At 41.5% G+C, this 57671-nt stretch carries 35 protein-coding genes (2 of these 35 cut by a window edge); 15 read left to right on the plus strand and 20 right to left on the minus strand.

From position 1 onward, the window contains the following. The 17 genes from AC1DUD_RS12095 to AC1DUD_RS12175 all read right to left on the minus strand — a co-directional run. Positions 1-1418 carry the 5' portion of an ABC transporter permease gene (locus AC1DUD_RS12095; protein WP_477374929.1) on the minus strand. 937 nt of this gene lie to the left of the window's left edge, so the window shows 1418 of its 2355 coding nt (coding positions 1-1418); the start codon lies at positions 1416-1418; its stop codon lies off the left edge, out of view. A gap of 119 nt (positions 1419-1537) precedes the next feature. Then, the gene (locus tag AC1DUD_RS12100) at positions 1538-3955 is read right to left on the minus strand and encodes an ABC transporter permease (protein ID WP_477374930.1); all 2418 of its coding nucleotides are present in this window, start codon (positions 3953-3955) and stop codon (positions 1538-1540) included. 103 nt (positions 3956-4058) lie between these two features. After that, a complete protein-coding gene (locus tag AC1DUD_RS12105; protein WP_477374931.1) occupies positions 4059-6479 on the minus strand; it encodes an ABC transporter permease in 2421 nt (806 codons plus the stop codon). A 203-nt stretch (positions 6480-6682) separates the two neighbouring features. Then, a complete protein-coding gene (locus AC1DUD_RS12110) occupies positions 6683-7720 on the minus strand; it encodes a DUF4097 family beta strand repeat-containing protein (protein WP_477374932.1) in 1038 nt (345 codons plus the stop codon). Positions 7721-7888: 168 nt separating this feature from the next. Beyond that, a complete protein-coding gene (locus AC1DUD_RS12115; protein WP_477374933.1) occupies positions 7889-10264 on the minus strand; it encodes an ABC transporter permease in 2376 nt (791 codons plus the stop codon). 94 nt (positions 10265-10358) lie between these two features. Next, complete coding sequence (locus tag AC1DUD_RS12120; protein ID WP_477374934.1) at positions 10359-12767, minus strand: ABC transporter permease; 2409 nt, start codon at positions 12765-12767, stop codon at positions 10359-10361. A 67-nt stretch (positions 12768-12834) separates the two neighbouring features. Further along, a complete protein-coding gene (locus AC1DUD_RS12125) occupies positions 12835-15258 on the minus strand; it encodes an ABC transporter permease (protein ID WP_477374935.1) in 2424 nt (807 codons plus the stop codon). A 92-nt stretch (positions 15259-15350) separates the two neighbouring features. Continuing rightward, positions 15351-17771 carry an ABC transporter permease gene (locus tag AC1DUD_RS12130; protein ID WP_477374936.1) on the minus strand — a complete coding sequence of 807 codons (2421 nt, stop codon included), beginning with the start codon at positions 17769-17771 and terminating at the stop codon, positions 15351-15353. A 140-nt stretch (positions 17772-17911) separates the two neighbouring features. Beyond that, positions 17912-20302, minus strand: coding sequence for an ABC transporter permease (locus tag AC1DUD_RS12135; protein ID WP_477374937.1), 2391 nt, complete (start codon positions 20300-20302; stop codon positions 17912-17914). A 387-nt stretch (positions 20303-20689) separates the two neighbouring features. Next, positions 20690-23056 (minus strand): ABC transporter permease, encoded by a 2367-nt coding sequence (locus tag AC1DUD_RS12140; RefSeq protein WP_477374938.1) that lies wholly within the window; start codon positions 23054-23056, stop codon positions 20690-20692. 104 nt (positions 23057-23160) lie between these two features. Further along, positions 23161-25545 carry an ABC transporter permease gene (locus AC1DUD_RS12145; protein ID WP_477374939.1) on the minus strand — a complete coding sequence of 795 codons (2385 nt, stop codon included), beginning with the start codon at positions 25543-25545 and terminating at the stop codon, positions 23161-23163. Positions 25546-25658: 113 nt separating this feature from the next. Next, complete coding sequence (locus AC1DUD_RS12150; protein WP_477374940.1) at positions 25659-28040, minus strand: ABC transporter permease; 2382 nt, start codon at positions 28038-28040, stop codon at positions 25659-25661. Between the two features lie 129 nt (positions 28041-28169). Next, positions 28170-30536 carry an ABC transporter permease gene (locus AC1DUD_RS12155; protein WP_477374941.1) on the minus strand — a complete coding sequence of 789 codons (2367 nt, stop codon included), beginning with the start codon at positions 30534-30536 and terminating at the stop codon, positions 28170-28172. 55 nt (positions 30537-30591) lie between these two features. Next, a complete protein-coding gene (locus AC1DUD_RS12160) occupies positions 30592-32985 on the minus strand; it encodes an FtsX-like permease family protein (RefSeq protein WP_477374942.1) in 2394 nt (797 codons plus the stop codon). Positions 32986-33046: 61 nt separating this feature from the next. Continuing rightward, positions 33047-35416 carry an ABC transporter permease gene (locus AC1DUD_RS12165; RefSeq protein ID WP_477374943.1) on the minus strand — a complete coding sequence of 790 codons (2370 nt, stop codon included), beginning with the start codon at positions 35414-35416 and terminating at the stop codon, positions 33047-33049. A gap of 194 nt (positions 35417-35610) precedes the next feature. Then, positions 35611-36288, minus strand: coding sequence for an ABC transporter ATP-binding protein (locus tag AC1DUD_RS12170; protein ID WP_121225834.1), 678 nt, complete (start codon positions 36286-36288; stop codon positions 35611-35613). A gap of 130 nt (positions 36289-36418) precedes the next feature. Beyond that, a complete protein-coding gene (locus AC1DUD_RS12175) occupies positions 36419-37675 on the minus strand; it encodes an efflux RND transporter periplasmic adaptor subunit (RefSeq protein ID WP_477374944.1) in 1257 nt (418 codons plus the stop codon). 480 nt (positions 37676-38155) lie between these two features. Here AC1DUD_RS12175 and AC1DUD_RS12180 point away from each other — a divergent pair, with 480 nt between their 5' ends. From AC1DUD_RS12180 to AC1DUD_RS12195, 4 genes are all read left to right on the plus strand, one after another. Next, a complete protein-coding gene (locus tag AC1DUD_RS12180; protein WP_477374945.1) occupies positions 38156-39514 on the plus strand; it encodes a sigma-54-dependent transcriptional regulator in 1359 nt (452 codons plus the stop codon). Then, positions 39504-40850, plus strand: a complete 1347-nt coding sequence (locus AC1DUD_RS12185) for a sensor histidine kinase (protein ID WP_477374946.1) — start codon at positions 39504-39506, stop codon at positions 40848-40850. Before AC1DUD_RS12180 ends, AC1DUD_RS12185 begins: the two co-directional genes overlap by 11 nt. 291 nt (positions 40851-41141) lie before the next feature. Further along, on the plus strand, positions 41142-42653 hold the full coding sequence (locus AC1DUD_RS12190; protein ID WP_477374947.1) for a hypothetical protein: 1512 nt from the start codon (positions 41142-41144) through the stop codon (positions 42651-42653). Next, positions 42653-43204 carry a hypothetical protein gene (locus AC1DUD_RS12195; protein ID WP_477374948.1) on the plus strand — a complete coding sequence of 184 codons (552 nt, stop codon included), beginning with the start codon at positions 42653-42655 and terminating at the stop codon, positions 43202-43204. Before AC1DUD_RS12190 ends, AC1DUD_RS12195 begins: the two co-directional genes overlap by 1 nt. Positions 43205-43545: 341 nt before the next feature. Here AC1DUD_RS12195 and AC1DUD_RS12200 read toward each other — a convergent pair whose 3' ends face one another. Next, positions 43546-44205 carry a YceH family protein gene (locus AC1DUD_RS12200; protein ID WP_477374949.1) on the minus strand — a complete coding sequence of 220 codons (660 nt, stop codon included), beginning with the start codon at positions 44203-44205 and terminating at the stop codon, positions 43546-43548. 110 nt (positions 44206-44315) lie between these two features. Here AC1DUD_RS12200 and AC1DUD_RS12205 point away from each other — a divergent pair, with 110 nt between their 5' ends. Then, positions 44316-45125, plus strand: a complete 810-nt coding sequence (locus tag AC1DUD_RS12205; RefSeq protein WP_477374950.1) for an MBL fold metallo-hydrolase — start codon at positions 44316-44318, stop codon at positions 45123-45125. Here the strand turns inward: AC1DUD_RS12205 and AC1DUD_RS12210 are convergent, their stop codons facing one another. Together AC1DUD_RS12210 and AC1DUD_RS12215 are read right to left on the minus strand one after the other, a co-directional pair. Next, entirely contained in the window at positions 45126-45908 is a 783-nt protein-coding gene (locus AC1DUD_RS12210; RefSeq protein WP_477374951.1) for a M90 family metallopeptidase, read from the minus strand. It lies immediately after the preceding gene. Positions 45909-45925: 17 nt separating this feature from the next. Continuing rightward, positions 45926-46633 (minus strand): DUF92 domain-containing protein, encoded by a 708-nt coding sequence (locus AC1DUD_RS12215; RefSeq protein WP_477374952.1) that lies wholly within the window; start codon positions 46631-46633, stop codon positions 45926-45928. A gap of 59 nt (positions 46634-46692) precedes the next feature. Between AC1DUD_RS12215 and AC1DUD_RS12220 the strand changes: the two genes are divergently transcribed. The 10 genes from AC1DUD_RS12220 to AC1DUD_RS12265 all read left to right on the plus strand — a co-directional run. Beyond that, on the plus strand, positions 46693-47382 hold the full coding sequence (locus AC1DUD_RS12220) for a class I SAM-dependent methyltransferase (protein ID WP_477374953.1): 690 nt from the start codon (positions 46693-46695) through the stop codon (positions 47380-47382). Between the two features lie 75 nt (positions 47383-47457). Next, positions 47458-48312 carry a pirin family protein gene (locus AC1DUD_RS12225; RefSeq protein ID WP_477374954.1) on the plus strand — a complete coding sequence of 285 codons (855 nt, stop codon included), beginning with the start codon at positions 47458-47460 and terminating at the stop codon, positions 48310-48312. Positions 48313-48406: 94 nt separating this feature from the next. Beyond that, a complete protein-coding gene (locus tag AC1DUD_RS12230; RefSeq protein WP_477374955.1) occupies positions 48407-49381 on the plus strand; it encodes a YeiH family protein in 975 nt (324 codons plus the stop codon). A 71-nt stretch (positions 49382-49452) separates the two neighbouring features. Next, positions 49453-50541 carry a tetratricopeptide repeat protein gene (locus AC1DUD_RS12235; protein WP_477374956.1) on the plus strand — a complete coding sequence of 363 codons (1089 nt, stop codon included), beginning with the start codon at positions 49453-49455 and terminating at the stop codon, positions 50539-50541. A gap of 94 nt (positions 50542-50635) precedes the next feature. Further along, positions 50636-51565: an AraC family transcriptional regulator gene (locus AC1DUD_RS12240; RefSeq protein WP_477374957.1), complete on the plus strand. Its 930-nt coding sequence runs from the start codon at positions 50636-50638 to the stop codon at positions 51563-51565. 112 nt (positions 51566-51677) lie between these two features. Further along, a complete protein-coding gene (locus AC1DUD_RS12245; protein WP_477374958.1) occupies positions 51678-52535 on the plus strand; it encodes an oxidoreductase in 858 nt (285 codons plus the stop codon). Between the two features lie 390 nt (positions 52536-52925). Then, the gene (locus AC1DUD_RS12250; protein ID WP_477374959.1) at positions 52926-55667 is read left to right on the plus strand and encodes an MBG domain-containing protein; all 2742 of its coding nucleotides are present in this window, start codon (positions 52926-52928) and stop codon (positions 55665-55667) included. Next, a complete protein-coding gene (locus AC1DUD_RS12255) occupies positions 55664-56347 on the plus strand; it encodes a hypothetical protein (protein ID WP_477374960.1) in 684 nt (227 codons plus the stop codon). Before AC1DUD_RS12250 ends, AC1DUD_RS12255 begins: the two co-directional genes overlap by 4 nt. 310 nt (positions 56348-56657) lie before the next feature. Further along, complete coding sequence (locus tag AC1DUD_RS12260) at positions 56658-57368, plus strand: ThuA domain-containing protein (RefSeq protein ID WP_477374961.1); 711 nt, start codon at positions 56658-56660, stop codon at positions 57366-57368. A 258-nt stretch (positions 57369-57626) separates the two neighbouring features. Then, positions 57627-57671: the beginning of a ligand-binding sensor domain-containing protein gene (locus AC1DUD_RS12265; protein WP_477374962.1), read on the plus strand. Its footprint extends 2868 nt past the window's final position; 45 of the gene's 2913 nt are visible here — the first part of the coding sequence; the start codon lies at positions 57627-57629; its stop codon lies off the right edge, out of view.

Consider the following 57671-nt stretch of genomic DNA (forward strand, 5'->3'; position numbering starts at 1 on the left):
ATTGCGTTGAAGCTTTTGTCGGTATTGGCCGTAGAAGGTATCATGATCAGGTTATCAGGATTATAACCGATGTTCCGGTTTTTAACATGTTGGATCTGCCTGTAAACAATAACCGTGGCAGATATTAGCAATATGGAGCCAATAAACTGGAACACCACCAAAATTCTGCGCGGTGCAATGGCGCCTTTGCCTGCTACGAATGTTCCTTTTAAAACTTTTATCGGATTAAACGAGGATAGATAGATAGCAGGATAACTGCCGGAAACCAGTCCGGTAAATAAAATAATAACCAAGGCGCCCAGCCAAAATATGGGTTGGTTAAAGTTTAAATGCAATTGCGCCCCTACTAACAAATTAAACTGAGGTAGCAAAAGGTATACGCAAAGCAGTGCACAAATAAATGAGACGACAACCAAGGTCATCGATTCTAAGAAAAACTGTAACACCAACTGTCCCTTGCCCGAGCCTAATGTTTTGCGCACACCTACTTCCTTAGCCTTTTTCTCCGACCGTGCCGTGGATAAATTCATAAAATTAACACAGGCAATAAGCAGAATGATAATAGCGATGATGATAAAGAAGCGGACGTACTCTATCATGCCGCCGGTATTTTTTCCATCCTTAAAATCGCTGTACAAGTGCCATTTGCTCATGGGGAAAGTAAAGTATTTACTGATCTTATCCGGATTATGCTGAAACATTACGTCGGTAATATATTTATCAACCTGCGCCATTTTCGCATTATCGGTTGTTTGGATATAAACCTCCCATGATGATCCTTGCCAGCGGTTAAGCACATCTTTTATACCAGGGTCAGAAAGGTTGTAGGGCGCTATAAAGTCAAATTGCTGCGAAGCATTATTCGGAGGATCGGCTACTACAGCGGTAACCTTGTACGATAAAGCATTATCAACCTTTACCACTTTGTTTATCGGATCAGCATTGCCAAAAAGGGCTTTCGCTGTTGAGGCAGTGAGCACTACCGATGTGGGATCGGCAATGGCAGTTGTGGCGTCTCCTTTAATAAAATGCCACGAAAACATATCAAAATATTTTCCGCTAACCTGGTAACCCTGCTTTTTGATCTTAACATCACCAACATTAAACTGGTGCTGCTCAAGGTGCGAGGTCATTACCGCATTCCTGATCTGCGGATAACCGCTTTCCAACGCTTTGGCCAGTGGGAACACCATGTTCGGGTCGGTAAAAACGTTGTTCTTAAAATCCCGGTTGGCAAAAACCTGGGATATATTCTTATAATTTTTGTGAACCTTATCGTAAGCGAGCTCATTCTGCACCCATAAAAAAATAAAAATGGTGCAGGTTATACCAATAGTAAGCCCAAGCAAATTGGTTATCGAGAACGCCCGGTTACGGTTCAGGCTTCTCCATGCTATTTTAATATAGTTTTTAAACATACCTTTAGTCATTTCGTCATCGGGGCATTAGGTCATTTTTTTCAAGGCCACTGAGTCATTTTGCTTTGCATCAATCAAAATGACTTAATGACGCAAAGCAAAATGCCCTAATGACAAATTTATTCAGATCGTAAACTTTTAACCGGATTAGCCATAGCAGCCTTTATGGATTGATAGCTTATAGTTGCAAAAGCGATAATAAGCGCTATTACCCCAGCCATTACAAATACCCACCATTGGATACTCACCCTAAAGGCAAAATCAAGCAGCCATTTGCTCATGGCATACCAGGCAATTGGCAGGGCAATTACCGCGGCAACAATCACCAGCTTCAAAAAGTCCTTCGATAATTCGGTAACAATTTGCGGGATGCTGGCACCAAGCACTTTGCGTACACCGATTTCTTTTACCCTTTGTGATATGGTAAAGGCCGAAAGCCCAAATAAGCCCAAGCAGGCTATGAATATAGCCAGGCAGGAAAATATGGTAAACAAATGGCTCTGCTGCTGCTCGCTGTTATATAATCTTTGAAAGCGTTCATCGAGGAAAGTATATCGAAAAGGGGTTTCAGGCTGATATTTTTTCCAGGTTTGCTGTAGAGTTGCCAATGCCGCATCGGTGTTGCTCCCACCAATTTTAATCGAAACCTTGCCGTAATTGTTATTTGCGAATGATGGCATCTCCATCAGCAGCGGAACAATGTTTTGGTGTAATGATTCGAAATGAAAATCATTAACCACACCAATTATCTTTCCTTTTGTGCTGCCGTAGCTCATATCCCGGCCAATTGCATTTTCGGGAGTTTTCCAACCTAACACTTTTACTGTAGCTACGTTGATCACAAAATTATTGCTATCGGTAGCAAAATCGCGGCTGAAATTCCTGCCCGCTGCCATCTTAATTCCATAGGTGGGGATAAAACCATAATCGGTATTGATACACTTGATATCGGCTTTAACGGGCAGCGGTTTATCGCCATCAAAAACAGAAGCACCCTGATCATCCAATAATCGTCCGGACGGGATACGCGACGAACGGGCAACATCTTTTATCGCCGGATCACGGAGTATATCAGCTTTAAAAGCTTCAAACTGGTTAGCCGGGATACCCGGTATTGTTAACAGATGATCTTTATTAAAACCAAGTGATTTAGTTTGGATATACCTTAACTGCTGGAAAACTATGGTAGTGGCAACAATAAGGATAATAGAAATTGAAAACTGTACAACCACTAATACTTTACGGAACGAGATGTTACCCGACCCAACTTTAAGGATCCCCTTTAACACTTTTATTGGTTTAAACGACGACATAAAGATAGCAGGATAAATACCGCTGATGAGACCGATAACAAGCGGCAGTAATAATACCGAAGCTAAAATTATCGGTTGGTATAGACCACCGATCGATAATCCTAATTCAGAAAACCGGTTGATAAGCGGCAGCAAAACCCAGGTCAGTATTAGCGCCAGTACCAGCGAAAAGTAAGTAACCAACACCGATTCGCTTAAAAATTGGGTAATGATCTCCTTTTGCTGTGCACCAATCACCTTGCGAATACCGATCTCTTTAGCCCTGAGGGTTGACCGGGCAGTTGAGAGGTTCATGTAATTGATACAAGCTATCAGCAAAATAAACAGCGCTATGGCCGAAAATATGTAAACTCTTTTTATATCTCCATTTTGTTCTACTTCGTCGTCAAGGTGCGAGTGCAGGTGAATATCCAGGAACCTTTGAATATGCAGCTGGGTGAATTTTGACTGGCGTGGCTGCCCGGGAGAATTCATGTACTTATCTATGAAAGCCGGAAACTGCGAACTGATGTGATTAATATTATAATTATCGGGCAGCAACAGGTAGGTAAAAAATGAATTATTACCCCAGTTAGTTCGCAAGGCATTCCGTCCATATACTCTGTCGTCGTTTAGCGTATTGAACGACAATAGCATTTGTGGGTGCATTTGTGAATTAGCCGGGAATGGCTTGAAGATACCGGTAACTTTAAAGTTAAACTGGTTATCGAGCCTAATCTCTTTGTTTATAGGGTCTTCGTTGCCAAAGTATTTGTGCGCAATCTCTTCGGTCATCATTACCGTATAAGGCTCGCTCAGGGCGGTTTTAGGGTCGCCAGCCACAGTTTTCAGATCGAAAACTTTAAAGAAGTTTTCATCGGCAAAATATGATCCCATTTCAGTGAACAATTTCTCCTTATAGCGCAAAACCACATCACCGTTAGGGAACAACCGGGTAACCATTTTGATATCCGGGAACTCATTTTTAAGCAACGGCCCAAATGGGGGGGCGACAGCACCCAGATGCAGGTTAACAACGCCATCGCCAGTATTAAAGCTGCGGCTTACCCGGTAAATATTGGGCGCGTTATGGTTAAACTTATCATAACTCAGCTCTTTAACTATATAAGTTAAAATAAGCAGGCAGCAGGTTAAACCAATGGTTAAACCAAATATGTTGATGAACGAGATAAATTTGTGCCTGGCAATGTTGCGGAAGGCACTGCGTAAATAATTCTTTATCATGTTATTTCACTTTATCATTGGGTAATTCTTTCTGGTCATTGAGTTATTGGGTCACCAAGTCATTCTCGAACTTTTCAATTACTTAATGACCCAAGCAATGACGCTATTCAGAGCGTAAACTTTTCACCGGGTTGGCCAGCGCGGCTTTAACCGATTGGAAACTGATGGTTATTCCGGCTACTAACAGTGCTATTACACCTGCCGCTAAAAACACCCACCATTGTATGCTGATGCGGTAGGCGAAATCCTGCAGCCATTTATTCATGGCAAACCAGGTTATCGGGAACGAAATTACCGAGGCGATCACGATCAGCTTTAAAAATTCCCTGGAAAGCATAAAGGTGATGCTGCCTGTTGATGCACCCAGCACTTTGCGGATGCCTATTTCTTTTACCCTCAGCCTGATCATGAATGCAGCTAAACCGAATAAGCCTAAACTGGCTATGATCAGCGCTATGCAAGAGAATATGGTAAATATCTTACCTGTTTTTTGTTCAGATGCATAGAGCGAGGCATACTGCTCATCTAAAAACGAATAGCTGAATGGTGCTTCCGGCCTCATATTATCCCATTCGGTTTTGACATTAGCGATAAGCGATTTGATATCGCCGGTTTTCACCTTTAAAATAACAGTCCCCGTGTTATGACCCGATAACAGCATCAGCGGAGCGATTTTTTGTTTGGCCGATGCGTAATGAAAATCCCTGATCACGCCAACAACCTTATATTCCATAATGGCAGAGCGCACAATGGTTTTACCAATCGGATCAGCATTGCCCCAGCCCAGACCCTTAACTAAAGACTCGTTCACCACAACCGACATAGAATCGCCGGAGAATGAAGGATAAAAGTTACGCCCCTTGATAACCTGCAAACCTAAGGTCGGCACATAGCTTTCGTCAACATGGTAAATATTGGTATGTATATCGGCATGGCCGCTCTTGTCATCAAACTCCTTGGCCGTGATCTGAGTGCCATCCATACCGCTTGATTTTCCGGGAACGGAACTTGATATGGTAGCACTGATTATCTGCGGATTACGCAAAAGTTGATTTTTAAACGCGTCCACATTGTGGCCAAGGGTATAAGTATCGTTGATAACAAGCACCTGCTCTTTATCGTACCCTAACTTTTTATTTTGCATAAAATGCAATTGCTGGTATACTACAAAGGTTGATATGATCAACGCGGTAGAAACCGCGAATTGAAAAACAATCAGCCCGCTGCGTAAAGTGCCCTTCCCTTCGGCTTTGGTGGCTCCGTTGCCTTTTAATACACTGATGATCTGGAACGACGAAAGGAAAAAAGCCGGGTAGATGCCCGCCAATATGCCAACTGTAAAGGCGGTTAATAATTCAATGATAACAGCCTTCGGGCTTAAGAAAAAAGCTGATTCGATATGCTTGCCGGCCAAATTGTTAAACAACGGCAACAGTAGGTATACCATGCCTAAGGCCAGTAATAAAGCGAACACGGTAAGCATTACCGATTCGGTAAGGAACTGTGAAACCAATCCGCTTTTTTCAGAACCGAGTACCTTACGGATGCCTACTTCTTTTGAGCGTTTTGCCGAGCTCGCGGTAGAAAGATTGGTAAAATTAATACCGGCCAGTATCAATATAAAAACAGCCAGTGCTGCAAAAATGTATATGTAATGGATATCGCCGTTAGCCTCCAGCTCATATTTAGTTGCCGAATGCAGATGGATATCGCTTAGTGGCTGTAAATAAAACAGGAAGGTATTAACAGCTTTACTGGCCTGAGCAACGCTGGTACCCAAATCGTGTGCAATTTCGGGTACAACAAATTTCCGTACCATTTCAGGGAAAGCGGCTTCAAGCTTTTTAGCATTGGCATTTTTATCCAATACAATATAGGTGAAGAAACCAATGTTGCTCCAGGTTTGCTTCGCCTTTTCAGTAAAAGAGGTGAGGTTTAAAAACGCGTCGCCATGAAAATGGGAATCATCAGGGACTTTATCAATTACCCCGGTAACTTTATAGGGCTTGTCATCAATAGCAAGCGTTTTACCTAAAGCTTGTTGATTGCCGAAATATTTAACCGCCATTGCTTTGGTAATTACCATAGCGCTTGGGTCGGTTAGGCAGGTTTTGTTGTCGCCGTCAATTAACGGGATAGAAAATAACTTTAAAAAGTTGGGGTCAACCAATTGAACATGCTCTTCTTTAAATTGGCGGTCGTTGTATTTAATAAATACCGGGCCGCGGCCGGTTAACCGGGTTGTTTCCAACACTTCGGGGTACATACTTTTAATGCCCTGCGCTACAGCGATATCAACCATGGGGTATTCGCTTACGCCATTATTTTCAATGCTACGTAAACCTACCCGGTACATTTGTTTGGCCTGCGCCGGATATGTATCATAGTTTAACTCGCTGTACACATAGGCGCAGATCAGCATACAACAAGCCAATCCTACAGACAGACCAAACACATTGATAAATGAAAATATTTTATTTCGTTTTAAACTTCGCCAGGCGGTTTTGATGTAGTTTTTGATCATGAGTGTACGGTTAACCTGAATAATAGTTTTAAAATGCATACCAATAAATCAAACAATTAATTATCAGACACTTGCATTTTATTTCCAATCAAAACTGTACGAAGATGTAACACCATGTGTACGGTTATGATACACTCAAATCAACGTAAAAGGCCTGTCACTATTTAAGCGGCAGGCCTTCACAATATTCTTCATCGTCGTTATTAGTTTACCGTGAGATTAACCCTGTTGCTGCCTCTAACTTCAACCAAAGAGCCCCCTCCGTTAAGTTTGCCTTCTACCCTTTCCTTATCCTTGCTGCCCGAAAAATTGTCTGCAAGGTTTGTTTCTATCTTATCAGCACGCAAATCGAGATTAAGGCCTTGTTTTGATGGCAATTGCAGATCAACCCGACCTGAACTTACATCAATTTTAACAAATTTACCCACGCTTAAAAACTGTGCATGAAAGCTGCCTGCACTTGTTGAAGCGTCAAGGCTGCAGGAAAGATCTGTAAGATTAATGCTGCCTCCAGATGTACCTGTGATGAAATCGCCATCAATTTTATTGCCGCTGATGCTGCCTCCGCTGGTGGTAGCTTTGATACCACCTTTTAAACCATCAAGGTGTAAACTGCCACCTGAAGTTTCCAGTCTGATACGCCCTGTGCAATTACGTGCTTCAATGCTTCCTCCAGATGTTTGCAGATCAATACTTTCTTTTGAATCGCTTACATGAATGCTTCCGCCTGATGTACGGCCTTTAATAGTGCCGGTAATTTTATCAAGATGTAAGCTGCCGCCGCTGGTTTCAAACTGTTGTGTTCCGGTTAAATTATCAAGGTGTATGCTGCCGCCACTTGTATTCAGGTTGGTTGCCACATTACCAGGTACATATACGCGGAACGAAATACTCAGTGATTTTTTCCAATCCCAGTTATTATCTTTTTTACTTTTGGCTTTGGCATGAAGCTCACCGCCATTAACATCAACACTCAGATCATAATTTTCATCAAGACGCTTTTTGATCTCATCTTTTGACAGATCACTATTGCCATTATTACCTTGAATAAAAACCTCTACCCTTGGCTCTTCGCCCGATGCACCGCTAACGGTGATGCTGCCGCCCGAAGTATTAACAAATACATCCTTCACCGATTGCCCTGATAACGATTTGGTGAGGTATGGTGTTTTCTGGTTATTTTGTGCAAAAACGGTGCTACCTGCACAGGCTACAAATAACACGAGTAAATACTTTTTCATAATAATGATCTTTGGTTTATATATACAAGACCAAGTGTTGTTCAAATACGTTGCATGGTGTCGAAAATAAATTTGGAGATATATGATATGAAAAAAGCCCGTGAGGACACGGGCTCGGTGAATATTGGATTTCCAACTAACATCTAATCTCCAACCACCAATCACTAACTATTCGCTTCGTAAACTCCTGATGGGATTTGCAAGCGCTGCCTTTAATGATTGGAAGCTGATGGTAACGACAGCTATTACAAACGTAAGTAAGGCCGCAAGTGCGAAAATCCACCAATATAAAGGTGTTTTATAGGCAAAACTTTGAAGCCATTTATCCATACAGTAGTAACCTAATGGAATAGCGATCACTGTAGCCAATAACACCGGTTTTAGCAGGTCTTTTGATATGAGGATAAGAATATTTTGCACCGATGATCCTAACACTTTACGCACACCAATCTCTTTAGTACGTTTAGCCGCTGTAAACGAAGCCAGGCCAAACAAACCTAAACAGGCTATAAAGATTGCTAAACCCGAAAATATACTTAACATAGTTTGCTGCCTGATATCGTTACGATAAGTGGTATCAAACTGCTGATCAAGAAAACTAAACTCAAATGGATAAATTGGTGCTACTTCTGCATACGTGTTTTTGATAGCTGTCAAGCCGGCCTGGATATTCCCCGGTTCTAATTTGATCACTGCTACGCGCCTGTCTTCACTTGGCGATATAACCAGGGCATCCATGTTTTCTTTAAGCGAAAGGAAGTTAAAATCTTCAATCACACCGATAATTGTCCGGCGGGTACTGTCCCGCACAGTGTTTTTAATCCATTTACCAAGAGCCTGCTGCGGTGTAAAACCAAGTTCTTTTGCGGCTGTACGATTGATTAATATCGAATTGGTTGTATCGGTAGCAAATTGCGATGAAAAATCCCTGCCTGCAATGATCTTTAACCCGAATGTTTTTACATATTCAAAATCGGCGTATTCGGTTCGTGATTTAAATGTTGCGTGCTGGCCTTCCACATTAAAACCCTGCATGTCAAAAAAGCCCCCCGGCTCGCCCGACATCAGGGATACCGATTTCACATAATCTGAGTTTTGCAGCCGGTGTTTAAAAGTTTGCCGGTGATCGTAAATATCGTTATTATCGATCTTCACAATAACGGTTTGCTCCTTATCATAGCCCAGCGATTTGTTTTTTACATACCGCATTTGGTTAACAATTACAATGGTGCCGATGATCAGCAATACCGAAATACTGAACTGGAACACCACCAGCGATTGCCTGAAGAAAGACCCGCCTTTACCCAGCTTAAGTTTCCCCTTTAAAGCCTCAATAGGCGAAAATGCCGACATAAATATCGCCGGGTAACTTCCAGCAAGGAAACCCACAAATACAATAACACCTAAAAGGAACAGGTAAATCGGCGCACTGTTCCATGACACCGTAAGATCATAACCTAAAAGCGCGTTATATGACGGCATCAGCAGAAATAACAAACCCATAGACAGCGCACATGAAATGAATGCCAGCAATAATGACTCACCTATAAACTGCCATACCAAATGATTTCGTAAAGCGCCTAATACTTTACGCATACCTACCTCTTTCGAACGTTCGACCGCGCGGATGGTAGCCAGGTTCATAAAGTTGATACAAGCGATGATCATGATCAGCACCGCTATCGAAATGAAAATGAATACCACCGTTTTATCGCCATGTTTCACGTTGTCAAACGTGGATGCATTTTCAAAATAAATATCTTTGAAAGGCCTTAAGTTCAGGTAAAATTTGGTGCCGAAGCGCTTCATATCCTCGCCCATGTACTTCTCCATAAACTGTGGAAAGTGGCTTTCCAATGCGGCCGGGCTGCTATGCTCATTGAGCAACAGGTAAACAAACAGGCCGTTATTGATCCATACATTAAAACCCGGATCACGGGTATAATTGGCTATCGGAACAACCAGATCAAAATCAAGGTGTGAGTTGGAAGGTACATCTTTGGCAACACCGGTTACCTTTAATTGCAGGCGTTTATCCATTTGCACCACCTTGCCCATGGCATTATCGATATTGCCAAAATATTTTTTAGCTGTAGTTTCTGTTAGTACAACACTACCAGGATTATCTAAAGCCGAAGCTGCATCGCCCCTCAGCAATGGAAAGGTAAATAGCCTGAAAAAATTAGAATCAACGGCGTAAACCTTTTTTTCGTTAAATGATTTTTCACCAAAAGAGATCAGGTCATTCTGCGGTGAAACGCGCACCGCCATTTTTACATCCTGCGGAAAATCATTCAGCATGGCAGGTGCATAAGGCCCGGAAAGGTATGAGGTAGGCGCCTTCGATTTATCAAAACCACGCATTACCCGGTAAATATTTTTGCCTTGCTTGTGAAAATTATCCACGCTAAACTCATTCATGATATACAGGAATATCATGAGACAAACGGTTATCCCCATGGTTAACCCCAGGATATGGATCAGCGAAAATGCTTTATTACGATAAAGGTTTCGCCAGGCTGTTTTTATATAATTTCTAAGCATATTTTATATCATTATGTCGTTGAATCATTAGGTCATTTCGCCTTGCGGGATCAAGCCAAACAATGACCTGATGAAGCAAAGCAAAATGACTAAATTATTCGTTCTTCAAACTCCTAACCGGGTTAGCCAGCGCAGCTTTAATTGATTGAAAGCTGATGGTTACAAATGCAATAAGTACCGCTACCACACCTGCTATGACTAATACCCACCATTGCACATTAACACGGTAAGCAAAACCCTGCAGCCATTTATTCATCATAAACCAGGCAATGGGCGATGATATCAAAATAGCGATGAACACCAGCTTTATAAAATCCTTCGACAACATGCTCACTATTGTGGTTACACTTGCACCTAAAACTTTCCTGATACCTATTTCTTTATTACGCTGCTCGGCGGCGTAAGCTGCTAAACCAAACAAACCAAGGCAGGCTATTAATATGGCAAGCGTACTAAACGAGATAAAGAGCTGCCCTATCCGCTGTTCTGAACGATAGGTAGCGTCAAAATCTTCATCCATAAATGAGTAAGTGAATTGATGATTAGGCGCCAATTCCTTCCATTTATCTTGTACCTGCTTCATAAAAGCAGGGATATTTGCAGGTTTAATGCGTACGCTTATCGCACCGTAATCGTCGCCATAGGCCAATACAACCGGAGAAATTTTATCTTTCAACGAACTGAAGTTAAAATCTTTCATTACCCCTATGATATGATAAGGCTGGATGCCATAACTGTCGCGATAAACGGTTTTATTAAGCGGCTGCTTTTCACCATATATTTTCACAAAAGCTTCGTTAACAATAATGGCAGCCGAATCTGTGGCCATCTGGGTTGAAAAATTGCGACCCGAAATGAGTTTAATACCCATGGTATTGGTATAATCTTCATCAACCGGCCAAAACTCGGTGAGCATGTCTTTTTTGATGTCGATGACCTTGTCCGGGAACAGACCGGTCACGTTTCTGTCCTGCCCGGTTGGGGTATATGACGACATGGTTGCATTTACAACACCAGGCATCCGGCTAATCTCCTGTTTCAGCACCTTGGCTTGCTTGCCTAATACATTGGCATTTTTTACCACCAGTACCTGGCTCCGGTCAAAACCCAGGTTTTTATTATGGATAAAATTAAGCTGATTATAAATTACCAGTGTGCCGATGATCAGGAAAATAGAGATAGAAAACTGGAACACTACCAAAAAGCCCCGTAAAAAGCTGCCTTTAAAACCTGACGCCAATTTACCCTTTAAAACTTCGATAGGCTGAAATGCCGATAGTACAAATGCGGGATATGAACCTGCAAGGAAACCAACTAACAGCACAACAACAAGCAACGACGGTAATAACCAAACTGACGATTGAGACGTAAACGCCAGTGTTTTGCCCGACATTTGATTAAACACCGGCATCAGGGCCCAGGCCATAAAAACCGCTATTATTGTAGAAAAGAGTGTAACCAAAATAGATTCGGTTAAGAACTGCGCTACAAGATATTTACGGGCTGATCCTAATACTTTGCGTACCCCAACCTCCTTTGCCCGGTTTGCCGAACGCGCTGTTGAAAGGTTCATAAAGTTTACACACGCTATCAGCAATATAAACACAGCTATTACCGAAAATATGTACACGTACTGTTTACTACCACCCTTATCAAACTCGTATTGACTTACAGAACGCAAATGAATATTGGTAACAGGCTTTAACTCCACTCTCAAATAATTGCCGTTTGATGTCCAGGCTGATGGGTTAAAGGAGTTTTTAATATCCAGTTTAGTGATCTGGGCTTCCAGGCTTTTAACATTGGTACCCGGTTTTAATAACAAGTAATTATGTACACCGCTAAAACCCCAGCCATGAACGCGACTTTCGGGTATTGATGAAAATGACAGAAAAAAATCATACCTAAAATGCGACTGCGAAGGCACATCTTTTATTACGCCTGTTATTTTGTAGGCACTCGTATCATTAATGGTTAAAGTTTGCCCAACCACGTTTACTTTGTTAAAATACTTTTTAGCCGTACTCTCGGTAATTACTGCTGAATGTGGCTCCGTAAGTGAAGTTGCCGGATTGCCATCTATCATGGGCAGGGTAAAAACATCAAACAAGTCTGATTCAGTATACACCACATTTCGTTCCTGTATGTTTTCATTGCCGTTACGGATATAAAATCTCTGAGGCGATATAAATAGCGACGAAGTTGGGATCATCCTTACTATCTTTTCAATTTCGGGAAAACTACCTTTTAAAGCATCCTTAAAAGGGGCGGCAGAACCCGCGTATGACCCTTCGTGCCCGTTGAGACTTGCATTTTCGGTAAGGCGAAAGATCCTATCGGCTTTAATATTGTATTTATCATAACTCAGCTCATCGGCTACAAAAAGCACAATAAGCAAACAGGTTGCAAGGCCAACTGATAAGCCTAACACATTAATCGCCGTAAACCCAACATTTTTGCGGAGTGAACGAAAAGCTGTTTTGATGTAATTTCTGATCATCATTAATTGTGTAATTCAGTTATTATTTACTTAGCCGCGGCTAAACAGTTACAGAAAATCCGGAATTAAATTATTCGTTTTTTAAACTCCTTACGGGATTAGCCAGCGCAGCCCTGATGGATTGAAAACTGATGGTCACGAATGCGATCAACACTGCTGAACATGCTGCGAGCACTATCACCCACCACTGGATATTCTGACGGTAAGCAAAACCCTGCAACCATTGCTGCATGGCAAACCAAGCCACCGGGATAGCGATCGCTATAGCAATCATAACCAGTTTGATAAAATCCTTTGATAACATACCCACAATGGCAGCCATATTAGCACCGAGCACTTTGCGAATCCCGATTTCCTTGGTACGCTGTTCGGCAGAATAGGCAGCCAAACCAAATAAACCCAAACAGGCTATGATGATGGTTAAACTTGTAAAAATGATGAATATAGTACCCATCCTTTGTTCAGCACGATAGGATGAGTCAAAATCCTCGTCCATAAATGAATATTCAAATTCTTTACCCGGCTTTATTGATTTCCATTTGTCTTTGATCATGCCCATCAGCGCGGCTATATTGGCAGTATTTACTTTTACACTCAAGGCACCCGTATTATCACCGTACATTAATATCACTGGTGTTACATTGGTGCGTAATGATGCAAAGTTGAAATCTTTAATAACGCCAACTATATGATACTCTTTAAAAGTTTTGGCCATATTGTCCATCGGCAAAAACATGGATTTATTGAGCGGATCGCGCACACCCATCAGTTTTGCAGCTGTTTCATTGATGATCATAGCTGCCGAATCGGTAGGCATCTGGCTTGAGAAATTACGGCCTTTTGTTAGTTTTATGCCGAGTGTTGAGAGATAGCTGTCATCAACCACCCAGGTTTGAGCCAGCACTGCCTTTTTAGGATCAAGCGCTCGTTCCTGGAAAACGCTGCTGCTGTTGCGGTAATCGGATGTTGGCAAAAAGCCGGTCATGGTTACGCCCATTACGCCGGGTAATTGTTTTACCTCATCCCTTAGTACCTTGCTCCGATCGCCAAGGTCATACACGCCGTGGATAATCAATACCTGGCTGCGGTTGTAACCAAGGTCTTTATTCTGGATATATTTAAGCTGGTTATAGATCACCAGCGTTCCGATGATGAGCACTATCGATATAAAAAACTGAAATACCACCAATGAACTCCTTAACATCCCACCCTTAAAGCCTGATGCTAGTTTGCCTTTTAAAACATCAATTGGTTGAAAAGCAGAAAGGAAAAACGCCGGATATGAACCCGCCAAAAAGCCAATCACTAAAACGGCAACCAGCAACGCCGGAACCAGCCAAACTAAGGAGCTTATATTAAGTTCCATAGCTTTACCCGAGATATTATTGAACACCGGCAGCAGGAAATATGCCATCAGCATAGCTATCACTGTGGCGATAAACGTTACCATAATGGATTCGGACAGGAACTGGGCTATCAGTGATTGACGCCTTGATCCAAGTACCTTGCGCACCCCGACTTCACGCGCGCGGTTTGCCGAGCGGGCGGTTGAAAGGTTCATGAAATTTACGCAGGCTATCAGTAAAATAAAAATAGCCACTGCTCCAAAAATGTATACATACTGGATGTTTCCGTTATGATCAAGCTCCGAAAGCAGGTTTGATTTAAGGTGAATGTCCTTTAGTGGTGTAAGGCTCAGCTGATACTTGTTGCCGGCACTTTCAAACGAGTCAAAATTGAGGTGTAAAATATCCTGCAACTGCGGACCGGCGTATTTACGCATCAATGCAGGAAATTTGGCTTCAAACTTTTTAGCGTCGACACCCGGTTTAAGCAGTACATAGGTATTGAAGTTATTGCTGAACCAGGCATTCTCCTTACTTTCCTGAGCCGAGGCCATCGACAGGAAAAAATCATAGTGAAAATGTGATTGTTTAGGAAGATCTTTAATTACTCCGGTAACCTTGTACAGCAGTTTTTCATCAAACGTAAAAGTTTTGCCCACGGCCTGCGTGGTATTAAAATAACGTTTTGCCGTAGTTTCGGTTATCACCACGGTATTTGGCTCAACCAGCGCCTTTTTGGGGTCACCGGCTATCATAGGCAGGGTAAATACATCAAACAAGGTCGAATCGGCCAGGATCATCCGGTTTTCGTGGATGGTTTGGCTGCCTTTTTTTACATTATAGCCACCGCGCATTAACAAACGGCAGGCACGCTCAACCTCGGGATAATCGTTTTGAAATGCAGCGCCCAACGGTGCAGGTGCACATGCATAACTTTGATCGATACCGCCAAACTTGATCTGCATATTGGCACGATAGACCCTATCGGCCTTAGCGTTGAACTTATCGTAGCTCAGCTCATCAACTACGTAAAACACAATAAGCAAACACGTAGCCAGCCCAAGAGCTAAACCAAATACATTAATTGCGGTGAATCCCACATTTTTTTTCAATGTGCGGAAAGCGGTTTTAAGGTAATTTCTAAACATGAGGTTTATCATTAAGTCATTGGGTCATTAAGTCATTATCGCGCCAACCAATGACCTGATGACGCAAGGCAAATGGCCTAATGACTAAAAAATCATTCATTTTTTAAACTATTAACCGGGTTTGCCAATGCTGCTTTTACAGATTGAAAACTTACTGTAACTACGGCTATTAACATGGCACCTGCTCCGGCCAGTACCAGTACCCACCATTGTATACTAATGCGATAGGCAAAATCCTGCAGCCATTTGTTCATGAGGTACCAGGCTACCGGTGTGGTTATAGTAATGGAAATCAACACCAGTTTTATAAAATCTTTGGATAGCGTGTTTACTATAGCAGATACACTTGCTCCTAATACTTTACGGATGCCTATCTCTTTGGTGCGTTGTTCGGCAGCGTAGGCCGCTAAACCAAACAAACCAAGGCAGGCGATAGAAATGGCCAGCACGGTAAATATAATGGCTATAGTACCTGTACGTTGCTCGGCACGATAATTGGCGTCAAAATCCTGATCCATAAATGAATAGCTAAACTGGTTTTGGCTCATGCCCTGCCATTTATTTTTTATCTGATCAATAAGGGCTGGTAAATTAGCGGTGCTTACCCTAACACTCAGGTTGCCGGTGTCTTCGTCCATTAAAAAAATCATCGGACTGACATTCTCCCTCAGCGAGTTAAAATTGAAATCTTTTACCACGCCGATAATATGATAAGGTTTGATGTGATCCCGGTTGCCATCTATATTCCGGTATAGGGTTTTATTTATCGGATTAGCGAACCCTAAAAATTTAGCAGCGGTTTCGTTGATCACCAATCCCGATGAATCAGTTGGCATACCGGCAGAAAAATCACGTCCAACAGATATCTTCATACCCAAGGTGTTGATGTAATCCGCATCTACACGCCAGGTTTGAGGGAACAATGCCGTCTTTTGATCGGAAGCCGCTTCCTTGTAAAATATGGATGTGCCCCTGTTTTTTCCGGTTGGTAAATAACTGGTTAAAGTAGCGTTAACCACGCCTGGCAATTGCTTTATCTCATTTTTAAAAGATTTAACGTGGCCGCCAAGCTCAAATACTTTATTGACAACAAGCACCTGATTACGGTTATAACCCAGGTTTTTGGTTTGGATATAGTTGAGCTGATTATAAATAACGATAGTACCTATAATGAGGAATATCGAAATAGAAAACTGAAAAACAACCAATACACTCCTTAGCAATCCGCCTTTAAAGCCACCGGCAAGCTTACCGCTCAACACATTAATTGGCTGAAAAGCCGAAAGGAAAAAAGCCGGGTATGATCCGGCCGCGAAACCTACCAGCAATACAATAATCAGCAAGGCGGGTAGCAACCAGGCTAAGGTTTGTGAGCCAACGATCAGTTCTTTCCCTGACACCTGATTAAACATCGGTAAAAGCAGTAATACAATAAAAAATGCGATAACAGCTGCCGCCAGTGTCACCAAGACAGATTCGGTTAAAAATTGCGCTATTAAATACTTACGAGGCGAACCTAAAACCTTACGCACCCCTACTTCCCGGGCCCTGCTGGCCGACCGGGCTGTGGACAGGTTCATAAAATTGATGCCGGCAATAAGCAATATAAATATGGCAATAGCCGAAAATATATAAACATACTGCGTCGAACTATTGCTGCCTAACTCACCGGTACGGTTTGAGTGCAAATGGATATCGGTTAAGGGAGTAAGATTAAGCCTGAAATAACTGCCGCTTTTCTCAAAATCGGCAATATTTACGTGCAAGGCGGTTTGCATTTGTTCCTCGCTGTATTTTTTCAGTAAGGCAGACAGTTTCTGCTCAAATAACTTGTAATCTGTACCTGGTTTCAATACCACATAAGTGTTATAATCACTTCTTAACCATTCAGAAGAGCGGCTATCAGGCCAGCTTACCATCGACACAAAAAAATCAAAATGAAAATGCGACTGCTTTGGCAAATCCCTGATTACCCCGGTAATTTTTAATAATTGGTTATTATCAATAGGCAGTGTTTTACCTACAACATTGGTGCTATTAAAGTATTTTTTTGCTGTAGATTCGGTTATTACAACGGTATTAGGCTCTTTCAAAGCCGTAGTCGGATTGCCGTTGATCATGGGCAGCGTAAATACGTTAAATACCGACTGATCAGCATAAACTGTACCGTACTCCAGGATACTTTCATTACCTTTTTTAACATGAAAACCTCCGGCAGCTTTAAGCCGGGTTGCCTCTTCCACTTCAGGCAACTCTGTTTTCAAGACCTGAGCCAGCGGCGGCATCGCAACGGCGTATAGTACATTGTTGTTTCCAAATTTCAGATCTTCATTAACACGATATGTACGACCGGCTTTTTCATTAAAGCGGTCGTAACTCAATTCGTCGGCTACGTATAGCACAATCATGAGACAGGTAGCCAGGCCAAGGGCCAATCCCAATATATTTATAGCCGTAAACCCCACGTTTTTACGCAGGGTACGGAAAGCTGTTTTCAGGTAATTTCTAAACATAATTTATATCATTAAGTCACTACACGGTGTAGTCATTAGGTCATTATTCGCTTTGCGTCATTAAGTCATTTTTCGTTTTTCGGCGATAATCTCACTATTTAATTACCTGATGACGCGAAGCAAATGACTCAATGAATAAATTATTCACTTTTCAAGCTCTTAGCCGGATTGGCATTTGCCGCCCTTATTGATTGTACACTTACCGTTACAAAAGCGACGATCACTGCCAGAACACCCGCTACCACGAAGATCCACCAATTGATATCAACGCGGTAGGCGAAACTTTGCAGCCATTTGCTCATGCCATACCAGGCCAGCGGCGAGGCTATCAGCGTAGCTATTACTACCAGTTTCATTAAATCTTTTGACAACAGGGTAACGATAGAGGTTACACTTGCACCCAATACTTTCCTGATGCCAATTTCTTTTACTCTTTGCTCTGCGGTAAAGGTTACCAGTCCAAAAAGGCCAAGACAAGCTATACTGATGGCCAGAATAGTGAATATGAGCAGGATGTTACCCTGCTTTTGTTCTGATTGATATTGTTTGGCAAAATTTTGGTCGAGAAAATGAAATTCTACTTTGTTTTCGATGTCAAACCTGCCGTAAACCTTGCTGATATAATCAAGCGTAGCCGGGATATTATTTTTGCCTATGCGGATATACATATTATCCTCATCATTGGCCGCTAAAGGCAGATACAGCATCATCGGCGCTACTTTGTGCTGTAAAGAATAGGTATTAAAATCATTAACCACACCAATAATTTTCCGACTGATCACTTTTCCTTTGTCGTCTACGCCTACCCTAACAGATCGGCCAATAGCATCCTTCCAGCCCATCTCGTTAACCAGTGTTTGGTTTACTATGATCGATTCCTGCTTGTCTGTGCTCATATCCGGCGAAAAATTGCGGCCTTTGGCAAGCCTAACTTGTAGAGTTGGAATAAAATCTTCATCAATAATGAGGTTTTCCACCATTTTTGACTCAGAATTAGCCTTTCCATCGGCTCCAATATTGAAATTGCTTGAACCAATATCATTATTACCTATTGGATTACCGGCAATTCCTGCTGCTTCAACAGCCGGATTTTGTAGCAACTGGCTTTTAATAGCGGCTATTTTTGTACGTACCGATTTATCGCTGATGTGAAAAGTGAGTGTTTGGGCTCTATTAAAGCCGAGATCTTTGTTCATTACATAATGCAGTTGCCTGTAAATGATACACGAACCAACTATCATGACAATGGTAATTACAAATTGAAACACCACCAGTGATTTTCTGAACATGATGGTAGCAGCCTGACTACCCATTTGCCCCTTCATGGCAGCTATAGTTCGGAAGCCCGACAGGAATAAGGCGGGATACAAACCGCTTAAAATTCCGGTGGCAAAAGCAAATAACATAAACATTACCGCTGTTTTGCTCAAGCCAAACTGCAGCAATACCAGGTTTTTACCCGATAACTGGTTGAAATAAGGCAATAAAAATTGCACCATTACCGCCGCTATGAGAGCAGCGATCAGCGCAAACAGAACTGATTCGGCAAAAAACATCATGATCAATTGCTTTTTGCTTGACCCTATAACTTTGCGCACACCGATCTCTTTGATCCGTATTGAGGAACGGGCCGTTGTAAGGTTAACATAATTAATAACAGCTATAACCAGTATCAGCAGGGCCACAATGCCGAACACATACACATAAGTGATATTACCATTGTTGCCCAATTCATAATCAAGACTTGAATTGAGGTGGATTGACATAAGCGGCTGCAGTTCCATGCTATATTGCATAGCGCCAAGTGCCCCCTTTAGATATTTATTGAAGAAAACATCTGATCCAGCCTGGATCTTTTTGAAATCGTTATGATTTTTCAGCAGCACATAGGTGTAGATGTGCGAATTACTCCAGCCTTCGGTATAACCATCTGGCAATGATCGGAGCGCGCTAAAAGTAAACTGAGAATTGGCAGGTACATCATCAATTACAGCGGTAACCGTACTTGGATTGTTTTCGATGAGCACTGTTTTATCCAACGCGTCGGCAGTGTTTCCAAAAAGCTTTTCCGCGAGGGTTTTAGTAAGTACAATACTTTGCGGTTTGGTTAAAGCTGTGTTGGGATCGCCGGATAAAAAGCGGTGGGTAAACAGGTTAAAGAAACCTTTATCCGTAAATAACATCCCTCCTTCGTTGATCTGTTTTTCACCGTAGGTTATTTTGCCTCCTCCTTCAGCATCAATACGGATGGCATCTTCCACTTCGGCATAATCATTTTTTAAGGCAGGAGCATAAGGCGGCGAGGTAACAGCAAGGTTAAACTTCCCTCCATTCCAGGCACCATGTTGTACTACACGAAAAATACGATCAGCTTTAAGATTATAACGATCGTAACTCCATTCATCAACCACATAAAGGCTGATAAGCCAGAACGCAGCAATACCCGTAGCTAAGCCGAAGATATTGATAAACGAAAAAACCTTATGCTTAATGAGGTTTCTCCAGGCTATTTTGATGTAATTACGTAACATAGGTAAATGGTTTATAAACTCTAAATGTTAAAACCCGTACCAAATATTCAATACATTAAAAATCAACAACTTATGCAAAAGTCACAAATTTAAAACCGTACGATTATGGAACACCTGTAGTGCGTTTGTGAACGATGTTTGGGTTTAGTGATCAGAGACTGGAGATCAGAGGTCAGTTTATTCCTATGCACCCAGTAAAGCGAGTTTAAAATATGTCACAAGTAGCCATTCCCCTCTTTGCCGGCCCTTCATACTTGCGCCATTAAAAATTTTCCCAGTCCGATGTCTTAAAAGTAGGGAGTTCCAAGCAACTCTTTACTTGAGGCTTAGAACTCCCTACCTGAGATTACATTCAATGACTTAATGAACCGGCGACCTAATGACAGGTTACTCGTTCTTTAAACTTTTAACCGGGTTACTTAAGGCCGCTTTGATAGCCTGCCAGCTTACAGTGAGCAAGCAAACAACCATACTGATCCCGATAGTTGCTATAAATACCCAGGCGCTTATGTCTGTGCGATAGGTATAATGCTGCAGCCATTTGCTCATGTTATACCAGCTCAACGCCGAACCGATAACAAAAGAAATAATCACCAGTATTAAAAACTCTTTAGACAGGTTGAACCACAAACTGCTGATGCTTGCACCCAGTACCTTGCGGATGCTGATCTCTTTTTTACGCTGCTCGGCAGAGAAAGAGGCGAGGCCAAACAAACCTAAGCAGGAAATAATGATAGCCAGTACCGTAAATGAACTCGATAGCGTGCCTAACAGTTTCTCATTTTCAAATTTTCCGCTAAAGCTTTCATCAACAAATTTGTATTCAAACGGATATTCTGGATTATACTTTTTATAGATGTCGCCAATTGTAGCAAGGCTTTTTGATATCGGCGCTTTGGGGTTTAAACGAATGCCAAGCTGGCCTGCCCAGCCTTTATCAAAACCAATAATAGCTGGCTTTACAGGCTCATAGGGCGAACCCCAAACAAAATCTTTAACAATACCTACAACTGTGCAATTACGTCCCTGCCATTTTACTATCTGCCCAAGAGGCTCTTTTAAGCGCATCAGTTTAACGGCCGATTCGTTCATGATGAGCGATAACGAGTCGGCCATGCGGCCCGGGATATAATCACGCCCTTTTATCAATTCAAGTTTATAGGTTGAAATAAAATGGAATGAAGTAACGATCTGGTCGATAGGTATTTTATCCTCGCCAGGTAGCTGTCCGGGCCAGTTAATGCCCCAGCTGCTGCTGCCATTGCTGACTATACTGCCGGATGTTTCAGCCGCATCAACAGCAGCGCCCGAATTAATAATATCCGTTCTGAAGGTTTCATACTCCTTATACAAATTACCCTCTAATGAGATCTCTATAAGCCCGTTCTTTGAGTAACCTACCGGACGGTCTTTAATATAGTTGATCTGTTTATAGATCAGGATGCTTGAAAGAATAAGACATGTAGCAAATACAAATTGTATGATTACCAATATCTGCCTTGAATGTAATGTTCGTTTACCCGCCTTATTTGTACCTTTTAAAACCTTCACCGGTTTAAATGACGACAAAAACAAAGATGGGTAACTACCTGCCAACAGCCCCGTTACTAATGTAACTGATATGGCAGCACCCCATGCCCATGCATTGTTATAAGGAATAGTTAATTGCTTATGTATAATTTGATTAAAGTAACCAAGTGTTGCAGTCATTAACACTAATGCTACTATAAGTGAGATCATTGCAGTAAATAACGATTCCCCTAAAAACTGCTGTATAATTGAAAACCTGCGGGCGCCAACAACTTTACGGATACCTACCTCACGCGACCGGCGCTCCGAACGGGCTGTAGAAAGGTTCATGAAATTGATACAGGCAATAAGCAAAATACCTATGGCCAGGAACAGGAATAAACGCACATATTCAATTGCCCCACCTGAATTAACGCCGTTTATAAAATCACTGTGCAAGTGCCATTTTTCAAATGGAAACAGGAACAACTGGTTTTCTTTATTATGATCGTCATAGCGGCCAATCAACTTTTTAATTTCGAGATTAAGCTTATCAACATTAGCACCGGGCTTAAGCATAACATAAGTGACGAACGAATAGTTACCCCAGCCCGATGTTTTCACCCAGCCATTATCAGCTTCATAAAGTTTCCATGAAATGAGTGCATTAAACCTGAACGTAGAATTTCGGGGCAAATCTTTGTAAACGGCGCTCACTTTTACCAACCGTGAACCATTTAACTTAACAGTTTTACCTATGGGATCAACATCGCCAAAAACAGCTTTCGCTGCCGATTCGGACATGATAACTGACGACATATCCCTGAACGCGTCTTTTTTGCTACCCTTTACAAAATCAAGCGTAAACATGTTCAGAAATGACTCGTCGGCCGCTATGGTGTTAACCTTTAACGGTTTATTGTTATAATTAAACAGTTGATCGTATGACCAGTTTGCGCGGGTAGCATACTCAACCTCCGGATAATCTTTTTGCAGCGCGGCAGCAACCTGCACAGGTGTGGCATCTCCCGTTTTTATTTCGCCATTTGACGGCTGGGTGCGCATTACTTTGTACAACCTGTCTTTATTTTGGTGAAACCCATCATAAGTAAATTCATTATAAACATACAACAGCAGCATAAAGCTCACTGCCATGCCTACGCCTAAGCCACCAATGTTGATGGCCGAATAAAGCTTGTTTTTAATCAAGCTTCGCCACGCGATTTTTAAATAGTTCTTAAACATATGTTTTATTCATTAAGTCATTGGGGCATTAAGTCATTGCCTGGCGCTCGCATAATCAATCGTACAAATGACTTAATGACGCGCAGTTAATGACTTATTAATAATTATTCAGATCTTAAACTCTTCACCGGGTTGGTTAACGCCGCTTTGATAGCCTGAAAACTTACTGTTGTAAAAGCTATAACAAGCGCCAGCACGCCGGCAAAAACAAAGATCCACCAGCTTATACTTATGCGATAAGCAAAATCCTGCAACCAGCTATGCATGGTAAACCACGCAATTGGAAATGCTATCAGTGACGAAATAAGCACCAATATTAAAAACTCCTGAGATAGCATGTTGACAATGCCCGATACAGATGCGCCCAACACCTTGCGAATCCCGATCTCGCGGGTGCGCTGTATGGTGCTATAGGATGCCAAACCGAGCAGGCCAAGACATGAAATAAATATAGCCAGCACCGCGAAATTCACGAACAAGTTGCCGAATGTTACTTCGGCGGCATACTGCTTATTAAAGGTTTCGTCAACAAACACATAATTGAAAGGTCTTTCGGGCGCCAAGACTTTCCACCTGCTTTGAATAGCCGATATAGTTGCAGGCACATTTTTAGCTTCGATTTTCAACGTAAAGGCGCCTGTACCCCGCAGGTTGATACGCATGTTTAATGGCTTAACCGTTTCCTGTAATGATTGAAAATGAAAGTCCTTTAACACGCCGATAATCTTACCGGTTCGTCCCCATTGCGAGTAGTTTCTGCCTACTGCATCAGTAGGGTTACGGTAGCCGAGGCTTTTGGCCGTGGCTTCGTTTATAATAATAGCCTGGGTGGTATCGGTACCAAAGGCTTTTGAAAATATACGACCGGCTGCCAGTTTCATCTCAAACTGTGAAATGAAATCATAATCAACATCGTACATATTCATGTTCATCTGCTGCATAGCACCGGCCTGGTTCTGAATTTCGGAGTAGGCCACGCTATTGCCAAAGCCTGGGATAGCACCAGATGCTGTAGCTCCTAAAACATTCGGGATTTTTTTTAATTCATTTTTAATGATGTCCTGCCTGCTTTGTATGGCCGAATCTCCGCTGAAATCAATAGTAAGCATCTGATTTTTCTGAAACCCGAGCGACTGGTTACGCATAAAGCTCAGCTGGTTATAAACCACGATGGTGCCTATGATAAGCACTATAGATATGGTAAACTGTGTAACTACCAAGCCCTTGCGCAGTAAGATCCCTTTGGTTGATTTGCTGAACCTTCCTTTCAAGATGGTAACAGGTTTAAAGTTTGACAGCACCAGGGCAGGATATAAACCAGCGCATAGGCCTATAACGCAGGCAATCAGAAACAGCTGGAAAAGATATCCGTTGTGAAAAATGCTATCGCTTATTACCTTGCCTGCCAACTGGTTAAATAACGACAACAGCAAAAAGCTGAACAAGGCCGAAAACAGGAAGGAGATGAGACAAATAATTACCGATTCGCTCAGGAACTGAATGGTTAGCTGTTGTTTCATGGCCCCGATTACCTTACGGATCCCAACTTCTTTAGCTCTTTCGGTTGCCCTCGCTGTAGTAAGATTAATAAAGTTGATACAGGCTATCAGCAAAATAAATACGGCAATGATAGAGAAGATCCGAACATTGTACAGGTTACCAGATTCGGGCGCTCCGCGTTTTGACACCATGTAAACATCTTTTAATGGCTCTAAAAAGAATGAATAATCCATCCCCTGCTTTTTGTCGGCGGCCGTATAGTGCCTGTTCACAAAAGCTTTCATACGCGATTGCAATTTGTTGGCGTCATAACCTTTGGGCAGCAGGATATAGGTAAAGTTACCGAAGTTGCCCCACTGGTTCAGGCGGTCTTTACTTTGTTTTGCTATAGTGGCTATTGATACCAACATATCAAACTTAAAATGCGAGTTGGACGGAACGTCTTTTATCACAGCCACAACGCTTGCCGGATTTTTTCCGTCGAGGATTAGCGATTGACCTATAGGGTTTTCGTTACCGAAGTATTTTTTTGCCGCCTTTTCAGTTAGTATAACGGTGTTTGGCAAAGAAAAAGCCTTGTCGACATCACCCTTAATAACCGGGAAACTAAACATTTTAAATAAAGACGGTTCGGCAAATAACGCGTTATTTGCCTGGAATTTTGAATCGCCACGCTGTATCAGGAATCCCGCACCAAAAATACGGGTATTAGCCTTGATCTCCGGGTAATCCTGCTGCAAAGCCGGGCCAATAGGCGCTATCGACGATGACCAATTTAAAGTTTCGGTAGGTGTTTTGATATCAGACACCACCCTGTAGATCCGGTCAGACTTTTCGTTGAAATTGTCATAACTCAGCTCAAACTTCACATACATAAAAATCAGGAAAGCAGCCGTCATCCCAATAGCCAGCCCAATAATGTTGATTATCGAAAAGCCCTTGTGCCGCCAAAGGTTCCTGAATGCAATTTTAATGTAGTTCTTTATCATTTTTATTTCATTAAGTCATTTTACTTCGTGTCATTAGGTCATTGTCAGTTATTAAATCGCTTCATTAATTGCAGGCTTAAACTTAATGACGCGAATGACACAATGAATCTCTTCTATTCAGCCCTCAAACTCTTCACCGGATTTGCCAGTGCCGCCTTAATAGCCTGGAAGGCCACGGTAGCAAAGGCTATTACAGTCGCTACCACTCCAGCCAATGCAAAAATCCACCAGTTTATCGCTATGCGATACGCGAAATCCTGTAGCCATTTGTTCATAATAAACCATGCTAACGGAAAAGCTATCAATGCTGAAAGAACCACCAGTTTCAAAAACTCGGCAGACAGCATATTGACAATGCCTGTTACAGAAGCGCCGAATACTTTACGGATGCCAATTTCACGAGTACGCTGAATAGTGCTGTATGATGCCAAACCGAATAAGCCCATACATGAAATAAGTATAGCCAATACAGCAAAATACATGAACAGGTTACCGAAATTCACTTGTGCCGCATATTGCGCGTTAAAAGTTTCATCAACAAACGCGTAATTGAACGAACGTTCTGGCACGAGGGATTTCCATTTCTTTTGAATGGCAGCAATGGTAGCTGGAATGTTTTTGGTTCCTATTTTAACTGTTAGGACTTTCATGAAATCAGGATCATTGCTAATACTCAAAGGTCTTACGGGCTCCTGCAATGATTGAAAATGAAAATCTTTCAAAACTCCGATAATTTTTCCGGTTCGCCCCCATTGCATAAGCTTACGTCCCACCGCTTCAGAAGGGCTGTTATAACCAAGGCTTTTCGCGGCCGCTTCATTAATTATAAAAGCCTTTGAGGTATCTGTACCAAACGACTTTGAAAATATGCGACCTGCAGCCAGTTTCATTTCAAACTGCGGGATAAAATCGTAATCGACATAGTATGCGTCAATAAGTATTTGCTGCATAACACCAGCTTTATTCTCAATCTCCGAATCGCTATTCCCGTTACCAAAACCAGGTAAACTTCTTGAAGCCGTTACTGAAGCTACATTGGGGATTTTTTTCAACTCGTTCTTTATAAACTCAACGCGGTGTTGCACAGCTGTATCTGAGGAAAAATTAATGGCAAGCATTTGATCTTTTTTAAAACCGAGCGGCTGGCTGCGCATATAATTTAATTGAGTATAAACAACGATGGTGCCAACAATAAGAACTATCGATATAGTGAACTGAGCCACTACCAGCGTTCTGCGCAATAATATGCTGCCTGATTTGCTGAACTTTCCTCTTAAAGTGGTTATAGGTTTAAAACCAGAAAGCACGAAAGCGGGATATAAACCTGCACCAATACCAATGCAACAAGATACTATAAACAGATGAAACACATAGTTATGCGTGAAAATAGTTGTATTTGTAACTTTACCTGATATTTGATTGTAAATCGGCAACAATGAATTGCTGAATATAACGGCCAATAAAAAAGCTATTAAACACAAAACAACTGACTCACTTAAAAACTGGGCAATCAATTGCTTTCTTGCTGCACCTATGACTTTGCGAACCCCTACTTCTTTTGCACGCTCGGTAGCCCTTGCCGTTGTTAAGTTTATAAAATTAATACATGCTATCAATAATATAAATACCGCAATGGCTGAAAAAATATGGATGTTGTGCAGATCACCTACCTCCGGTCCGCCTCTTGTTGTATCCATGTAAATATCTTTTAAAGGCACAAAGTGATAGCCATAATTTATGCCTTCTTTTTTATCAGCCTCGGTATAATGCCTGCTTGCAAATGCCGGCAACAGACTTTCCAGTTTATGAAAATTATATCCTTTAGGCAATACGATATAGGTAAACCCACGAATATTGGCCCAGTTTTTCAATACATCTGGATTGAATTTTTCAAAAGTTGCACAAGAAACCGCCATATCAAATTTAAAATGGGAGTTTGCCGGTACGTCTTTTATAACTGCAGTAACCATTGCCTGATATTTACTATCAAGCGTTATGGATTTTCCGATAGGATCGGCATTGCCAAAATATTTACGGGCCATTGTTTGTGTCATTACAACCTTAAAAGGCGCCTCAAACCCTTTTTTAACATCACCCTTTATAACGGGGAAAGTAAACACATTAAATAAAGAAGGATCTGTGTATATTATGTCATCCTCCTGGAACTTAGAATTACCATATTGTACTAAAAATCTTGCGCCAAGCACCCTGACATTTGCCTCTACTTCCGGATAGTCCTGTTGTAGCGACGGCCCTATTTGCACAAACGCAGCCGGTGTCGTAATAATTGAATTGGTATGTTTTACATCAACTGCAACCCTGTAGATTTGATCAAATTTCGCGTTAAAAGCATCATAACTTAGCTCAAATTTTATATTCAAATAGATAAGAAAACAAGCCGTTAAACCAATTGCCAACCCGATAATATTTATTATCGAGAACCCTTTGTGTCGCCAAAGGCTTCTGAATGCGATTTTAACGTAATTCCTTATCATTTCTTTGTTTCATTAAGTCATTTTACTTCGTGTCATTAAGTCATTGGTCGGCTGTATATTTCTGGCATCATTAAATCATTTAAAACACTTTGAAATTAATGACGCGAAGCCAATGAATTAATGGCTATCCTATTCGTCCCGCAAACTCTTAACCGGGTTTATCGTGGCTGCTTTTATGGCCTGGTATGATATGGTAACCGCGGCGATGATAAACGACGATGCAATAGCGATGATAAATATCCCCGGACCGATGTTAATGTGGTACGCAAAATTTTGTAGCCAGTTATGCATTACATAATAGCCCAGCGGGGCCGCCAGCAGAAAGGCTATCGCTATCAGGTAAATAAACTCCTTGGTGAACAAGGCTACTATACTTGATACAGGTGCTCCTAATACTTTACGGATACCAACCTCTTTGGTGCGTTGCGATGCCGCGAAGGCGATCAAGCCATACAAACCCAAACAACCTATAAATATGGCTATGTACGAGAAAAGTTGAAATGCTACATATACCTTTTGCTCCTGTTTGTAAAAATTAGCAATGTGCTCATCAACAAACTGAAACTGGAAAACATTATCAGGGTAAAGGGCCGACCATTTTTTATTGATATAGCTGATGGTTTGACTCATATTAGCTGGCTGTATTTTTATACTTGCCATAAAAAATCTGTTCGGGTTATATTCCAGTACGCAGGAGCGGCGTTTTTTATGTTTTGATTCGCTTTGGAAATCTTTTACTACACCTACTATTGTTGCTTTTTGATCGCCATTTAAAGTCACATGCTTATTTAAGGCCAATTGTGGATCCTGAATACCCAGTTTTTGCATCATGGTTTCGTTGATGACTACTTTGGATATTGTGTCCTTGTCGTTCTTTTTCCAGATCTTTTGCCCGGCCAGCATTTGCAGTCCGAACATATCTGTAAACTTTTCATCTATAGCTTTATACTCGGTAACATCATCCTTAGGGACGCCCAGTTCCACTGAAGAAAAACTGGTAAAATTGCTGTTAAAGCCCGGTGCGCCTGATGAAAAACTGATCTCTTTAATGCCGGGATAGCTGGCCACCTGTTGGTTGAATACATCCCGTTTTTTCATGTCGGGCAAGCCTACAGAAACCACGGCTTCCTTATCAAAACCGAGGTCCTGATTTTTAAAAAAATCCATTTGCCGCGCCACGATCAGCGTACCAACGATCATGATCTGGGATATGGCAAACTGTCCTATCACCAACCCTTTACGTAAGGTAAGTTTTCCGCTGCCACCCGCGCTTTTATTTTTAAAGCTATCAACCGGTTGAAAAGACGATTGTACAAACGATGGATATAAACCTGCCAGCAGGATCACAGCCAGGGTGATGGTGACTATCCAGCCAATCACGGTTGGCTGCAATAATTGTGAAGCATCTATATTGATAGACATCCAGGCGCCGGCTTCCGACAAAAAAAATGCGCATACGCCAACACCTAATATCACTGAAAATAAAACAAGGACAGTGGTTTCACCCAAGAACTGTTTTATAAGCTGCGAACGGCTTGCGCCCAATACTTTACGCATGCCTACTTCTTTTGCACGCTTGATAGCCTGAGCAGTGGCAAGGTTAATAAAATTAATGCAAGCGGTTATAATGATAAGCAAAGCCACACCAATTAAAGCATAGTAAGTGTCCTTTGAGGTTGGCGTAATGATGTTATTGATATAACGCTGATCAAAGTGAATGTCCTTTAAAGGCTGAAATGGTAAAACAGCCGCTTTTGCAATATCGGTGCCCCAGTTCTTTTTGATAAAAGCGGGCATTTTGCTGTTTAATTGTTGAATGGAATAGTTTTTTGGCAAAACGATGTAAGCATAACTTCCACCCATTATAGCCCAAAAGTTGCCCATTGCCCCTTTTAAATTTTTTTCAATACTGCTTAGTGAGATTAAGAATGAAAACGGCAGGCTTGTATTGGCAGGCAGATCTTTGATGATGCCCGTCACTTTTACATTCAGCTGGTTTTCAAAATTGATCAATTGGCCCATGGCATCAGCCTTACCGAAATATTTTTTGGCAATACTTTCGGTAAGTACAACACTGTTGGGTTCCCGAAGGGCTGTATTAGGATCGCCGGCAAGCCATTGGTAATCAAAAACTTTATCGATCTGGCTATCGCCAAAGGCTACATTATGTTCGTTATACCGGCTCTCCCCTATCTTGATCATGGCATCGCCCTGGTAAAAAACCTGCGTGGTTTGTTCCAGTTCCGGAAAATCAACCCTCATAGCAGGTATCACGGCCATGGATACATTGGAGTTAAAATCGAGCGCGTGCAGGGTTACACGATAGGTACGGTCGGCCTTACTGTTGTAACCGTCATAGCCAAGTTCATTTCGTACAATCAAAAAAATCACCAGGCAAGCCGCTACTCCCAGCGTGAGCCCAAAGATATTCAGGAAGGCGTAACTCAAGTTACGACGGATATTCCTGAAAGCAATAACTACATAACTCTTCAACATAACGATTTATTTAAATCCTGAATACTGGCGCAATTATCCTAACCCCGATCTCTAATCACTCACTCCTTAAGCTTTTCACCGGATTAGCCAGTGCCGCTTTAATTGATTGAAAACTGATTGTTATAAAAGCAATAAGAATGGCTGCCCCACCGGCTGCGGCTATCAGCCACCACTGTATGTTTATCCTGTAGGCAAAACCTTGCAGCCACTTATTCATAAAATAATAAGCTACAGGAGATGCGATTACAAAGGCAATGAATACCAATATTAAAAACTCTTTTGACAATAAAGCGGTGATATTGGTAACCGAAGCACCAAGCACTTTACGAATCCCAATCTCCTTTTTGCGCCTCAATACTACAAAAGCAGCAAGGCTTAACAAACCAAGACATGAAATAAGCATAGCAAGGCCGCCAATAATGGCAATCATACTTCCGGCCTGTCTTTCGGAATGATACACTTCATTAAAATGATCATCAATAAACTGATAATCAAACCTGTTGTCGCCACTTATACCGTTAAATGCCTTCTGTATATCTTTTAATGTTTGGCTAACATTGGTACCTGAAATTTTAATGTATAAATTGGTTTGCCAATAAGGTATATAATCCATATTGCCAATAATAAGTGGCTCAATGGTTTTATGTAAACTACTGTAATTAAAATCTTTTACAACGCCAATAATCCTGCCTGGAGGCAATGATGTTATGTTTATAGGCTTACCAATAGGGTCAGCATAACCTATTTGTTTAACCAGGGTTTCATTGATAATATATTCGTTTTGCTGATCCTTACTAAACGCCCGGCCGGCTATCATCTTCATATCAAAAAAACTGATATAATTTATACCAGCATTCTCCATGTTTACGGTGATCTTTTTGGCTTCGCCGTTTGGTGCAATAAAGTCGATACCAAATAATGAACCATTGCCACCCATTTCCATGAAACCATTGGTGATATCTTTAACCCCTTTTACTTTAGCAATCTCTGCTTTAAGTACCGGCATTTTCTTTGCCAGCTGCAAATCCATTGGCAATTTTACAACCTGACTATAAGAATAGCCAAGATCACGCTGCTGCATATATTTTAGCTGCTTAAGTATCACCATTAAACTGATCATGAATATAACGGCAATGGCAAACTGACCGGTAACCAGGATATTACGCAGTGATGATTTTGAACCACCCAATAATACCTTTGTTTTTAAAGCTTCACCGGTGTTAGCTTTTGATATGAACCAAGCCGGATAAATACCAGCCAGTAATGTAGTTCCTATCAGTATACCTGCAAAAACAACAAGCATAGCGCCGTGATAAATACCTGCTGAACTAAGCTCTCTGTCAAGTAATTTATTTAACAGCGGCAAAAAGATAGTAATGAGTAACAGTGCTAATACCAGCGATAATAATACCGAAAAGAAGGTTTCGATAAGCACCTGGAAAACCACATGAAAGCGCTTTGCACCTACAATTTTTTTTATGGCCACTTCTTTGCCACGATAACCTGCAATGGCTGTAGTAAGATTAACAAAATTTACGCAGGCAATTAAAAAAACAGCAATAGCTATTATTATAAATATATTCAGGTATTTACCATCTATCTTTTTATAGTTGAGCTCATCGTAGCTAATATTAACAGAGCCGGTATGGATACGGTTTAAAGGTTGTAAGGTAAAATCAATGAATTTGCTTTTGGCATGAATAGTTCTTGTCAAACTGCTTTCAAGTAAGCCTATATTTTTGTTATTGGAGATTCTCAAATACGTTGCCCCCATTAAAACATTATAATTTGTACCCAAAAAGCTATTTAAAAACTCTTTAGGGAAGGGCACCATTGCCTCAATCTGCAAGTGGGAATTTTTAGGCATATCGGCAATTACATTGCTTACCGTAAAATTAGTTACAGTAGTATCAGCGGTGTGTAATTGAATGGTTTTATTTAATGCAGGGCTATTGCCAAAAAGTTTACGCGCGAGGCCGGCTGTAAGTACAATAGTATTTTGATCGCGGGTAAACTTATTTCTTTCGCCCTCAATAATAACCGGGTTAAACATGCTGGCAAAGGAGGTATCAGTACAAGCCAGCCTATCAGCTTTTATCTTTTTACCCTGGTACTCCATAGTCACCGTTGGATAAACAAGTGGTACTGCGGGAAAAACACGGGTATAGCTATCTATCTCATTATTATTAGCCTTCAGAAACGGCGCAACCGGCGGACCAACAATTGCGGCTGTTGAAGGTGCCGTACCATCGTAATGCATATATTCATTAAGGCGATAAACCTTATCCGCATTTGGTACAAAGTTATCAAAGCTTCTTTCATTATTAACAAACAAGCCAATGAGCACACAGGCTGCGATGCCAACAGCAAGACCCAAAATGTTTACAAAAGCGTAGGCTTTGTTTTTGAGTAAATTTCGATAAGCCGTTTTAAAATAAATTTTAAACATCCTGGTTTACTGGTTAATTGGTATAAACTTTCTCCTGCTGTCGCTACAACGCTATCAACATTTATTCTGATCTTAAACTCTTCACCGGATTAGCCAGCGCCGCTTTAATCGACTGGAAACTGATTGTTATAAACGCAATAAGAATGGCTGCCCCACCGGCTACGGCTATCAGCCACCAATGAAGCTCGGCGCGGTAAGCATAGTCCATCAGCCATTTATTCATGGCGTACCAGGCTATGGGCGATGCTATAACGATAGCTATCAGCACAAGTATCAAAAAGTCACGCGATAGCATGGCAGTAATATTGGTTACACTGGCACCCAATACTTTACGGATCCCTATTTCTTTATTTTTAACCTGAGCAGTGTAAGTAGCAAGCCCAAATAAACCTAAGCATGAAATAAATACGGCTATACCTGCAAATATGTTGAATAATGTAGAAGTATGCTGCTCTGTTTTATACATATCGTTATAGGTATCCTCCAGAAAATTATAATCATACGGGAAGGCCGAATTGTACTGTTTCCAGTATTTTTCAACCAGCTTAATAGCTGCAGGGGCATCCTTGCCGGTTGTCTTAATATACATTTGCCACGAACTTGGCCTGTAAGCAAATATGGCCGGCTCAATGGCTTGTTTTAATGAAGCGAAGTGAAAATCTTTAACAACGCCAATAATAGTACCGTTAAGATCATGCAGTTTAAAGCGCTTGCCGATAGGATCTTTAATCCCTGCCAATTTTACGGCTGTCTCGTTAAGGATAAAATGTGCTGTATCTGATTTTGAACCGGTGAATCCTGTTCCGGCTGCAAATTTCAGTTTAAACATACCTGCAAAATCCTTATCAATATCAAAAGGATGGATGATCATGCTTACATCTGGTGCTTTACCGTCCCAATCGGTATCACCTGTGCTGCTGCCGCTACTAACTACGCTATTATCACCACTGCTTATTTCTTTTATTTCGATATGGCTTAGCAGATCGGCTTTAATGGCTTCATAATGATCCTGCATGGCTCGCATAGGCAAGCTAAAAACGTGTTCTTTATCGTACCCTAATTGTACCGAGTGAATGTATTGCAATTGACGGTTGATTATAAGCGTACCGATGATCAATCCGATAGAAAAAGCAAACTGGCATACTACCAGCACTTTCCTTAATGTTCCTTTACCTGCACCTGATATTTTACCTTTAAGCGCGTTGACAGGCTTAAATGATGAAAGCAGCATGGCGGGGTATATGCTTGATGCAACAAGCGTTGCAATAATAGTTAAAACGATAACCTGCCATACGCTGGCGTTAAACAGGTCGAAGTGCATTTGCTTGCCGGCAACACTGTTGTATACAGGCATTACAGCGTAAATAAGCGCGAAGGCCAGCACCAGGGCAATCGCGAAGCATAAAACGGTTTCAACAATAAACTGTATAAAAAGCTGACTTCTTTCGGCACCAATAATTTTGCGTACGCTTACTTCTTTCGAGCGCAGCATAGCACGGGCAGTTGAAAGGTTGATATAGTTGATGCAGGCAATGAGCAAGATCAATATTGCGACAATTGAAAAAACTCTCACAATTTGGATCCCCGCTGATGAGCCATCGGGATTATATAAATGAATATCGCTCAAAGGTTGCAGTTGAAAAACGCCATCGGAAGGTTTAATTCCCGCCTGGTTTTTCATATGGATCTGCGTAAGTTTATCGCCGATGGCTTTTATTGAAGCATCGGGCCTCACTTGTAAAAAGGTTGTTGTATAATAATTGCCCCAATCCGCATCCATCGCTTTCCAATAGCCTTTACCATCGTATTGGTTCCTTTTCACATTCATGGAAAATAAAATATCAGCGTTTATACTTGAGTTAGCCGGAAAATCAGCCAGTATGCCTGATACGGTGTATGGGGCTTTACTATCCCCCATAATGGTTTTACCAATAGGGTCTTCGTTACCAAAATATTTTTTGGCGGTACTTTCGGTTATAATAACCGATTGATCATTTGGAAACGGTGCTTTTTTGTTTCCTTTTAATAATTTATAATCAAAAAGTGTGAAAAAGGCATCGTCAACAAACGAAAGCTTGCCATAATCCTCTTTTATTAATTTGTCTTTATACCTGAAAACAGAATAATCATAGCTGGTAACAACCCTCACAGCACTCACTATCCCCGGAACTTCCTTTAATGCAAATGCGGCAACTGGGGCCGGCACCCCACCCCAAACCTGCTTGGTTGCACCTGTGCCGATGGAGGCATTAACCTTGTAAATCTGGTCAGCTTTGGTGTTGAAGCGGTTGTAACTTAATTCGTCCTGCACCCAAATCAAAATAAGCATCCCAACAGCCAAACCAATAGTGAGGCCAACAATGTTTAATGCGCTGTAAAACTTAGTGTTAACTAAGTTTCTCCATGCAGTTTTCAGGTAATTTTTAAACATAGGAATAGCGGTTTAATAACAAAAACACTCCAAATGCCCTTCTCCGCAATGTACGGGGAAGGGCAGCAGAGGTAATTATTAACTTATCTATAAACTGATTTCGGGGGCTGTAGTCTAAGTCTGGAGTCGTTAGTTTTAAGTCAAAAGTGCTTTCTTACCCTGAATTATAAACCATCAACAATTAACTCAAAAAACTACACCATGATATTTTCCATAACGGTTTGTCCGTCAAGCAGGCGTATAATACGGTGACTGTAACGGGCGTCATGTTCAGAGTGGGTAACCATGATAATGGTAGTTCCCTGTTCGTTCAAATCGGTAAGCAGCTCCATTACATCGTTACCGTTGCTGCTGTCAAGGTTACCGGTGGGCTCATCCGCGAGGATCAGTTTTGGCTTGTTAACTACCGCACGGGCAATAGCAACACGCTGCTGCTGACCACCTGATAACTGTTGCGGGTAGTGGTTGCGACGGTGCATGATCTGCATTTTGTCTAACACCTCTTCTACCCTTTTAACACGCTCTGTAGCGGCTACACCGGTGTAGATCAATGGCAGCTCAACGTTTTCAAATACGGTGAGCTCGTCAATCAGGTTAAAGCTCTGGAACACAAAACCGATGTTGTGCTTACGCAAATCGGCGCGTTTACGCTCGTTAAAATGCGCTACTTCAATTTCGTTAAAAACGTAGCTACCAGCATCCGGATCATCAAGCATGCCTAAAATGTTAAGCAAGGTTGATTTACCACAGCCCGACGGGCCCATAATGGCCACAAACTCGCCTGTAGCTACTTCCATCGACAGCTTGTTTAACGCGATGGTTTCTACCTCTTCGGTACGGTAGAATTTCTCAAGACTAGAAATTTTTATCATTGGTGCCTCCGTTATTCATCCCGCCTTACAGCGGTTTGATTTGATTTTTTGTTTATTTAAATTTATTAATTAGCTCAGTTTATATCATATATGACGCTTAAACAGTGTCAGGCGTTGCAACCGGGTTACGTTATTTTTTCAGCACAAGCTCCTGGATATCACCATAGGTTTCGTAACTTGAGGTAATAACCTTATCACCTGGATTAAGTCCGTCGGTCACTACGTAATAATCGGGGCTCTGGCGTCCAAGCTGGATGTTTACCTTATATGCTTTTGAACCATCTTCGCTTACCTTAAATATCCAGTTACCGCCTGTTTGCTGATAGAAACCACCTTTAGGCACCAATACTGCCTGCATCTGGTCGCTCAGTGCCAGTCTCACTTGCAAAGTTTGGCCTTTACGGATCCCTGTTGGCACTTTACCCACAAACTGCATATCAACCTGGAAACTTCCGGTTGTTTTAACCTGGGTATACACCTTTTTAATCACTAAGTTATATGTTTGATCGGCAAACTGAAAATCGCCTTTTAACCCGGTGTAAATGCGCGACAGGTAATGCTCATCGATGTCAACCCTTACTTTAAAACCTGATTGTACGTCAATCTGACCTAAGTGTTCACCTTTATTTTTATTCTGCCCTACTTCAGCATCCATTGAGGTTAGCTGACCATCGGTAGGGGCCCTTAAAACTAAACCCGCTACTTTTTTACGCATCAGTTCAAGTGTAGTTTTCATATGGGCATATTGCTCCTGTGATTGCGATGCCTGCTGCTTAACCAGCGAAGTATCCTGTGATAGTATCTGTTTGGCTAATTTGTAACGGTTTACCTGATAATCATAGGTATTTTTTGCCGATTGATATTCCTGTAAGCCGATAGCTTTCTGATCATAAAGGTGCTTGTCCAGCTTGTAGATCCTTTCGGCTTCTTTATAGGCATTTTCCACATCGGCCATGGTGTTTAGCTTGCTGATGGTGTTTTGCTGGGCATTATTACGAGAGATCTGCATTTGTGTTTGCTCGGCATAAACGGCGGTTTCCTGATTAGCCAATGTAAGTTCCAGATCGGTATTTGACATTCTCAGAATCGGATCGCCTTTCTTTAGACTGGCTCCGTCCTCAACAAATTTTTCTTCAACAACACCACCTTCTGATGCATCAAGATATATGGTAGTTAGCGGCATAACCACACCGTTAACAGGTATAAACTCCTGGAAAGGGCCTTTGGTAATAGTACTTATAGTTAAGCGTTCAGTATCAACATCGAGCTTGCTTTTACCTGATGTTAGATAAATACTGCCGCCAATTAGTAAAATAATGCCTGTAACAGCCGTAATTATTAGTATCCGTTTGCTGTTCCAGGTCTTTTTCTCAATTTTTCTGTCCACTGTATTTTTATAATATTTTGAAATGTTATAACAAAAAGATATGCCACAAATTAAAATACTGTTTTTCAATGAATTAAACACAAAATACAGTATTGAAGCGTACGCTTCTGTTACATCAGGTGTACGGTATTGATACAGTATATTTCCACACTTTAACAGCCTGTTGCCGGCATATATGGGTTAGCACTTCATTGTGAAGCTTTTATATAAAATACGATACAAAAAGCGGGTATTTAGCATAAAAATTGTAACAGATGATACCACTAGTGAGTCTTTGATTTATTGTTCATGGTTGTCGGTTAATACCATATCGGTCATGGTTCATGGCAAGTGGACTAAAAGTTTATTTCGGTAGTTTCAATAAAGGGAAACAATTTACCTTAAATTTATAACTTTTGTTAAATTAACAACCTCAATTAATTATGCGCTGGCATTTTGAGGGCAATGAACAATCATCTATGAACTATTAACTAAAAATAAATGATACTTAAAAAAGCTACCGTTTTAATTGTTGATGACGATCCGGACGTACTTACTGCGGTTAAACTTTTGCTAAAACCAGAAGCCCGGGAAATCATCACCGAAAAGAACCCTGAAAACCTGAATTGGCTGCTGCAACGCAATGAGGTTGACCTGATTTTGCTTGATATGAATTTCAACAGCGCCATCAACACCGGTAATGAAGGATTATATTGGCTGCGTAAGGTAAAAGAATGGAAGCCAGATGTTTGTGTGATCATGATAACAGCTTATGGCGATATTGACCTTGCTGTGCGTTCGCTTAAAGAGGGTGCTAATGATTTTGTGGTAAAGCCATGGCACAACGAAAAACTGATAAACACTATAAAAGATCTGCTTGATAAAAAGGAAGGCGGAGCAAAAACCACCAAAACACCGGTTAAAAGCACTGCAGGTGATACCTCCATACTTGGCGAGTCGGATGTGATGCAGGATATTTTTTATAAGGTTAACAAAATAGCCCCTACCGACGCCAATATCCTGATTTTGGGAGAAAACGGCACAGGTAAAGACCTAATGGCGAAAGCTATTCATGAACGTTCGCTCCGTGCTGATAAGCCTTTTATTAAGGTTGACGTTGGCGCGTTAACAGATACCTTATTTGAAAGCGAACTATTTGGTCATAAAAAAGGTGCTTTTACCGATGCTCGTGAAGACCGCATGGGCCGCTTTGAAGAAGCACAGGGCGGCACTTTATTTTTAGATGAAATTGGCAATATTAGCCTGCAACAGCAAGCTAAGCTGCTTACCATTTTACAAAACCGCCAGGTAACACGTTTGGGTACTAATAAAGCTGTTGATGTAGACATTAGGTTGATCTGCGCTACAAACGTAGCGTTGAGCGAGCTGGCTAACGAAAATAAGTTCCGTAAAGATTTGATTTACCGTATCAATACCGTTGAGATCAATATGCCACCACTACGACGCCGTAACGAGGACATTGTGATTTTAGCCCGCCATTTTGCAAAACTGTACGCAAGCAAATACCTTAAACCATCAATGGATTTTGACACCGCAGCTGTCAACAAGCTCAAATCGTACAACTTCCCCGGCAATGTGCGTGAACTACAATATACCATCGAACGCGCTGTAATTATGGCGGACGATAGTACGCTAAGGCCTGACGACCTGATTTTTTCAATACTGGAAACATCTACAGAAAGCGTGGCTGATGCCGACAATATACCATTAAGCGCACTGGAGAAAAACGCTATACTGAGGGTTATTGAAAAGCACAATGGTAACATCACCCGTGCAGCCAAAGAGCTTGGCCTTACCCGCACCGCCCTATACCGAAGATTAAGCAAATATGATATTTAACCGTTACGAATGGCGGCTGTTGCTGCGTGTATTTTTATTGCTGCTTGTACTTATCGTTACGGCTTTTGTTATCGTAAGTCTTGGTCAGCTTTTGTACCTGGTGATCCTGCTGCCGCTGGTTGCTTACTCGGTGGTTGACATGATCCGTTTTCAAAAAAAAGCGCAGGATGAAGTAAACCAGTTTGTTGAATCGATCCATTACCGTGATTTTTCGCGTCATTTTGATGTACGCAAAGCACCTAACGAGCTTAAGCCCCTGCGTAAAGGGTTTAACGATATCAATACCACATTTAAGCTTATCAGCCGCGAGCGCGAAACGCAATATCATTATCTGCAAAAGATCCTTGAACTGGTTGATACCGGTATTTTATCATATGAAGAAGAAACCGGTGAAACCGGCTGGATCAACGAAGCCTTTAAAAGTATCATCGGTGTACCTTACTTAAAAACAATACATTCGCTTGAAAAACGCGAACCAATACTATATACGGAGCTTGTTAAACTTAAACCTGGCGACAGCAAGATCATTACTGTTACGCGTAACCAGCAACAGGTTAAGATCCTGGTAAATGCCAGCCTGATGCGCAGCGATGATAAATTATACAAACTCATAGCTTTTCAAAACGTGAATGAGGCGTTGGACGAAACGGAATCAAAGGCCTGGTCGAAGCTGCTTAACGTGATGACGCACGAGATCATGAACTCCGTAGCGCCAATCTCCTCACTGGCTGATACACTCAAAAACCGTCTGCAAAGCCCCGATATTGCTGAAAATCTACCTCACAGCGACCTGGAAGATATCGAGCTTGGTATCGATACCATCAAACGCCGCAGCGAAGGTTTACTTAAGTTCACGGAAAGCTACCGCAGCCTCAACAAGATCACCAAACTTGATCTGAACAAGATCATGGTGCGTAACATATTTGAGAACCTGAACAGTTTGATGACCCCTACGCTGGAAAAAAAGAAGATCGAACTGGAGATCATTCTCCGCGACCCTACGCTTTCTATCGAAGCCGATATCAACCTGATTGAGCAGGTCATGATCAACCTGCTGGTTAACGCCATTGAAGCCGTGAAAGACCGTGATGAACCGCGTATCACACTCACAGCTGAAATCCAGGGTGGCAAAACTTTTGTTAAAGTTATCGATAACGGCTTAGGCATGCCGCCCGAACTGCTCGATAAGATCTTTATACCTTTCTTCAGTACCCGCAAAACAGGTAGTGGCATTGGCTTAAGCCTGTGTAAACAGATCATGCTGCTGCACAAAGGCAATATCCAGGTGCAATCCACTGAAGGTAAAGGATCGGCATTTGTATTGTCGTTTGTATAGTTCGCCCCGGGCCCCTGAATGGCAGGGCTATTGCATTCTAATGTATAGTCGCAAATTCAAGCGAAAGACGCTTGAATTTGCGCTCAGGTAAGCGTCCGCTTGCCTTTTTGATGTTGTTACGCGAGCGTGGACGCTCGAAAAAAGCCAACAGAGGCAAATAATTTTCATTACTACTATTATCATTAAATTTCCTTTTTCATTCGTTGAACGGCTTCCATAGGGTTTTAATTAAAATATTTCCTTGAGGGAAATATTTTAATATCGTATATTTCAGCTATTAAATGAAATATTATGAAGAAACCTAAACAATTCCTGCAAAAAACGTTCGCATTGATGTTCGTTTTTGTTATTGCGGTTATTATTTACAGCTGTAAACGGGACACCCAATCCGTCAAAAACGTTGAAATTTCAGATCCTGTAATTTTCCAAGCAAAAAACTGGTACGAAAGTAATTATCCTACAAATGGATCTCCGTTGAGTACCCAGTCAGTTAACCATAAAGCTGATTTTAGCCAGTTTATCAAACCAAACTGGAAAAGAGGCAGAACTTACAAACGTTTCGATGATGATGTAATTGAGATGCCACTGGATGCATCGTTATCGGCCAAAATGGCCGTTGGCCTTAAATCGGACGCTTCGGACGACCCCGGTTATAATGCAGCACTTAGCACAAGTTCATTCCTGTTGCTCAAACAGATGGGAAAGTATAACGGGTATATCATGACCCTTATTGCTGACCCGGCATATATCAAAGGTGATTTGAGTAAGCTAAGCAGAAACCATTACAATAAACGGGATAGTGATTATAGTGGTGTGGTTATATACTCAACACCTAACGGCAAATTTGTGAACGGCTGGGTTTATAAAGATGGTATTCTCGCTTCTAAAATCTCGACTGAGGCAACATTGACTGGGGGCTCAGGAACAGAAAACAAAACAAGCGTACAAAGCGTCAAAACCGATAAGATTATTACAATCACAACATGCAAGGAATGGTATCAGACCGTTTCATTCAATGGTGTGACGTACGAACCGACTTATCTTGGGCGCACCTGTACAACAGCTACTGTGGATGATGGAACGGGTAGCGGCGGTAGTGGAGGAGGAACCGTTCCTGGTGGTGGCGGTTCTGGCAGCGGTAGCAGCACCGTTAATGTTCCTTGTGTTACGGGCTCACAAAATGTTTCAGCTGCCCCTAAGATCACAATTAACGGAATTAAAGTTAACTATGTACCGCCACCGCCGCCAATAGATGGGGGCGGTGGATATCCCCCGCCAAGCGGCAGTATTCCTTGCCCTACAGCTACCACAAGTAATTATACCAATAACGACGACAAAAACGATGCGGGGAAAGTTGTCAGCACAGATTGCAATTCGTTTGCCTTCACTAAAACGTCTACGGCTAACTGGCAAGAAGCAGGTGTTCGTCAAATCAGGCTAAAATGGGTTTGGATTGGTGGCAACAATAGCGGAATGTCCCGCACCGTTTATATTCCATCTGTGGTTTATGGTTTACCAACGCAATATCAAAACGCCAATGGGTCAATTACGATACTTACCCCCGGTGCTGCCGCGTCAAGGGCCGCACAAATAACGGAGGCGGCAAAAGTATTCACCTATCAGGAATTTAGAAATAGTCCTTACTACCCTACAGATGCCGAGGTAATGCAATATTTTAAAAATCAATTAGCCGCGTTAATGGCTTCTCAAATGGGAACAGCGGGCGCTACGGGTACTGGTAGCGGTGGTATCATTTTCAGGGAAGAAGACAGGAGTGATTTCTTTCCTTATAATTGTGATTGATGAAAATCAAAATAACTTTATTTCTTTTAGTAACTATTTTTACGCAAAAAACATATTCACAGGTGAGTACGACTTCATATTCAGAATTAAAAAATAAGGTTTTTAGCTTCGCTGAACTAAAATCTTTTATCGAAAGTGAATTTGTATCAGCCGCCTATACAAAAATACAATTAAGAGAAAGTAACCATCCGGTTGAACTGTATAGGTTCAACCGGATTAGGAAACCCTCTTATAGTCCGTTTAGTTTGTTGGGTATCAATGTGACAAATATCTATGCTTACAAAAAAGACGACGAACATTTTTGCCTTTATATATTGCTGCCGATTAATAATCGAAATCAGGTCGATCAATTATCTGATGAGCTGGGGCGACCATGGAATATAACGGCAGATGATTACGATAGAGGCAGTTATAGCTCCTTGATGTGGCAGCATGATAGGCTGGAAACTGTACTCATGAAGAATTTTGATTATTCAAACCCAGATGGTGGAAATCTGCTGCTTATTACTAATATACCACTAAAAGACCTTGTGAACAACGATCCTTGGTAGTAAGTACAAGTCTTGTATTCTAAAACTTTAGCTAATTATTTTTGTGTCAGCTGCTGTTTTTGCCTAAGTGTTTTACCCTTGTAGCTATATCATCAGCACTTCATAATTCGCTCTGATTATTGATTTTATGAAATTCCGGAAAATACTATCAATCTAGAATTTGTTCAATTCTTTAATTGGCCTACGTTACTCCGCAATTGTGTTGAAACTGGCATTATCGATTGCTTCAACATTGCGAGGTACGAAGCAATCGCGAACTATACAAAGCGGCTCTGTAAGTCGGGGATTGCTTCGTACCTCGCAATAACGAGTTGTAAAAAACTTAGTTCCAAAAAGTATTATTACTCCACTCCTAATTCCTTCATCAACCTGCCCACTGTTTCCTTCAATTCAGCAATTTCCTGTTCTGCTTTGCTTAAACGCGCTTCCAGAACCGATGAAGACGAACGTCCAACCGGTTCATCTGCAAAATCATCGTCATTAATTTCGGGTGTTCCACCTAATAAATGGGCGTATCTAACCTCTTTTTGACCGGGGCGTTTGGGTAATTGCACTATATAAGGCGTTTCCCCTCCGGCCAGTTTATCTAATATTTCCTGAACCTCTTCTATCGAATCAAACTCATACATGCGGCCGCTATTGGTATTTAATTCACCGGGTGTTTGAGGCCCGCGAAGGATCAGCAGGCAGATCAGTGCTACTTCTGACGGAATTACCGGGAATACTATCGCAAAATTGTGTTTGTATTTAATGTTACGAATGGAGCCTCCGGTAGCAGTAGACATCAATCCACGCCTTTTTAGGGAATTTAAAGCGGTGATAACCGTGTCATCATCATAATTAACAACCGGCTTGCGCGATGTTTTCTGGTTACAGGCGGCCACCAGTCCATTAAGGGTCATGGGATAATAATCGGGCGTGGTTTTGGCTTTTTCCATTAAAGTGCCAAGTACGCGTAGTTCTTCTGCATCAAGTACGGGTAAAGTTTGCGGTGAATCCATGGCTAAATATAAGCAGGTTTTTATAGCGTCAAAAAAAATTGCTAATTTTCTGAATGCTAAAATCATTGGGATTAAAATAATAACACCAAAATAGTTTACTTTGCATTTCAATGTCTTTATTCATTACATCATTAAATTCGGGAAGTAACGGCAATTGCTATTACGTGGGGAACGATCAGGAGGCTATATTGGTTGATGTAGGTATTTCATGCCGCGAAACTGAAAAACGCATGGCCCGGCTGGGTTTATCCATGCAAAAGGTAAAAGCTATTTTTGTATCGCATGAACATTCAGATCATATCCGCGGCATCCCTGTGTTAGCTAAAAAGCACCAGCTGCCGGTTTATATCACTCCGGGCACATTGATGCATCTTGGCGGGGTTGATCATTCTAAAGTTCATCATCTCAGCGCTTTTCAAACCGTATCTATCGGCGACCTGGAAGTAACTTCTTTCCCAAAAGTACATGACGCATCCGAGCCGCATAGTTTTATGGTAAGCTGCCGCGATGTTAAGGTTGGTGTATTTACGGATCTGGGAATAGTGTGCGACCAACTGATCCGCTATTTTAGCCAGTGCCATGCCGCTTTTTTGGAAGCCAATTATGATGATGATATGCTGGATAAAGGCGGCTATCCATATTACTTAAAACAGCGCATCCGTGGCGGCAAAGGGCATTTATCAAACAAACAAGCGCTCAGTTTATTTATGACGCACCGCCCGCCGCACATGACCCACCTACTGCTTTCACATCTTTCCAAAAACAATAATGATCCTAAACTGGTAGAAGATCTGTTTACCAATTGTGCCGATGGGATCAATATCATCGTAGCTTCGAGACACCAGGAAACCCCTGTTTATTATATCAGCAGCAAGATAGCTCAGCATGAACCTTTGGGACAGCTTGGCTTAAGCTTTTAATCAGACAAGATCGTTACCGGCCAAATCCTGCGAGAACATATTACTAAGCATCTCATAAAGCCCGGGGTGTTTATGCTTTAGTTCCGTAGGCTTTTGAAAAAAGTATTCGGCTACAACGGCTAAAAATTCGGCCTCATTGGTGATAGCATATGGATTAATATCGGAACGGCCATCTTCTATTTTATGGATCTCATGGTGGATCATTTTTAGCCATGGCATCACGTATTCATGCGCGAGCAGGTTTTCGGGCACACCGTCCGTAGCACCGTCAGATTTATCAAGCAGGTGTACAAACTCATGAATGGCTGTGTTCTCCTTCCCTGCCGATTTGCTGAAACTTTTCGTTAAAGCCGCCCTCGACAGGATCATCTGCCCATTCATATATCCGGAGCCTACCATTCCTAAAATGTTCCGATTCTCACCCTCAAACTGAAACTCGCTATCGAAAGTATCGGGGTAAAGGATCACATTGGTAAGGTTGCGGTATTTCCAATCATTAAAACCAAATATCGGGATCACCGCGCTTGCCGCTATCATCACTTTGTCGGCATCGCTCACCGTTGTGCCTACACCTTCAATAGTGATATCACTTAAAAATGCAGCTACTCTTTGCTCAAATAGTAGTTTCCGATCACTGTCGAGATGCCCGTAATAAGGAATATTTTGCTCTAAAAGCGATTTATAATCCAATTTGGTCCCAGGTGTTTCATTTACTACTTTCTTTTTATTGAGGATAAAGAATACAATCAGTGCAACAACGATCAGAATTATAACAGGAACCATTTTATTTACAGATAAAATTATAAAACAAAGTAAAACAACAGCATGAACAAGGCAGCTATCAGGGTATTCAAAAAATTCACGGTATTGTTGCCAATTATGCCTTTTCGCTCAAACACAGCCCCTAAAACAGAATCTGCTAAATTCCCAAGCGTACCGGCAACTACAATCCAGATGATGTTTATAGTCCAGCCTAAACCTATTGTATAAACAATAGCGATAACAACAGAGCCGGCTACTCCAATTAAAGTACCTTCCAAACTGATCACACCATCAAGCCCACGCACATCCGGCTTTAACGTTATGATATTAAAGAACCGTTTACCATAAACCATTCCGAACTCCGACGAAAACGTATCTGCCGTGGCCGAGGCAAAACTGGCCGCCATCATCAATTGTAAAACATGCGCATGCACCGGTAACAACAGGATCAAGATTCCGCATAACGCTCCGGTACCGGCATTGGCTAAAACCTGCGCTGCAGTCCTTCCGCCTTTTTGATCTGCGTTTAGATCCTTCTTGGTGCCGCTTTGCACCGAGGTAGCAGCTGAACCTAAAATGAAAAAAGTGGTCATCATGGCTAAACCGGTAAAACCGGCTCCGGCAAACACCAAAACAGCGACGGCGGCACCCGTTAACGCAGCTATTACAGTTAGCTTGCGTGCTGATATGCTATACGCAACACCGGCGACCAAAATGAGCGTCAATAAGCCATAACTTAACCACATAGCTAACCAAAGGGATTTAGTGCCGCTAAATTAAACTTTCAATTCATACTTTTGGGCACATGAAAGATATACTGGGCCAGGCCATACATGATCATTACAATAAATCAGCTAACCATAAACTGTGGATCAATAATCAATACGGGCCAAAAGAAGAAATGCCTGTTGATATTTATTTCAGGGATGAGGACGATATGCCAGATATTGAATGGCTGGCTATGAACGAATGCCGCGGAACGGTGCTTGATATTGGCGCCGGGGCAGGCAGCCATGCGTTGGTATTACAGCAGCGCGGATTTGATTGTACTGCACTGGATATATCACCACTGGCTTATGATGTAATAAAAGAACGTGGTGTAAACAAAGTACTTAAAGGAGATATTTTTGTTTACAATGAGCAAAAATATGATACCCTGCTCCTGCTCATGAACGGTATTGGCCTTGCCGGGACACTTGAAAACCTCAAAGTATTTTTACAACATATTAAACTCCTGCTCAACCCCGGCGGACAGATCCTGTTCGACTCATCGGACATTGCTTATTTATATGAAGATGGCCTGCCCGAAAAAGGCTATTACGGTGAGTTGCTTTATCAATACCAATACAGCCGTCAAAAAACCGACTGGTTTCATTGGCTCTACGTTGATGAAAAAACATTGGAGCCTATTGTTAACGAAGCAGGTTTTGACATGGAAGTTTTGTTGGAGGATGAGTTTAAACAATATTTGGTAAGGTTAACGCTCAGCAAGTAAAACCATCGTAATTTTCTTATTGGTTGTCGGTATTAATTACAGAATAAACTACTTTTATTATAACAACATCAACCAATGAAAAAAGCCATTATCCATATCCTTGCCGGCCGTGAAAAGAAAATCACTGCCCAAGAAACCGTGCGCCAGCCTTTGCCTCATAAGGATTTTCGCTTTGCAAACCCGTTTATAGTATTGCACCATATGGGCCCCGAAGTGATAGAGCCCGGTCAAACTTTACGGATCCATCCGCATCCGCATCGTGGTTTTAGTCCTTATACTATTATGTTACAGGGTGAAGGTTATCATAAGGACAATGCCGGCAACGACGAGGTGATTAAAGCCGGTGATGTACAATGGATGTTTGCGGGGAAAGGTATTATGCACAGCGAAGGTCCTACTGCCGAATTACTGCAAAAAGGCGGTGTACAGGAACTTATCCAACTTTGGATCAATGCACCTAAAAGCAAAAAATGGTATGAGCCCTTTTATCAGTCGGCCAAAGCAGATCAGTTACCTAAAATACTTATCGGCGAAGGCCTTGACTTTAACCTTGCCAGCGGCGATTATGAAGGCAAAACCGGACCTATCAAAAACTTCACGCCGGTTATATCTATTGTAGGGAAAATAACAGCAGGCAAAGAAGCAAATCTTAAAGCCACACCAGGCTACTGGGCATTAATTTATATTATAAAAGGCAGCGTTAATGTAAACGGTCAATCCATCAGCCAATATAATCTCCTTGTGTTTGAAAAGGAGAATGAGGGTATTTCGGTGTTAGCTGAGGAAGATTCTCAGGTATTATTCCTCTCTGCCGAACCTATCGACGAACCGGTAGCAGCTAAAGATAACTTTGTAATGAACACACCCGAAGAGATTGAACAAGCCCTTACTGATTATAAAAACGGAATGTTTGGAATATTAAACTATTAAATTTATAATAACTTTTGGTTATCACAGATTGCATTTTATGATAAAAAACCGGCGATAAATTCAAACACCTTTGTACCATCAAAACAAAGGAAAAATGAATACCCCACATCAATTAAACAACACCGGCGGCCTGTTATTGAACATCAATGAAAACGCCCGCAAGGTTATATTCGCTATATGTATCGTACTATGCCTGATGCCTTTTATGAGCCCTGCGGTAGCATTATTCTTAGGCCTGGTAGTAGCTCAATGCTCCGGTCACCCCTATTTGCACCTTAATCATAAGGCTACCCATATTTTATTGCAGGTTTCGGTAGTAGGCTTAGGTTTCGGCATGAATGTACACAGCGCCCTGCAAGCAGGTAAGGAAGGCATACTATTTACCATCGCATCTATAACCGGAACGCTATTATTCGGCACCTTAATGGGCAGATGGTTAAACATCGAAAAAAAGACCTCTTTTCTGATCTCATCAGGCACCGCCATTTGTGGAGGGAGTGCTATCGCCGCTATTTCGCCGGTGATTAAAGCCGAAGAAAAACAGATTTCGGTAGCGCTGGGCTGTGTATTTATCCTCAACTCTATAGCCTTGTTTATTTTCCCGCTGATCGGTCATTATCTTAATTTATCACAAACCCAGTTTGGTTTATGGTGTGCTATTGCTATTCACGATACCAGTTCGGTAGTTGGGGCAGCAAGTAAATATGGTACACATGCCTTGGAAGTAGCAACTACGGTTAAATTAGCAAGGGCATTATGGATCATCCCGGTAGCATTTTTATCTACTTTCCTGTTCAAGAACAAATCAAAAAAAGTAAGCATCCCGTATTTTATCGGCCTATTCATATTAGCTATGATAGCTAATACTTATTTACCGGTTGTAAGGTTAATGAGCCCATATGTAATTAGCATAGCCAAGGCGGGTTTAACGCTTACATTGTTTTTAATAGGCGCTGGCCTGTCACGAAAAGTATTGGCGTCAGTTGGGTTAAAACCGCTTTTGCAGGGAGTAGCGCTTTGGGTTGCTATATCAGGCGCTGCACTTTACGCGGTTATGCAATTAGCATAATAAAATCAGGTTACAACTATTGTAATTGTGATTGGTAAATAAGTATTTTAGAGTACTATAAACCTTACACAATGAACAAACCAGGATCTATTTTCATCACCCTGTTATTAACTGTATTTAGTTTTACCGTTTCGGCACAAACTGATAAAGAAACAGCCCTGCAAAAAGGCAAACAAGCCGTATCTCTTGAAGATGAAGGAAAATTTGATGAAGCCCTCGCTTTACTTACAGATGCTCAAAAGCTTGACCCATCAAATCTCACCTATCCTTATGAAATGACCTATTGCTATTACAGCAGAAAAGAATATCAAAAAACGATTGATGTTTTAGAAAGCATAAAGGATAAACCAGGATCATTTGACCGCATATACCAGTTATTAGGCAATAGCTATGATATATTGGGCCAAAGCGATAAAGCAATAAGCACATATGAATCGGGATTAAAAAAATTCCCAAAAGCAGGTTGCCTTTACCTTGAACGTGGGGTTATCCCCCTCGTAGCGAAGGATTATAACAAAGCCATCACCTATTTTGAGAAAGGTATCGAGGCCGAACCATCCTTTCCTTCAAATTATTATTGGGCGGCAAAACTTTACCTTGGCTCGGAAGAAAAATTATGGGGTATGATTTACGGCGAACTCTTCATGAACCTTGAGCGCAACAGTAAACGCACGGAAGAAATAAGCAAACTGCTATACAATGGGTATCAAAGCGGAATAAAGTATACAGAACCGGGAAAAACAGCCATCAGTTTTAGTAAAATAAGTACTATTTCAACCAGTTCAATTGGGGCGGGCGGGCAATTAAAGCTGCCATTCAGTATGATATATGAGCCTACTATGGGCATTGCAACTGTTACCGAAAAAAGTATCGACTTAAATTCGCTCGACAGGATCAGGCAAAATTTCCTGAAATCTTATTTCCAAAGAGAATTTGATAAAAAATATTCTAATGCCTTATTTGCTTACCAGGATTTAGTAGACAAATCCGGCAATATAGAAGCCTACAACCACTGGATATTAATGCAAGGAGATCCGGATGGATTCAATGCATGGGAAAGCAGCAACAAAACAAAATGGGATAATTTTCTGAAATGGTTTAATGAACACCCCATCGCACTGGATGATAACAACCATTTTATACGCTGGCAATACAACTAATAGCAGTTAAAACTTTATTTAAAACAGGTCATGTTCCTTCATAATAAATGGCGAAGGCAGTTTAGCTGTTTATATTTGTGTAAAGCATACTGTAATGAAACAAGCCACACTCGACGCCAAGACCATTGATACCCTGCGTGATCTGCCGGATATGATCCCAGTTATGCGCGATTTTTATGAAGAGTGGACCATCAAAGTCTTCGACCGTAAGCATCATGAATGCCGCAACTATCTATCACCCAACAGACGCGATTTTTATAAGATTTTGATGATAACCGAAGGTGCGGGTGTTTTTACGATGGGACTCAATACTTATTATATTGAAGAACCTACTATTCTTTTCATCCACCCAAATGACATCATATCCTGGAAAAACCTTTCGGACAGATCGGGCGGATATTATGTACTTTTTAAAAGGAGTTTCATTAATGATCATCCCCAGCTAAAAACCACCATTGACAAATATGGGTTGTTTGCCGAAAAGGAAAAAAGTGTAATCAGATTAAAAAACTCCGACCTGATTATACTTAATGGTCTGTTTGAACGCATGGCTCATGAAGAATTATCTAACAATCATTTAAAAGACGATGCCTTACAGGCCTATCTTCAATTATTAATGGTTGAAAGTATGAGGTTAGCCCAATTTCCGAAACCTGATAATGTATCTGACGAATACCATTACATCCACCAGTTTTTTCATTTGCTGGAGAAGGAAACATCGGGCATTAATTACACGTCGCCAATAAAAATGAAAACCGCCAAAGAGTTTGCGGCCAATCTTTCAGTTCATCCCAATCACTTAAACGCCGTATTAAAAAAACACACCGGGCAAAATGTAAGCACTCATATCCGCAACCGTCTGCTCGAAGAAACCAAGGCGCTGTTAGTTCAAACCGATTGGACGTTACAGGATATTGGTTACAGCATCGGTTTCGCTGAACAACCTAATTTCAGCCTTTTTTTCAAGAAAAACACAGGCATTACCCCGGCTGAATTCAGAAGATCATACCAGGCCACTGCATAGCTTACGTGCTTCTTTGATTTTCATAATAATAGCTTTGCTTTTGCTATAAGCCTCGCCTGCTTTTGTTGCCAACTTTGTAGTGTAAACAAAAACAAATTAAAAGCAACATAAAATGAAAACTCAAAAAGTATGGTTTATAACCGGGGCCTCAAGAGGTTTTGGTTTAGAAATATCAAAAGCTGTATTAGCATCAGGCGATAAATTAGTGGCAACCGTTCGCAAAGATCCCGAAACACTTGCTGCGCAATTTGACAATGATCCTAACCTGTTTGTTGTATCACTGGATGTTACCAATGAAGAACAAGCGAAAGAGGCAGCAGCAAAAGCCGTTGATCATTTCGGCAGTATCGATGTGCTGGTAAATAACGCGGGCTTTGGATTACTGTCAGCAGTTGAAGAAGCTACCGCCCAGGAAGTAAAGAGGAATTATGAAACCAATGTATTTGGTTTGTTAAATGTAACCCGCGCCATTTTACCTTACATGCGTAAAGAACGTAAGGGCCACGTGATCAATATATCATCAGTTGGTGGCCTGTCAGCTTATTTTGGCTGGGGTGTTTATGGTTCAACCAAATTCGCAGTTGAAGGCCTTACCGAGGCTATGGCTCTCGAACTTGCCCCGCTTGGCATCCATGCTACTGTTGTTGCACCTGGCTTTTTCCGCACTAATTTCCTCGACGAAAGTTCCCTTACCCGTACCTCGAATGAAATTGGCGACTACCACGAAACCGTAGGTAATATGCGCGCATTTGCAACCGAAGCCAACTACAAACAGCCCGGCGATCCTGAAAAGCTCGCACAAGCGTTCATCAAACTTGCCGCAGCTGAAAAACCTCCGGTACATTTACCACTGGGCAGCGACACCTTACAACGTTTCCGCGAAAAAACCGCAGCATTTGAAAAAGAGATTGAAGAATGGTACGATGTAGTGGTTGGTACAGATCATGACGATGTGAAACAGTCGAAATAATTGATAAGAACAAAGTCAAAAAGAAAAGGCTGTATCATAAATCAAATTGCCCCCTGGTGTTGCGTTACCTATGAATTGAAATTTAGCTGATAATATTTATACAAAAAGGGGGTAACACATTTTTTGTATAAAAAACATTTAATTATTTGATTATCAACTATATAAGTAAATATTAACGCTGAATTGTGTTAACCCTGTTAACCCCATTTTATTAGAAGAGGCTGCATCAGCCTCTTCTTTTTTAAAGCCTAAGTATTCGGAATTTGTTTACTATATATCCTTATGATGTATAGTAGTTTGGCAAATATTATCTATTTTTATGGCGTATTTAGTGCTAAATACAATATATTAAACTTTTAACCTTATCATCAATTCCCCCTCTGTTTCTATATGAAGAAACTGTATCCCCTGTTTATTTTACTATTTGTAATTACTTCCGTTAATAATTTATTGGGCCAAACGGTTACAAAGCCTTCGGCACCTGTAATAAGTTACGGTAGCGGCCTTCATACCTATGAAATCGGCAAACCAATACAACCATTAAAGGTAACCAATACCGGCGGTGCAATTCCTTTAACCAGCTTATTTTCTCAAACAAGCACCATAGGCGGCAATCATTTATATGGTTATGTAGATGGAGATAAGAAAAATGCACGCTTAGGTAATCCGCTTAGTTCGGCCAGAGATGCTGCCGGTAATATTTATATAGCCGATGCTAACAACAACGCTATCAGGAAATTGACACCAGATGGAGCAATAACCACCTTTGCCGGCAGCGAAGTTCTGGGTGCAAAAGATGGCAAAGGCAGAAATGCAACTTTTAACTATCCTACCGGTGTTGTAATTGCAGCTTCAGGAAACATATACGTCGCCGATTACGGAAACCACCTGATCAGAAAGATAACTCCGGATGGAACAGTTACTACACTGGCCGGAACAGGTTCTCCCGGACACGATAACGGTGTTGGAAAATTAGCCTCATTTAACCTGCCTTATGGCTTAACTGTTGACAAGGCCGAAAATGTTTACGTAGCCGATTCATACAACAATTTGATCAGAAAAATCACACCTGCCGGGGTGGTTTCAACAATAGCTGGTGTTCTTAACGGTGGTAATGTAGACGGGCCGGGGACAATTGCTGCCTTCCGCGTTCCATACGGTATCGCGGTCGATTCTAAAGGAAATTTATTTATTGCAGACAAGTTTAACGGCAGTGTTAGAAAAATAACACCAGATAACACGGTATCAACATTTGCAACCGGATCATTATTTCTACCTAACAGCGTTGCCGTGGATAGCCTCAACAATGTATATGCTTGCGGACAGATATCATTTGTAACCAAATTCCTGCCATCTGGCGCACAAAGCAGCAATATTCCGCTTTCGGGCTTTTTGCAAAAAGGATATGAAGAAGGTATAGATACAATTGCCAAATATTCAGATAATTTAGGCGTATCTTATGATGGTGCGGGAAACTTACTTGTATCCGACGGAAAAAACTTCGTATTACGAAAAGTAAACCTCTACGGCTATCAGGTTGAAGACCTGCTGCCTCAAGGGCTTTCTTTAGACAGCACCGGAACAATAACAGGTACGCCAAAGACACTACAAGGTATAAAACTTCACAGGATAGCGGGCTATAATGCAGGAGGAAAGGGCGAGAATGTTGCAACCATCCAAATAGTTAAAGGCAGCCAGGAAATAACCTTTCCTCCTTTACCCAAAGTAACTTATGGTGATAAAGCATTGGCATTAAAGGTTACAAGCACCAATACAACAATCCCTTTAATATATACCAACAGTGACCCTACGATAGCCAAAATAGATAAGGACAGCATCTATTTTATCAAACCAGGCAGTGTTACCATTACAGTCACGCAGCCCGGCAACGATCTATATCTTGCCGCAACACCGGTTTCACAGACCGTCACCGTTCAAAAAGCACCATTAACCATAACAGCGGTTGATACAGTAAGACTTTACAATACAGACAACCCAACATTTAGGATCACCTACAAAGGATTTGTAAATAAAGAAAATGAAACGATATTAAGTGCCGCGCCGGTAATAGCCAATGCTGCATCTAAATCTTCGCCCGCTGGCGATTATCCGATCACGATAAGCGGCGCCAAAGCCGACAATTATACCATCAGCTATGTACCAGGCACCCTAAGCATCATTAATTTGCCAACTATTACAGCCAATGGTTCTACTACATTTTTTGATGGCGGTTCGGTTACACTTTCAACAAATACGGCTGCCGGTTATACTTATCAATGGTATAAAGATGGTGCGGCTATAAAAGCAGCCACGGCCTCAACATTAAAGGTTACAGATGGCGGTAAATATACCGTATCAGTCACGCTGAAATCTTTCACCGCCAACTCCGCTGCCACTACAGTTTATACTCAGTTTAATCTGCCGACAAACAACTTCAAGCTAACATTAAACAGCACTACATGTAAAGGCAGCGCTAATGGATCTGTTAATATCGAAGCCGTTCAAAAATTAAATTATATAGCCTCTTTCGCTATTAATGGCGTCACTACAACTTACCCGTTTACAAATCAGCTAACTATTGATAAGCTTACTGCAGGTAACTACAGTTTATGTATAACTGTTGAAGGCAAAATTTATCAGCAATGCTTTAACGTGGTGATCACCGAGCCTGCCGATCTATCTGTTTATTCCACAGTTAATAATACACTCAATACGGTAAGTCTGCAGTTAAACGGCAGCAGCAGTTATAATGTAAACCTTAACAATGTGGTTTATACCACAACCGATAGCCAGATCACCCTGCCATTGATAACCGGTGCCAATAAACTCTCTGTCACTACCGACAAATTATGCCAGGGCATATTTGAAAAGATAATAAATCTGGATGGGCGTATGATCCCCTATCCTAACCCGTTCCAAAACGCTCTTAATGTTAATACAGGAAGCGGGAATATCAATAAACTATCTGTAACAATTTATAATGTGGTTGACGGTAAAACTGTTTATACTAACCAATACATTAACCAGGCAGGTAACCTGCAATTGGACCTATCGGCGCTGCCAAGTGGTGTTTACTCGCTTAATTTAATAATGGACGGAAAAGGCAGGTCATTTAAAATTTTGAAAAAATGAGAAATTGGATCTATAGTTTATTGATAGTATTAATAATTACCGGTTGCGGCAAGAAAACTCCGCCACCTGATGTTACACCGGTTGCAACAAACCTGGTATCGCCATTGAAAGATCAACCTTGTACTACAGGCACAATCATATCTGCCGATAAAAGCACGGTTGCATTTACGTGGGAAGCCGCCGATAAAGCCGAAGGCTATACGCTTGCTATAAAAAACCTGCTTACCAAAGTTGAAACCAAACAAACTGTTACATCAACCCAGGCCACGGCAGATCTGCTTCGCAATACCCCGTACTCCTGGTATGTGATATCCACTTCAACAAAAACCAAGGCTACAGCACAAAGCGCTACCTGGAAATTTTATAATGCCGGAGCCGGTACCATAAGTTATCCGCCTTACCCGGCCGAAATAACAGCACCTCTTTTTGGCGATAATGTAACTGCTTCGGCTGGAAATATTATGCTTAAATGGACAGGCAGTACGCTTGGAGCTGCAATAAAGGGGTATGACATTTACTTTGGAGACAATAATTCGCCCGCTCTGATCAAATCAAATGTATCCGACAGTCAATACCAGGTTGCTGTTAGAACCGGCACAACCTATTATTGGCGTATAGTTACAATAGACATCGCAGGGAATTATACAGATTCGGGGATTTACCAATTTTCGGTTAAATAGAAATTGCATCAATACTCTCAGATAAACAGCCCTTTGATTAACTCCAAAGGGCTGTTTTATTTAAATACTAATGCTAAGCGATCTTATATCCGGCTGCATCTAAATTCTCCATATAAGATCTGCCCTACTTTACCACTACTTTTTATCCTGCTAAGCTTTAAATAAAAAGTTTGATCTATCATTGCCGCCAAACGCTGATAATCTAAATCATTATATATCGCCAATGCAGCCCGATCGTCCCTTTGTAATCAAGTCCAAAAACTTAGTTCTCTTAATTTCCATGCTCTTCCTGCTGAGCTTTAATTCCTTTGTGAAAGCACAGCAAAATAGAACTCCGCGTTTCAGGGCCATTGCCATTGCCGAAATCGGAGGCGGCCACGCGTTATTTGACGCAGCAGCCAAACCATGGCTTGATAAACTTGCTGCCGACAGCAATTTTACGATAGATTATATCAGCGATACCAAAAAGATCAATAAAGATTTCCTGAAACAATACCAGCTATTTATCCAGTTGGATTACCCGCCTTATCCATGGGAAAAGGAAGCCCAGGAAGCCTTTACCGATTATATCGAAAACGCACGCGGGGGTTGGCTCGGCTTTCATCACCCTACTCTTTTAGGCGTTTTTGATGGCTATCCCATGTGGCAATGGTATTCGGACTTTATGGGCGGGATACAGTTTAAACTGCATATACCCGGTGGTACCGCAGCAGTCCTTCATGTAGAGGATAAGCAGCATCCGATCATGAAAGGCCTTCCATCAACCTTTATCACTGAAGATGAGTGGTACATTTATGATAAAAGTCCTCGCCCCAACGTTCATGTACTGGCCAGCATTGATGAAGCTACCTATTTGCCCAATAAAGATGTAAAAATGGGCGACCATCCGGTGATCTGGGCAAACGAGCACTTTAAAGCCCGAAACGTTTATATAGCTATGGGGCATTTTCCGCAGCTTTTTGATGACACAGCTTTTACGAGCCTGTTCCGTAACGCCATATTTTGGGCCGCCAAAAAATGATCCTTTTTGCTGAAAGCATAATTTAAATCCGATAACTGTTGTTTTAAAACCATCAAACAAACCCCTACAATACCACTACTGCAATCCATTGCAGGTTTAAAACACACGCTACTTTTTCGTTTAACCCTATTTGGCGATAATTAGCTGTGTAGTATATGTAAAATGTTAATTAAATTACGGCTCTCAACCAGTCGGCTGCTAACCAGGCCGGGCTGTATTACTAACCGAGTTTTACTCAACCGCCACATTAATCCGTTAATGAAGAAGTGCATCCTGTTTATCATTGTTCTGCGTGCATTCATA

Source organism: Mucilaginibacter sp. P4_A11 (assembly GCF_056402535.1).

Coding starts and splice junctions, on each gene's coding strand:
- AC1DUD_RS12100 (WP_477374930.1), bottom strand. CDS start 3,955: ATGATAAAGAATTATTTACGCAGTGCCTTCCGCAACATTGCCAGGCAC.
- AC1DUD_RS12140 (WP_477374938.1), bottom strand. CDS start 23,056: ATGTTTAAGAACTATTTAAAAATCGCGTGGCGAAGCTTGATTAAAAAC.
- AC1DUD_RS12165 (WP_477374943.1), bottom strand. CDS start 35,416: ATGTTTAAAAATTACCTGAAAACTGCATGGAGAAACTTAGTTAACACT.
- AC1DUD_RS12185 (WP_477374946.1), top strand. CDS start 39,504: ATGATATTTAACCGTTACGAATGGCGGCTGTTGCTGCGTGTATTTTTA.
- AC1DUD_RS12180 (WP_477374945.1), top strand. CDS start 38,156: ATGATACTTAAAAAAGCTACCGTTTTAATTGTTGATGACGATCCGGAC.
- AC1DUD_RS12115 (WP_477374933.1), bottom strand. CDS start 10,264: ATGCTTAGAAATTATATAAAAACAGCCTGGCGAAACCTTTATCGTAAT.
- AC1DUD_RS12160 (WP_477374942.1), bottom strand. CDS start 32,985: ATGTTTAAAATTTATTTTAAAACGGCTTATCGAAATTTACTCAAAAAC.
- AC1DUD_RS12155 (WP_477374941.1), bottom strand. CDS start 30,536: ATGTTGAAGAGTTATGTAGTTATTGCTTTCAGGAATATCCGTCGTAAC.
- AC1DUD_RS12130 (WP_477374936.1), bottom strand. CDS start 17,771: ATGTTTAGAAATTACCTGAAAACAGCTTTCCGTACCCTGCGTAAAAAC.
- AC1DUD_RS12240 (WP_477374957.1), top strand. CDS start 50,636: ATGAAACAAGCCACACTCGACGCCAAGACCATTGATACCCTGCGTGAT.
- AC1DUD_RS12245 (WP_477374958.1), top strand. CDS start 51,678: ATGAAAACTCAAAAAGTATGGTTTATAACCGGGGCCTCAAGAGGTTTT.
- AC1DUD_RS12135 (WP_477374937.1), bottom strand. CDS start 20,302: ATGTTACGTAATTACATCAAAATAGCCTGGAGAAACCTCATTAAGCAT.
- AC1DUD_RS12210 (WP_477374951.1), bottom strand. CDS start 45,908: ATGGTTCCTGTTATAATTCTGATCGTTGTTGCACTGATTGTATTCTTT.
- AC1DUD_RS12195 (WP_477374948.1), top strand. CDS start 42,653: ATGAAAATCAAAATAACTTTATTTCTTTTAGTAACTATTTTTACGCAA.
- AC1DUD_RS12105 (WP_477374931.1), bottom strand. CDS start 6,479: ATGATCAAAAACTACATCAAAACCGCCTGGCGAAGTTTAAAACGAAAT.
- AC1DUD_RS12170 (WP_121225834.1), bottom strand. CDS start 36,288: ATGATAAAAATTTCTAGTCTTGAGAAATTCTACCGTACCGAAGAGGTA.
- AC1DUD_RS12255 (WP_477374960.1), top strand. CDS start 55,664: ATGAGAAATTGGATCTATAGTTTATTGATAGTATTAATAATTACCGGT.
- AC1DUD_RS12150 (WP_477374940.1), bottom strand. CDS start 28,040: ATGATAAGGAATTACGTTAAAATCGCATTCAGAAGCCTTTGGCGACAC.
- AC1DUD_RS12230 (WP_477374955.1), top strand. CDS start 48,407: ATGAATACCCCACATCAATTAAACAACACCGGCGGCCTGTTATTGAAC.
- AC1DUD_RS12145 (WP_477374939.1), bottom strand. CDS start 25,545: ATGATAAAGAACTACATTAAAATTGCATTCAGGAACCTTTGGCGGCAC.
- AC1DUD_RS12125 (WP_477374935.1), bottom strand. CDS start 15,258: ATGTTTAGAAATTACCTTAAAACCGCTTTCCGCACATTGAAAAAAAAT.
- AC1DUD_RS12215 (WP_477374952.1), bottom strand. CDS start 46,633: ATGTGGTTAAGTTATGGCTTATTGACGCTCATTTTGGTCGCCGGTGTT.
- AC1DUD_RS12235 (WP_477374956.1), top strand. CDS start 49,453: ATGAACAAACCAGGATCTATTTTCATCACCCTGTTATTAACTGTATTT.
- AC1DUD_RS12110 (WP_477374932.1), bottom strand. CDS start 7,720: ATGAAAAAGTATTTACTCGTGTTATTTGTAGCCTGTGCAGGTAGCACC.
- AC1DUD_RS12220 (WP_477374953.1), top strand. CDS start 46,693: ATGAAAGATATACTGGGCCAGGCCATACATGATCATTACAATAAATCA.
- AC1DUD_RS12120 (WP_477374934.1), bottom strand. CDS start 12,767: ATGATGATCAGAAATTACATCAAAACAGCTTTTCGTTCACTCCGCAAA.
- AC1DUD_RS12190 (WP_477374947.1), top strand. CDS start 41,142: ATGAAGAAACCTAAACAATTCCTGCAAAAAACGTTCGCATTGATGTTC.
- AC1DUD_RS12205 (WP_477374950.1), top strand. CDS start 44,316: ATGTCTTTATTCATTACATCATTAAATTCGGGAAGTAACGGCAATTGC.
- AC1DUD_RS12225 (WP_477374954.1), top strand. CDS start 47,458: ATGAAAAAAGCCATTATCCATATCCTTGCCGGCCGTGAAAAGAAAATC.
- AC1DUD_RS12250 (WP_477374959.1), top strand. CDS start 52,926: ATGAAGAAACTGTATCCCCTGTTTATTTTACTATTTGTAATTACTTCC.
- AC1DUD_RS12200 (WP_477374949.1), bottom strand. CDS start 44,205: ATGGATTCACCGCAAACTTTACCCGTACTTGATGCAGAAGAACTACGC.